Genomic DNA, 55,929 nt, shown 5'->3' with positions numbered 1-55,929 from the left:
GTCGAATTGGGCGCGATTGACCAGCGGCCCGAGGGCAGTGGCCGGATCCTGCGGATTGCCGACGACCATCGCCCCAACCAGGCTTTTGACGCGGTTGATAATGTCCTCGGCGTGCGTGCGTGGCACCAGCAGACGTGTGCCGGCGACACATGCCTGACCGTTGTTCATGAACGCCGCATTCAGAGCCAGGGGAATGGCGATGTCGAGATCGGCGTCATCCAGGATGATAGAGGCCGACTTCCCCGTGAGCGACAGACTCACTCGCTTCATGGTCTCGATTCCGGCGCGTGCAATGAGCTTTCCGGTGGCGGTGGACCCGGTGAATGAAATTTTCGCGATGAGTGGGCTGGCGCTGATTTCGTCACCCACATCACTGCCGCGCCCCAACAGAATATTGAAAACCCCTTTGGGCAACTCTGCGCGATGCAACGCTTGGGCGAGTACGGTGGTCTGCAACGGGCTCAACTCGCTCGGTTTGATGACCGAGGCACAGCCAGCCGCAATGGCCGATGCCAGTTTGCTGCATATCGTCCCGGCGGTGCTGTTCCAGGGGGCAAACAGCGCCGCGACTCCGACCGGCTCCATCACCACGGTAGCGTCACCGACCGAACGACTCAGGTCGAAATGTTTCAACACCTGCGCCGCATTGGTAAATGACTGCGAAGCGTAGCGACTGACCCATTGCGCACGGGCAAACGGCGCACCGTACTCTTGGATGGCGGTATCGCGAATTTCATTCGTGCTCGCCAGCACGGCAGCCTGCAACTGCTCGAGCATGTCGATACGCTCGGCCTTGGAGGTGCGGCCCATCGCGACTTGAGCACGCGAAGCCGCCGCGATAGCGCGCCTGGCATCTTCACGATCAGCCAGGGTGAGCGTACCGATGACCTCCTCGGTAGCTGGATTGATGCATTGCACCGTTTCATTGCCCCGAACGGGAACGAATGCTCCATCAATGTAACTGTGATTAATCTTCCACATCGTGGCGTACCTGATTATGGGCCCCAGTTGACGATCTGTGGCGAGTAGTCAACCGACTTGATAGCGTGCGGATAGGCCCGCTAAGTCACGGCAATTTCCCAAGGCGTTGCATGAGTGCCGTGTCCTGTCGGGAACTGGTCCTTCGCCAGATCATTGATACCCTCAGCGTGTTACTTCGCCGTGGCGGCTTTTTCGATCAGGCGGGCGACCGGTTCCGGGTTCGAAACCATCACGACATGTGAAGCGCCCTTGACCACTTCCACGGCTTTGGCAGCGGCGCGCTTGGCCATGAATGCCATGGCTTGCGGGGGAATGTTCTTGTCCTTGTCGCCGTAGATGTACCAGGACGGAATATGTTTCCAGGCGGGGCTGCCGGACGCTTCGTTGAGCGCCGCTTCCGTTACCGGACGTTGGGTGGCGGCCATCAATGCCGCCTCTTTCGCGGGGACGTCAGCGGCAAACTGGTTGTGAAATTTGTCCTGCTGGATGTACAAATCCTTGCCCCCATCGGCCAGCGGTACAGGCGCAGCCAGCGTTGGGCCCAGCGTGCTGCCCGGGAATTTGCCGGCCAGCCCGGCGACGGTTTCCCCGGCCTCAGGTGCAAACGCACTGACGTAAACCAGGGCTTTGACGTTGACATGATCGTTGGCCGCATCACTGATAACGTTGCCGCCATAGGAATGGCCGACCAACACCACCGGCGAATGAATGCTCGTCAGCAATGCCGAGATTGCCGAACCATCGCTCTTTACACCGCGCAATGGGTTGGCAGCGGCAACCACCGGGTAACCATCCTTCTCGAGAATCTTCACGACGCCATTCCAACTCGACGCATCGGCAAAGGCGCCATGCACGAGCACAATCGTGGGTTTTTCAGTTTGCGACCAGGCGTGTGTCGCCATGCTCAGGCTGACGGCGACGGCTAGTGCGGTTAATACTTTTTTCATTGTTAACTCCAGGTTTGACGGGAATCAGGGAGCGAAGCGAGTGAACACAAAGTCGTGATTACGCACTCGCGCCTGGTGACAGGCGAAGCAGGTTTCGTGTTGGGCTTCATCGGCCGGTTTACCGTTGATAAACCGCCCGAATCCCCAACCACCGGTTGCTGCATATTTTTTCGAGTCCTTGACCATCACCTGCACGGTCGTGGCCGGCCCCGGGATGGACGCCGGCTCGAATTCCGGGGACTGCACATGTTTCCAGGCCAGCTTTACCAGCACCGTGCCATCGGGGAATGGCAGCGTTGAGTCCTGATAAGCCTTGATGGCCAAGTCATTGCCCAGCACGGCTCGCAGTTCATTCAGGGGTGCTGCTTCCTGCGCCGGCGCAATCAGCGGCCATAGGCGGTAGTTTTCAGGCAATTTCACGCCATAGATCGGTGAGGCGTTGCCAGTGCTGGCGTCGCCCGAGGCAACACCGGTAGCGGTCAACGCTGCGATTGCAATGGCAGCCGACATCGCGGCAAGAAATTTCAGCTTCATCATCGCCATCCTCTCATCCGGTTTTCAAAGATGATCGGCGTCGATCACCGCCTGGGCGAAGGCTTTCGGCGCTTCCTGCGGCAAGTTGTGCCCAACACCACCGGTGATCAATCGGTACTCATACTTGCCAGCGAAGCGCTTGGCGTACGCTTCGGCAGGTGGGTGCGGTGCGCCGTTCGCATCACCTTCCAGGGTGATGGTGGGCACGCTGATGGATGGAAATGCCGCGAGTTTCTTCTCCAGCGCGTCGTATCTGGCCTCGCCCTTGACCAGCCCCAGGCGCCAGCGATAGTTGAAAATCGACACGGCCACGTGATCAGGGTTTTGCAAGGACGCCGCGCTGCGCTCATAAGTGGCGTCGTCGAAATTCCACTGTGGCGACGCCAGCTTCCAGATGAGCTTGGCGAAGTCATGGGTGTTTTTCTCGTAGCCCAGGCGCCCGCGCTCGGTCGCGAAGTAGAACTGGTACCACCACTGCAGTTCGGCGGCTGGCGGCAATGGCGCCTTGCCCGCCTCTTGGCTGCCTATCAGGTAACCGCTCACAGCGACCAGGGCTTTGACTCTTTCCGGCCACAGTGCGGCAACGATATCTGCAGTGCGGGCGCCCCAGTCAAACCCACCCAGCACCGCCGTCTTGATCTTCAGCGCGTCCATGAAGTCGATCAGGTCGCTTGCCAGCGCAGCAGGTTGACCATTGCGAACTGTCTTGGCCGAGAGAAAATGCGTATCGCCATAACCACGCGCAGAAGGGATCAACACTCGATATCCCTTGTCCGCCAAAGCAGGAGCGACATCAGCGTATGCGTTGATATCGTAGGGCCAGCCGTGCAACAAAATGACCACAGGGCCATCGGCTGGGCCGAGTTCCGCGTAAGAAACGTCCAGCAGCCCCGCTTTCACATGCTTAAGAGCACCGAGAGAGGTGTGAGCTCCCGGCGTGATCGCCCCAATGGTGGACGCGGGTACATCAGCCGCGCTGGCTTGGGAAAAACCGCCAGCCACCGCTGCGAATTGCAGCACCGCTGCTGCCAACAGCGATGGGGCAAGACCCCGCAGGCGGCTGGATTTATTTTGGTTGTTCAGCAAGGTCATCTCCATGGTGTTTCTCCGTAGCGAGCCGCCGAATAGCGGCCCGGTGTGTTGACTCGATGGCGTGTGAGCTACTGGGCTGTCTTCGTTGCGCTCAGCTTGGCGCGCAGCGGCCGGAAGGCCTCCCGCAACTCTTCGCTGAACAATTGAGGTTGCTCCCAGGAAGCGAAGTGGCCGCCCTTGTTAACCTGGCTGTAGTAGGAAAGTGATGGGTAAGCGCGTTGCGCCCAGCTTTTTGGCGCCTGATAGATCTCGTGCGGGAATACCGTGATCGCCACCGGCACCTTGATGCTTGCGGTGTTCTGCGCGGCAGCGCTGAAATTGTTGTTGTTGTTTTCCCAGTAGAAACGCGATGACGATGCGCCTGCATTCGTCAGCCAGTACAGGCTGATATCGTCCAGCATCTCGTCACGGGTCAATACCCGTTCAGGCTGACCATCGCTGTCCGTCCACGCGGCGATTTTTTCGTACATCCACGCCGCAGTACCGGTAGGCGAATCGGCCAGCAGGTAACCGATAGTCTGCGGGCGCGTAACCATCATCGCGCCGTATGCTGCATTGCGGCCGAAGAAGGTGCTCAAGGAATCAAACGCCTTGCGTTCAGGCTCAGTGAGCCCGACAGGGGCCGGGTCACCACTATTGATCGGCTTGACCAATTCGGGCGGGATGGTGGCCGGCATGTTCAAGTGGATGCCCAACAGACCCGGCGGATTCAGGCGTCCCAATGCATCCGATATCACCGAACCGTGATCTCCGCCCTGGGAAACATAGTGGGTATAACCCAGACGCTTGATGAGCACATCCCAAGCCTTCGCGACTCGATCCGGCCCCCAGCCCAATTCAGTTGGCTTACCGGAAAAACCGTGTCCCGGAATCGATGGAATGATCACGTCGAACGAATCTTCAACCTTACCGCCGTAAGCAACGGGATCCGTCAGCGGGCCGATAGTCTTCAGGAACTCGAACTGTGAGCCAGGCCATCCGTGTGTCAGAAGCAGCGGCATCGCGTTGGGGTTTCGCGAGCGAACATGGATGAATTGAATATCGACACCGTCAATAGTCGTGATGAATTCAGGCAGCGCATTGAGCTTAGCTTCGGCCTTGCGCCAGTCATAGCCGCTGCCCCAATACTTCACCAGCGCCTGGACCTGGGCCAACTGCACGCCTTGGGAAACGTCATTGACGGTCTCTTTGTCCGGCCAGCGGGTCGCCGCAATGCGCTTTTTCAGATCGGTCAATTGAGCTTCATCGACGTGAATTCGATACGGTCGAATCGATTCGGGATTGGTCGAGGCCGAGCTGGCAACTGACGCATCGGCGGCCGGGCCAGCAGCCCAGGCTCCACCGCTGCCGGCTATCAGGGCCAACCCCAAAACGCCCATTCTCACGGAAGAAGCCAGACTATGGCGCCAGGTGAAACCGAACGTAGCTGCAGGCATTTTGAATTTCCTATAAGTCATTGGTCGACAACGTTGCGAAACGCGCAGAGATAGCCGCGAGTTAAATGAGTCATCCATTGGAGAAGGTTTGCGCCTTCTCGATGGGTTCATTTAAAGCCCCGCAGGTATCCCGTATGTGTCATCAACCGACTTAAAAGAATCGCTGTGTATCTATCCAACGCGCAGATACACAACGATACAAACCGACCACTCGCTCATTAGAAAGCCAATGCCCCGACTTGTCGGGGCATTGGCTTTTCGGGGACGTGGAAAATATAAGGCTTTTCAGCCCATCAAGCCCGGCAAAGGGCATCGAGACTGCATCGATTGCCAGGCGGCTTGACTACCCAAGGAACGGGCAGATACCCAGCTCAACTTCATATTTATGCAATTGCACTTATCTGACGCCCCTTACAGTTGAGGCTATTCAAGCGCTGGCTAGAATCAATTATTGTCGATGCCGAGGTTACAACCATGACCCTAGCCCAAATCCTTCTATTTCTTCCCGCAGCAGCAATCGTTGCCGTCTCACCAGGCGCCAACAACCTGCTTGCATTCGCAAACGGCAGCAGCCAGGGCTTGCTGCCTACAGTGGTCGGTCTTTCAGGTCGATGTACGGCCTTTGCACTGATGATCGCAATGGTGATTATCGGTTTGGGCGCATTGCTAGAGGCGTCTGAACTCGCTTTCCAGATTCTTAAATGGGCAGGTGTGCTTTACCTCGCCTATCTCGGCGTGAGAATGCTGATAGGCCATGATTGTCACAAAGATGGGGCTTCTGGCTTATTCCAACCTGTCGATGCCTACTCCTTGGCCCGCAGGGAGTTCATGACAGCCATGACCAACCCCAAAGCAATCTTGCTCTTCACTGCTTTTGTTCCCCAATTCATTGTTTCTGGTGCTGGCGATTCCTTCACTGCCCAGTTCGTCGTTTTGAGTGCAATCTACATTGCCGTCGAGTTTATCGCCGCTATAGGCTGGGCTCTTGCTGGAAGCATCATTCGATCTCTGCACCCTTCGAAACGGAGATTGTCGATCATCAATCGCATAACGGGCGCAATGATGCTCTGCGCAGCCGCCTTACTGGCCACAGCCAGAAAAACTTAAGTGTGTACGTCTGCGAAAGCGAGGGAGCGTCCCTGACGGAACGCCCCTTCCTCTATGATTCAGCGGCGAAAGAGACGATCTAGAACCAGCAGCGCTACTGCACCAATCGCGATTGCAGCAACTGGTTTTTCTTTAACAAACGTAGATACGCCGTCCAGTACGTCGCCGTAGGTCTGGGTCAACTGACCAGCCGCTTGACGACCAGCGCCTTCTGCTTCCAGCTTGGAATCACCAAACAGCTTCCCGACGACGCTCTGTGTCTTTCCAGCAACCTTTTCTGCAACACCTTCGACTTGTTCACTCTTCATAAATCACCAAACCTTTGCTCGTAATTAGTTAGCTCAGGTTCAACCTGAGCCAGGCGCTAGCTGCACAGCGTTAGGGGGATGGGCGTTAGCATAAGTTCAAAGTTGTTGAGGCTCGTGAGGTGGCCGCTGGATTCCTGCTCGAAGTCCTCGCGTCTCGTTTGCACTCCAGCCCCGCCGACCACACCAGCCCGCCCTACAAGATCTTGTAGTCGCTAACCCTCCACAAGTCCTCTATAAAAAACCGCACTTCCCCCTCCCCCAAGGAACACCCTGCCATGCACATGGAAGAGCACACGCTGAGCGCAATGGACGACGAGCTTAAACTCATGCTGGGTCGCTTTCGGCATGAACAATTCGTCGAAAAACTAGGATGGCGATTGCCCATCCCGCCGCACCAGGCCGGTTATGAATGGGATCAATACGACAACGAGCACGCCCGCTACCTCCTGGCGTTCAACGAGCATCGTTCAATCGTCGGCTGCGCCCGGCTGATACCCACTACATTCCCCAACCTGCTGGAGGGTGTGTTCAGCCATGCCTGCGAAGGCACACCACCCAGGCATCCCGCCATTTGGGAAATGACACGCTTCACCACCCGCGAACCGCAACTGGCCATGCCTTTGTTCTGGAAAACCCTCAAGACCGCCAGCCTGGCGGGTGCCGATGCCATCGTCGGAATCGTCAACAGCACGATGGAACGCTATTACAAGATCAACGGGGTCAAGTACGAACGCCTGGGGTCGGTAATCGAGCATCAGGGCGAAAAAATTCTCGCCATCAAACTTTCGGCTCACCGCGAACACCACCGTGGCGCCCGCTTACCTTCAGCCTTCACGTCTGAGGCGTTATTGGAAGAGACTGCTTGATAATAACGGCCGAGTCGTCCTCTTGGGCGACTCGGCGCAGCAGGTGAACCTCAGATATAGCCCAGCGCGACGGCGTAAGACACGGCCTGTACGCGGTTGCTGGCGCCGATTTTGCGTTGGATGTTGCGGTGATGGTAGTTCACGGTGTCGGTGCACACGCCCATGATCACGCCAATTTCCTCCGACGTCTTGCCATCGGCGGTCCAGCGCAACACATCACATTCGCGCTCGCTGAACTCCACATCCGTGTTGAACGCACGTACATCAGTCTCCAGCGCCGAAATCTTCTCCAGGGCCGCCGCCGCAAACGCTTTGGTCACTGGCTTCAATGCTTCGAATTCCTGAAGGCTGATGGCATTGTCCTTGCGTGCCAGGCTTAACACCCCGACCCTGCCCTGGGTGTTGAACGAAGGTTGGGCCAGGCCATGGCATAGACTCGAGTCGTTGGCTTCTGACCACAGGTCCGGGCAGTTTCGGAACAACTCATTGCTCCATAAAATGGGGGCCGACGAGATTTTGCTGTGTTTCACCGTGGGGTCGATCAGCGCATAGTTAGCGGCTTGATAGCGTTGTAGCCAGTGCTCGGGATAGTTGCCGTACATATAGGTCTTGGGCCGCATGAACGGCGTCACGCTGCACATGCCATAGGCGAAAAAATCAAACCGCAGTTCACGCAAGGCTCTCAATGCAACAACGGTGAACTCCTCCATGTTCATGGCTTTTGCAAAGATACTGTAAAAATAAGCATCCCATCCCAACAGCTGTCCTAATTCCATTTTGAACGCCTATAACACTCCAAGGGAGTCGTGAGACTAAACCAACCTGAACGTCTGTCAACTCCCAAAATCAACACTCATAGACTGCTTCGCACTAGCGACATGTTTTTTATGTCTAACCCAACTAACTAGCCATAGGCCACTGTTTCTCAGCCGACGAATGAGCCTGCCCCTTCATAATAATGCAACACTCCATCCGACCGATCGCGCCCGCCCTGAGCCACTACAAGATCTGGTAGTTCCAAGCCCGAGAAACGCAGGTGTATAAACAACACCGCACAAAACGATCAATGCGAAACAGTTCAAAAGCATTCAATTTCGCCGCATGCAATTAACTAATTATTTAATTGATTGTCCGCAATTTCAGTCAACTAAGGAGAACATTGCCCATGCCCGGTTCGCTTTCATCTGGCGGCTTTAATGACCATCTTGAACTTCGCCGAAAAAACCGCGCCACTGTTGATCAGTACATGCGTACCAACGGCGAAGACCGCCTGCGCCGCCATGAGTTGTTCACGCCGGATGGCAGTGGCGGCTCCTGGAACACCGAAACCGGTGAACCCCTTGTCTTTAAGGGCCACGCTAAGCTGGCCGCGCTCGGAGTATGGCTGCAGCAGTGCTTCCCAGACTGGCAATGGCACAACGTCCGAGTGTTTGAAACCGACAACCCCAACCACTTCTGGGTGGAAAGTGACGGCCGCGGCACCACTCGAGTTCCTGGTTATCCGCAAGGTTATTGCGAAAACCACTACATCCACTCCTTCGAGCTGGACAACGGCAAGATCACGCAAAACCGTGAGTTCATGAACCCTTTTGAACAACTTCGCGCCTTGGGCATCCCGGTGCCAAAAATCAAGCGTGAAGGTATCCCCGCCTCATAAGTCCTTTATCCATTGGAGATTGAGCATGCCTGATAGCACAGTGCAACAACCCATCACTGACGATACTGAACTGCGTCGCAAGAACCGCGCTACGGTTGAACAATACATGCGCACCAAAGGCCAGGACCGCCTGCGCCGGCATGAACTGTTTACCGAAGACGGTTCAGGCGGTTTATGGACCACGGATACGGGTGCACCGATTGTAATCAGTGGCAAAGCTAAGTTGGCCGAACATGCTGTTTGGTCACTCAAGTGCTTCCCGGATTGGGAATGGTACAACGTCAAGGTATTTGAAACCGATGACCCCAACCATATCTGGGTCGAGTGTGATGGCCACGGCAAGATTCTCTTTCCTGGTTACCCGGAAGGTTATTACGAGAACCACTTCTTGCACTCCTTCGAGCTGCAAGACGGCAAAGTAAAACGCAATCGCGAATTCATGAATGTCTTTCAACAATTGCGCGCCTTGGGTATTCCAGTGCCGCACATCAAGCGTGAAGGCATTCCTGCCTGATCCTTTTGGGAGAGCGATCGCATCATGGAAGACTTACTGAAACGGGTTCTGAAGTGTGAAGCGTTGCAGCAGCCTCAATGGAGCGAACCCTCACAATTGCATGACGCGCAGGCCTATCTCAGGGACAGCGCGTCACTGATTCGCGTTGAAGATATCCTGGTGTTGCGCGCGACCCTGGCCAGGGTCGCGGCTGGCGAAGCGATGATCATCCAGTGCGGCGACTGCGCCGAGGACATGGATGAAAGCGCTGCCGACCATGTGACCCGCAAAGCCGCGCTGCTGGATATGCTGGCCGGGACGTTCAGGCTGGTCACCCAGCAACCGGTGGTGCGGGTGGGGCGAATTGCTGGGCAGTTTGCCAAGCCTCGCTCCAACCACAGCGAACGCATCGGCGATGTTGAGTTGCCGGTGTACCGCGGCGATATGGTCAACGGTCGTGAGGCGGTCCCCGGCCATCGCCAGCATGATGCGCAACGCTTGGTACGAGGCTATCGCGCCGCTCAGGACATCATGCAACACCTGGGATGGAAGGCACCGTCCGGCCAGGAGCAGCTCACCGGCTCCCCTGCCTGGACCAGTCACGAGATGCTGGTGCTCGACTACGAACTGCCGCAAGTGCGCCAGGACGAACAGGGCCGGACATTCCTTGGCTCTACCCATTGGCCGTGGATTGGCGAGCGTACCCGTCAGTTGACGGGCGCTCACGTAGCGCTGCTCAGCGAAGTGCTCAACCCGGTGGCCTGCAAGGTCGGCCCGGATATCACCCAGGATCAGTTACTGAGCCTGTGCGAGCGCCTGGACCCCAGGCATGAGCCCGGCCGGCTGACCCTGATTGCCCGCATGGGCGCCCACAAGGTCGCCGACCGCCTGCCACCGCTGGTTGAAGCGGTGCGCCGTGCCGGCCACAAGATCATCTGGCTCAGCGACCCGATGCACGGCAATACCATCGTCGCGCCCTGCGGCAATAAGACTCGCATGGTGCAGACCATCACCGACGAAATCACCGCCTTCAAACATGCCGTGATCTCGGCCGGTGGCGTGGCCGGCGGTCTACATCTGGAAACCACTCCCGATGACGTCAGCGAGTGCGCCTCCGATGCCGCCGGCCTGAGCCAGGTTGCCAGCCACTACAAAAGCCTGTGCGACCCGCGCCTGAACCCCTGGCAAGCCATTACTGCGGTGATGGCCTGGAAAGCCTGCCCTCCTCCCTCTTTTGTTTCCCTTTGACTGGAGTTTGTCGCCATGACCGGCATTCCATCGATCGTCCCTTATGTCCTGCCTACCTCCCGCGACCTGCCCGCCAACCTCGCGCAATGGCACATCGACCCCGAACGCGCCGTACTGTTGGTGCATGACATGCAGCGCTACTTCCTGCGGCCCTTGCCGGATGCCTTACGTGACGAAGTGGTGGGCAATGCCGCACGCATTCGCCAGTGGGCTGCCGACAACGGCGTGCCAGTGGCCTACACCGCCCAGCCGGGCAGCATGAACGAGGAACAACGCGGGCTGCTCAAGGACTTCTGGGGCCCGGGCATGAAGGCCAGCCCGACCGACCGTGAGGTCGTCGACGCCCTCACCCCCCAGCCCGGTGACTGGCTGCTGACCAAGTGGCGCTACAGTGCGTTCTTCAACTCCGACTTGTTGCAACGCCTGCACGCCAGCGGGCGCGATCAGCTGATCCTGTGTGGGGTGTATGCCCATGTCGGGGTATTGATTTCCAGCGTGGATGCGTACTCCAACGATATCCAACCCTTTCTCGTTGCCGACGCCATTGCCGACTTCAGCAAGGAGCACCACTGGATGGCCATGGAATACGCCGCCAGCCGTTGCGCCATGGTCATCACCACCGATGAGGTGGTGCTATGAGCCAAGCCGCCGCCCGCCTCATGGAACGCATCCTGCAACCGGTGCCCGAACCCTTTGCCCTCTTGTATCGCCCGGAATCCAGCGGCCCCGGGCTGCTGAATGTGCTGATTGGCGAGATGTCGCAGCCGCAGGTCCTGGCCGATATCGACTTGCCCGCCCCCTCGATCGGCGCCCCTCGCCTGGATGTACTGACGCTGATTCCCTACTGCCAAATTGCCGAACGGGGCTTTGCGGCGGTGGACGATCAGTCGCCGCTGCTGGCGATGAACATTACCGAGCAGCAAACCATCAGCATCGAGCAGATGCTGGCGTTACTGCCCAACGTGCCGATCCAGTTGAATAACGAACGCTTCGACCTCAGCGACGCCAGCTATGCCGAGATCGTCAGCCAGGTGATCGCCAACGAAATCGGCTCCGGGGAAGGTGCCAACTTCGTGATCAAGCGCACTTTCCTGGCGGAGATCAGCGAGTACCAGCCGGCCAGTGCGCTGTCGTTCTTTCGTCATCTGCTGGAACGGGAGAAAGGCGTCTATTGGACATTCATCATTCACACCGGCAACCGCACCTTCGTCGGTGCGTCCCCCGAGCGCCACATCAGCGTCAAGGACGGGCTCGCGGTGATGAACCCCATCAGCGGCACTTACCGCTACCCTCCCGCCGGCCCCAGCCTGACGGAGGTCATGGACTTCCTGGCCGACCGCAAGGAGGCCGATGAGCTGTATATGGTGGTCGATGAAGAACTGAAAATGATGGCGCGTATTTGTGAAGACGGCGGACACGTCCTCGGCCCCTACCTCAAGGAAATGACCCATCTGGCGCACACCGAGTACTTCATCGAAGGCAAGACCCGCCGCGATGTGCGCGAAATCCTCCACGAAACCCTGTTCGCCCCGACGGTCACCGGCAGCCCGCTGGAAAGCGCCTGCCGGGTGATCCAGCGCTATGAGCCGCAAGGCAGGGCGTACTACAGCGGCATGGCCGCGCTGATTGGCAGCGATGGCAAGGGCGGACGTTCCCTGGACTCGGCGATCCTGATTCGCACCGCCGACATCGATAACTGCGGGCAGGTTCGGATCAGCGTGGGTTCGACCATCGTGCGGCACTCCGAACCGATGACCGAAGCCGCCGAAAGCCGGGCCAAGGCTGCGGGCCTGATCGCCGCGCTGAAAAACCAGGCGACCTCGCGCTTCGGCGACCACCTGCAGGTGCGCGCGGCATTGGCCAGCCGCAATGCCTACGTCTCGGATTTCTGGCTGATGAACAGCCAGCAACGGCAACAGACCCAGGCCGACTTCAGTGGCCGCCAGGTGCTGATCGTCGACGCCGAAGACACGTTCACCTCGATGATCGCCAAACAGCTGCGGGCTCTCGGGCTGGTGGTGACGGTGCGCAGTTTCAGTGACGAGTACAGTTTCGACGGTTACGACCTGGTGATCATGGGCCCTGGCCCTGGCAACCCGAGCGATGTGCAACTGCCGAAAATCGACCATCTGCACCTGGCCATCCGTTCCCTGCTTAGCCAGCAGCGGCCATTCCTCGCGGTGTGCCTGAGTCACCAGGTGTTGAGCCTGTGCCTGGGCCTGGAGTTGCAACGCAAGGCCATTCCCAACCAGGGCGTGCAAAAACAGATCGACCTGTTCGGCAACGCCGAACGAGTGGGTTTCTACAACACGTTCGCGGCGCGCAGCTCCAGTGACCGCCTGGACATCGACGGCATCGGCACCGTTGAAATCAGTCGCGACAGCGAGACCGGCGAGGTACATGCCCTGCGTGGGCCGGCGTTTGCCTCCATGCAGTTTCATGCCGAGTCGCTTTTGACCCAGGAAGGCCCGCGCATCATCGCCGACCTGCTGCGACACGCCCTCATCCACACACCTGTCGACAGCAGCGTTTCGGCCGCCGGGAGATAAGCATGCACAACTACGTCATTATCGACGCCTTTGCCAGCGTCCCGCTGGAAGGCAATCCGGTCGCGGTGTTCTTTGACGCCGATGATTTACCGCCCGCGCAAATGCAACGCATCGCCCGAGAAATGAACCTCTCGGAGACCACCTTTGTGCTCAAGCCGCGCAACGGTGGAGATGCGCTGATCCGGATTTTCACACCGGTCAACGAACTCCCTTTTGCCGGGCACCCGTTGCTGGGTACGGCGATTGCCCTGGGAGCACATACCGACAACCACCGGCTGTATCTGGAAACCCAGATGGGCACCATCGCCTTTGAACTGGAGCGCCAGAACGGCAGCGTCATCGCCGCCAGCATGGACCAGCCGATCCCGACCTGGACGGCCCTGGGCCGCGACGCCGAACTGCTCAAGGCCTTGGGCATCAGTAACTCGACCTTTCCCATCGAGATCTATCACAACGGCCCGCGCCATGTGTTTGTCGGCCTGCCGAGCATTGAAGCATTATCGGCCCTGCATCCCGACCACCGTGCACTGTCCAACTTCCATGACATGGCGATCAACTGTTTTGCCGGCGCAGGACGGCGTTGGCGCAGCCGCATGTTCTCACCGGCCTACGGCGTTGTGGAGGATGCGGCCACAGGCTCCGCCGCCGGGCCATTGGCGATTCATCTGGCGCGCCATGGCCAGATTGAGTTTGGCCAGCCAGTGGAGATTTTACAGGGTGTGGAAATCGGCCGCCCCTCACTGATGTTCGCCAAAGCTGAGGGCTGCGCCGAGCAACTGACGCGAGTCGAGGTATCAGGTAATGGCGTCACATTTGGACGGGGGACCATTGTGCTATGAACGGCTCAATACAAGGCAAGCCGCTGTTGGGTAAAGGCATGTCGGAATCCCTCACCGGCACATTGGATGCGCCCTTCCCCGAATATCAGACACTGCCCGCCGATCCCATGAGCGTGCTGCACAATTGGCTGGAGCGTGCGCGCCGCGTGGGCATCCGCGAGCCCAGGGCGCTGGCGCTGGCCACCGCCGACAGCCAGGGCCGGCCCTCTACGCGGATCGTGGTGATCAGCGAGATCAGTGACGCCGGCGTGGTGTTCAGCACCCATGCCGGCAGCCAGAAAGGCCGTGAACTGAGCCACAACCCATGGGCTTCGGGTGTGCTGTATTGGCGCGAAACCAGTCAGCAAATCATCCTCAATGGCCAGGCCGTACGCTTGCCAGACGCCAAGGCTGATGATGCGTGGCTCAAGCGCCCTTATGCCACGCACCCGATGTCATCGGTGTCTCGCCAGAGTGAAGAACTGGAGGACGTGCAGGCCATGCGCAACGCCGCCAGGCAACTGGCGGACCTGCAGGGTCCCCTGCCGCGTCCCGAGGGATATTGCGTGTTCGAGTTGCGACTTGAATCGCTGGAGTTCTGGGGAAATGGGCAGGAGCGCCTGCATGAGCGGTTGCGTTATGACCGCAGCGATGCAGGCTGGAGGGTGCGGCGTTTGCAGCCCTGAGTAGCATCGGAAATAGCCGGCCTTTCACAAAACCTTCTCCGTGACACATCTCGGTCAAAGGTGGGAGGGGCCTGCACCCGATGAGCATAGGTATCTACACAACTTTGCAGTCGCCAACAGTAACTACGATGCGAAGCGAGCCGCTCTTGATCTTGCTCTTGATCTGCTGTTGATCTCAGGCGCCCCGTTAAACCACGCTGGCCGGAATTCGACAGGGATTTGGGGGGTAAACCGGCAGGGATGCCGGTTTAGCCGCCCCGCGCCATGGAGGGCGCGTGGCGGCGGCCTCCCAAATCCATGGCGGATTACGGGCACACCGAGCCTGAGCGAGGTGCCGAGTGGTGTGGCAAGAGCGTTTGGTTACTTTGCGCTTTTCAAAGTGACCCGCTGTAAAAGCGGAACCAATAGTGGCCGTTGCCCAAATAACGGATATGTACTCGGTCTGATCCAACATTCTGGTCGGCTGTCAGGCCGCCATCGGGGGCAAGCCCCCTCCCACAGTGTCCGACGGCGTACCAGAGGTTGTGTAGATACCCATGCCCCGATGAGGGCGTGCCAGTGAATGCATCAATAACTGAGCCACCGCCATCGGGGGCAAGCCCCCTCCCACAGTGTCCGCGCCGTACCCAAAGGTTGTATAGATACCTGTGCCCGCTACCTGCGTCCTAACGTCGCAGCAGCCAGCTCTTGGAAAATCCCACACAAGCCTTAGAATCGCGCGCTCGCTTGCAGTCGTCGGGACTTGATGACTGCAGGCTTCAGCAACGCGTACCTGAATGGCTGGCCACACATTCGTCGATGTGTGTCCGACTCAACCACCCTCATTTGCACAACACACTTCGGTTTGGCAATCGCATGCACGCCTGTGCCTGTTTCGCTGTTCGATTCTAGAGGTCTTTATGTCTCCGCGTTTGCTGGCCATGGCGCTGGCGCCCCTGCTCGGGCTGTTCATTGTTGCTCTGGGCAACGGCTTTCTTTCATCCCTGACCACCCTTCGGCTGGACGCAGCCGGTGCCTCGGCCACCATGATCGGTATCGTTTCATCGGCGTACTTCATTGGCCTGACGCTGGGCGCCGTCTTTAATGATCGATTGATTCTGCGCATCGGTCATATCCGCGCCTACGGCAGCTTTGCCTCGTTGATCGCGGTGACCATCCTGCTGCAAGGATTGTTCTACGACACGTGGGGCTGGTTCGCGCTGCGTCTGATCAACGGCTGGGCCACGGTCGGGGTGTTCCTGGTGATCGAGAGCTGGCTGTTGCTGGCCGGCGACGCGAAGATCCGTGGGCGCTTGCTCGCGCTGTATATGATCGTGCTGTATGGCGCGGGCGTGCTGGGCCAGGCAGCACTGGGCAAGATCACCGGCCTGAGCGAAAGCGCGCCGTTCATGGTGGCCGGCATGCTCGCTTCGTTGTCGGTGCTGCCTATTGTGATCCTGCCACGGGTGTCGCCGCTGCTGGATCAGGTTGAACCCCTCAAGCCACGGCAACTGCTGGGCGTGACGCCGACCGGGCTGATCGGGTGTTTTGGCTCGGGGGTCACCATTGCGGCGATTTACACCTTGCTGCCGCTGTACCTGCAACGCGCCGGCCTGGACGTCGGCGAAGTTGGCAGCATGATGGCCTGGACAATCCTCGGCGCCATGCTCCTGCAATATCCAGTCGGGCGCTGGTCCGACCACAGGGATCGTTTGCAGGTGCTGACAATTCTGGCGATGGCCTGCACGGTCTTGTCGCTGGTGATTGTATTGCTGCCGTTGTCGTCGCTGATGCTGGCCGTGCTGCTGTTCCTGCTCGGCGGCGCGGTGTTTGCGCTTTACCCGGTTGCCGTCAGCCATGCCGCCGACCGCGCCCCTGCCGAAGCGCTGGTACCGATGATCCAGGGCTTGCTGCTGATCAACTCGTTGGGCTCGGCAATCAGTCCGATGATGATCTCACCGCTGATGAATTCGTTCGGCGCAAATGGGCTGTTCTGGGTATTCGCACTGGTCAACCTGTGCATGGTCACCTTTTTCTTATGGCGCCGTAACAAACGCGCCGCTCCGGCCAATCCCGCACCTTTTGCCGCTGCGGCAACGTTCTCGCCGACCGGTGCTGAATTGCGCGTGACCGAAGATCTGCGCCAGGCGGCGCAGGATCATCCGCCCATGGTCGATGCGCTGAGTGGCGAGCCCACCCACTCCCAGTCCTGAACCACGCCCAATCGCCCTGGCCCGTGCGGCTGGGGTGATTCGCGCTTATGCGCTTTCCTGCTTCTCTTGTACTGTCGGCTGTGGGCTCAACGCCCACGGCGCCATCAACCGCTGCGGGCTCTGGCAAGTTTTACGCTTAAGCACGAAGTCCTGGCACTTTTGCGCAAACTGTTGACGGTCATGCACCATATCCATCTGCATTTGTGCCAGCTCATGTTCGCGACAGCGCTTAACCTGCTGAATATCCATCGCGGCTTTACGGGCACGTGCTTGAAGGCATTTCTCATCGGTCAACGCACTGCTGGCCTGCTGCATGAGCCACAGGCCGAATGCGTCTGGGCAACGCGGTCCGATGCCTTGGATCATTCCGTAGTGCTGGGCTTGGAGGGCACTGATGGGCAGGCATTCTTCGGTGAGTTTATGCGCGATTTCACTGCCGACGGCCCGTGGCAGGCTGTAGGTCCAGTATTCGGAGCCATAAAGACCCATGGTTTTGTAATGCGGGTTGAGCACGACACCCTCACGGGCCAATACAACATCAGCGGCCAGCGCCAGCATCACGCCGCCTGCGCCAGCGCTGCCGGTCAGGCCACTGATTACCAGTTGCCTGGCTGTTAGAAGCTCCAGGCACACATCGTCGATGGCCTGGATGTTGGCCCAAGCTTCCAGCCCCGGCACTTTGTCGGCCTGGATGACGTTGAGATGAACGCCATTGGAAAAACTGCCGCGCCCGCCCTTGATCAGCAACACCTGGGTATCTCGCGCCTTGGCCCAGCGCAATGCAGCCACCAGGCGTTGGCATTGTTCGGTGCTCATGGCGCCGTTATAGAACTCGAACGTCAGTTCGCCGACGTGTCCGACTTCGCGGTAGCGAATCGGTTGATAGACCAGCGCATTAAACGCCTGGTGGGCGATGGAGCTATCGAGCACCGGCACGCCGGCCAACTGCTCAGCCAGGACGTGCCGTGCCGGCAGCTTGAAGGTCTCCTCCCCTGGCTGGGCTTTGCGTTTGAGCGAACCGATCCACAGGCTGCGGTCGCCGGCCGCCACCAGCACGGCGTCGTCCTGTACCGCGAGGATTGCTCCCGGCGTACCCTGGCGTGAATCCAGGTGTGCGTCGTACAGGTAATACTGCCCGCCCTCAAGGCTTGCCAGCACGCCGGGCTGGCCATCGGCGGCGTCGATGCTGCGTTTGATGAAGCTTGCGCAATCGAACCAACTGAAGGTGCGGTCGGCCTGGGTCATGTTCGGTTGCAAACGCCCGATGACGTTGGGTTGTGTGTAGTCGAGCGGCACCGGGACGAAACCGTTGGCAAACTTTTGCACCACATCGCGGATGCAAACCATCGCGGCGTCACTCACCGGGCCGTTGTACAGCTCGGATTTGCGCACATCAGTGGGCATGTCGAATTCGCAGGTGGACCAGATCGGCCCGGCATCCATCTCCTCCACCGCTTGCAGGGCTGTGACACCCCAGCGGCTGAGCTGCCCGGTGATGGCCCAATCCAGTGCACTGGCGCCACGGTCGCCGACAATGCCCGGATGGATGATCACTACCGGGCGCTGCGCATGGCTCCACAGCTGCTGTGGCACACGGTCCTTGAGAAAGGGGCAGATCACCAGGTCGGCGCCTGAAGCCTCGATCTGCCGGCACACCGAGGCTTCATCGGTGAACACCACCACGCTGGGGTCGTGACCCGCCTGGCGCAGGTCCAGCCAGGCGCGCTGGGTCAAACCGTTGAACGCCGATGATAACAAGAGGATCTTCAATGACCGCATGGCTGACTCTTCCTTGAGAATGCGCGGCCAGAGACACTCCTTGAGCCGTCCCTGGCCTTTGATGGAATCACAAGATTATAGCGCTCGCCGGTACGGTCACCTGATCAGGATCAATCTTGCGTGCCCAGCCCGGCGATCAACGCATCGAGCACCACGCGAACCTTGGGCTGCGCCTGGCGGCTCTTGACCCAGGCCAGGCTGATCTCAAACCCTGCTGTCGCCAATTGCGGCAAGACCTGGACCAATGTTCCGTCGTGCAACTGTTGCTTGGCCAGCCACGTCGGCAACTGGACGATACCGCAGCCAGCCAACGCGGCCATCAGCAACCCTTCACCGTTACCCACCACCCACTGCGGCGCAGCATGCTTGTGCAGCGTCATGCCCTGTTCGCCGGTGTAGCGCCACGGGCTGATACGCCCATCCGCCCAGCCATAGGCGATGCACTGATGGTGGGCGAGGTCGTGCTCCGACACCGGTGTGCCATGCCGGGCCAGGTACGCCGGGGCGGCACACAAGACATGCCATTCATGGGCGAGCACCTTGTGCCCTAGCGTCTGCGGCCACTCATCCGCATTGCCGATGTGCACGACGATGTCGGCGCCTTCCCGGAACGGGTCGACCAGGCCATCACAGAAGGTCAGGTGCGGCACCAGCAGCGGATGTGCCTGCATCCATGGAACAAGGAATGGCAGCACCTGGGTGCGACCGAATGTGCCTGGCAGGTCAATGCGCACTCGTCCACGCGGCTCGGTATTTTCCGCTTGCAAGGACAGCTCGGCTTCTTCCAGGTCAGCCAGCACCCCGGTGCAGGTACGCAGGAACGCGATGCCCGCATCGGTCAATGCCAATACACGCGTCGTACGCTGGAACAGTCGGGCGCCCAGGCGTTTTTCCAGCCTGGCAATGGATTTACTCACGGCAGACGCGGTCAGGGCCATGTTTTCGGCGGCCGCGGTGAAGCTGCCGTATTGCGCAACGCAGACAAACACGTCAATGCCCTTCAAACGTTCGGAGGCAAACATAGATGGTCCTTATTCATGAATTCATTTCCTGAGTCGTTGGAAAAAGCATCCTAAATCAGAATTCACAGCATCAGTAAGCTATGTCTACCCATACAAGCGGCTCATGGCGCTTGCACTTGGTCAATGGACGATGAGGCTCGAATGCTCGCCACGCTTAAAACCTACCCCGCTACCCTCAACCTGCTGCTGTGCGCTTCATTGGTATTGACCCTCGCCCGGGCAGTCACCCTGCCCTATCTGGTGATCTACTTGTCGAGCAACTTTGACCTGGGCATTGCCGACATCGGCCTGGTCATCGGCAGTACGCTGATCATCGGCTCTTTATTGAGCCTGTACGGCGGGTTCCTGGTGGACCGCATGCACAGTTACCCGCTGATCCTCACCTGCTGCGCAGTATTCACCCTGGCTTTTCTTGGCGCGTACGGCGCGTCCCAGCTGTGGCTGTTCTACCTGTGCCTGGTACTGGTCAACCTGGCGTATGCGGTGATTGATATCGCGGTCAAGTCCGGATTCGGCAGCCTGCTCCCCGTCGATCAGCGCAGCGAAGCGTTTTCGATCAAGTACACCCTGACCAATATCGGCTATGCCATCGGGCCATTTCTCGGCGCTGGGGTGGCCAGCCTGGACATCAGCCTGCCGTTCCTGCTGTCGGCGGGGCTTGGGGCCGGCTACTTCCTGATCTACTGCGTATGGGGCGACAAAAACCTGGCGACTGTGGAAACGGGCCAACCACCCACGCCGTTCCTGGCGGTCGGCAAGGTATTGCTGCGTGATTACCGCCTGGTGTGCTTTACGCTCGGTGGTTTATTGAGTGCGGTAGTGTTCGGCCAGTTCACCGCTTACCTCTCGCAGTACCTGGTGGTGACCACCACGCCTGGAACTACCTACCGGATCATCAGCACCGTGGTGGCAACCAACGCCCTGATGGTGATCAGCCTGCAATACAGCCTCGGCAAGCGTATTTCCCGTCGGCATCTGAACGCCTGGCTGGCGGCAGGGCTGAGCCTGTTTATCGTTGGGCTGAGCGGCTTTGCCCTCTCGACCACACTGGTGGTGTGGGTGATTGCCATGGCAATCTTCACCCTCGGTGAAATCATCGTCTTCCCAGCCGAATACATGTTCATCGACAGCATTGCGCCGAACCACCTGCGGGGCATGTACTACGCGGCGCAGAACCTGGGCAACATCGGCGCCGCGCTCGGGCCGGTGCTATGCGGCCTCGTGCTGGCGACGCAACCGGCGCAGTATATTTTCTACATGCTGATGCTGTTCATCGTCGCCGGTGGGTTGTTCTACTGGCTGGGCGGTCGCATTGCCAGTGATAGGAACCTTGAACCGCTCAAATGAGGCGCTCAACCTGCCCCGCTCGCCGAACCTGAGCGCGATCCGCGCCAGGCGACGGGTGCAACGGCCAGGAACTGCCTCAGCTCCATCAGTAACATCGCGCTCGAGTACCGCGTAGCGCCTGGGTTGGCGCATTTCAACGCCGGCATGATGTTTTCCACGCCGCCGTAGTGCCAGGTACAGCCTTCGCGTTCATCCTGTTGAAGGGCCCGGGTAAAGATCGCCAGGTCCCGACGTGGCCGAGGAATTCCTGAAATACGCTCCACCCAGCTCTCGTAACGCTGCCTGACTTCCAGTGCCGCACCGTGGACAATCGCCACGACACCGCAGCGTGTCCGGTTGTGAAAGGCGATGTTCGACAAGCCGAAATAAGGCTGCAGATGGTTCAAATGATCCGAAACGAGCGCAGCCGGCAGATGGAACACCGCCAGATCGACATCCTTGTATTCCACCAGCCGCGTATCGGGATGGTTCAACAGGCGTTCACTGCGCGCCAGGTGGTGCATCCCCTCAAGATAGCAATGGGCGTACTGCCCGGGATGCTCCAACACGTGGCCCACCTTCGGCAACACCGCTCGGTAGGTCTGCAGCAAGGCCGTATCGGCATCGAGTACGCCCGGTCGTTTTACTTGGGCCGCCAATGAATTGAGGGTAAAGGCCACTCTCAACGCTTGGGGCGACGTTCCCCTGGAGAAGTCGCCAAGCCTGGCCACATCAATCAACAAGTCCTGGTGCCGCAGCGCGCTGGCAGGCGACAGAAACGCATAAATCGAAGCCAGCCCATCCAAGTCGAAATGATCGCTGGTGACAATCCTTGCCTCACCAACGGGATTGCCTTCGCGCAGATAACGGAATGCGCTTTGCGTCGACAGGTTGGCTTTATAACGCTGCGGTGTGTGGTTCGATGGCCAATGTGAAAGGGTCAGTAAGGTGGCGGCGTTATCAATGGAGTCCAGCGAGATGTTGGGCACCTGTGCGGTATGCCCCAGCGGTAGATACCGGAACGGACTGTCCGGGTCGATACCACCGATGGCGTGTTCGATGCCCGCTACCGGATCAGCCTGCGTACGAGCGGGTATGGCCAAGCGACAGAAACCTGCCTTGATCGGTCCACGCACCAGCTCCCCACTGGTGCCGAGGGCATAGCGCAAGCGAGAGAGGTTTTCTCGACGGATATCGCTCGGGTCGTCATTGTTCAAGACCGTCCCACTGCCCCCGATGGCGCTGGGCAAATCAATGAAGTGGTTGTTGACGATGCCGATGGCCCGCCTACCCAGTACTCGGGTTTCAAGGCTGGACAGCTGTGCGGCGATATCCGGATCGGCCACTAACTCAGATGAACACAAGCGCTTCATGCTCGAACTCCCTTCGAAGAAATAATCAGGCCGCATCCAGCGCTGCGCGCTCGGCTTTGCTTCGTATAACCGGCCGGACGCTGACGAATATGAGCAGCGACAGTGCGGCGTACACCCCAAAGAGCCAGGCTGCGGCACTCGATGCACCCGCCACGCCCCCGGGTGAAGAGAAGCCGCCAAGGTTGACGATCATGCCGGCCAATGCGGCCCCGATCGCCGTAGCGATCAGTTGAACCGTGGTGATCGAAGCGCCAGCCAACTCCTTTTCATCCTCGGCCACGCTTTCCAGCACGCGTGTGAGCAGATGCGGCCACGCCAGGCCGATCCCGGCACCGACCGCGAGCATTCCCGCACACACGCCTGCCACATTGAGCAGTGATGGATCGAACCGTGGTACGAATACAAACGCCAGTACCAAGCCGGCAACAATGAAGAACGGCGCGATGCCAATGGCACGCAGCGCTGTAGTGGATTTCAGCCCGGAACTGTAAAGCGCCCCCAAGGTCCAGCCCGCCGCCATCAACGCACTGATATAGCCCGCCAGCAACGGTGTCTGCAGGTGCAAGACTTGCAGGAAATACGGCACAAAGACTTCGCTGGTCATGCCGATCACCATCAGGCTCATGGACACGTAAAGCGGCAGTAACGCACCGCGGGCAGCCAGGCCGCCCTTGGGCATCAAGCGCCAAGTCGAGCGGACCTCTACGCGATAAACCAAATAGAGCAGCAAGAAACCCACGGCCAGGCCGAGCACGCTGTAGATCGCCTCAGGCTTGATACTGCCGACCGAAATGGCCAACACCACGGCGCTCAGAAGCACCAGTTGCGCCCACGGCACCCCTACAGGCCGGGAGGTATCCGCGCTTTTCTTCGGTAGCAGTGCCCAGGCCAGTACCATGAACAACGCGGTGACCGGAATCAGGGCCCAGAATGCGGCGCGCCAGGCATCGTACTCGGCGAATACCCCGCCCACCGCAGGCCCGATCAGCGTTGCAGCACCCCACATGCCTGAGATCAGCGCCATCGCCCGTGGCCACAAGGGCTCGGCGAACACCAGACGAATCATCGCGTAAGGCAGCGCGAACAGCAGCCCCCCGCCCAGGCCTTGAATAGTGCGGCCAAGAATCATGACCGCCATATCCGGCGCCAGGCTGCACACCCCGCTGCCAATGGCAAAGATCACCCCGGCCCAGACATACGCGGCCCTGGCGCCCAGGGCCGTGAGGCACTTGGTGGACAGCACCGAGCCAATGATCGAGGCGACCACAAACAAGGTCGTGTTCCAGGCGTAGTAGTCCAGCCCACCGATATCGGCTACCACTGACGGCAGTATGGTTGTCACCAGATAGACGTTGATGGCGTGAAGTGCGACGCCTCCCGCCAACGCCGCAGAGCGTAATCCGTTCTTCCCAAGGAGTAGCGCTGACCAACCTGTAGTAGATGTCATCCTGATATCCAAGTCTGATTAACCTGGGATCACTGTATTACAAAAGATAAACCTTGTGTAATTGGTCTTCCTTTTTTAAGTGATTTTCCTGACCGTCAAAACTGACTATGCTGGCAGGCCCTCGCCCTTATGCAATGGGGTACTCCACAGTCGACGGACGCCAGTGATGCCTTCATTTCCCATGGTTACGCGCAACCTATGACCACCAGAGCTAACGACGACACCCAGGCCTCCACAGCCGATCGCATCCTGTTCATGCTCAAGACCCGTGGCCCCTTGAAGACCACTGAACTGGCGACCCTGCTTGAAGTGACCTTCGAAGCCACCCGGCAGCACATTCAGAAATTGCAGGCGTCAGGGTTGATCACCGGCATTTGCGCACCGACCAGCGGCGCCGGCCGGCCGTCCCTGCGATGGGCGCTGACCGATACCGGCCACGGCAAGTTTCCGGACGCCCACAGCGTGTTGACCCTGCACCTGATCGAATCCATCGAAGGGGTTTTCGGCACCGAGGGGGTCGAGAAAATAATCGCCAGCATGGAAACCACCAATCGCCGCGAATACCTCCAAGCCTGCGAGAAAGCCTCATCCCTGGAAGAAAAGGTACGCATCCTGGTGGGCATCCGTGAACGTGCCGGCTACATGGCGCAAATGGAGGCGGCGGGCGACGGCTGGCTGCTGATCGAAAACCACTGCCCGATCTGCGCGGCGGCCCGCAAATGCCAGGGCTTCTGCCGGTCGGAACTGCAGATATTCCGCGCAGCCCTGGGCGACGGCGTCGTGGTCGAGCGTTGTGAATACCTGATTTCCGGGGATCGGCGTTGCGTCTACAGCATCCAGCCGCGCATGTGAGCCGCCCTTCCCCTGTCGCCCTTTAATTGCGCCATGCTCGACAACGAGGCTGCCCTTGGACTATTTCGCCGCCCTCACCGCCTTCGTCGAAGCTGCCGAAGGCAATAATTTCTCCCGCGCTGCCGAGCGCCTGGGCATCAAGGCGTCCACGGTGTCGCGCTACGTGAAGGATCTTGAGCAAGACCTGGGCATCGCGTTGTTCAACCGCTCCACTCGCACGCTGCACCTGACGGAAGGTGGCCAGACCTTCCTGATGCACGCTCGCAGGGTGCTGGATGAGCTGGAACACGCCAAGGCCGCCACCTCGGCGTTGAACCAGCAGCCCCGAGGCTTGTTGAAACTCAACCTGCCGCCGGCATTTGCCCGGCATCACATCCTCCCGGCCTTGAACGATTTTCGCGTGCGCTACCCGCAAATCAGCGTGGAGCTGGTGCTGGATAACGCCCAGGTCAACCTGATCCATGCCGGCGTCGACCTCGCCATTCGCATTGGCGCGCTGGCCGATTCCACGCTCAAGGCCCGCAAACTCAGTGACGGCCGGTACTATGTGGTGGCCAGTCCGGCGTTCGCGATGCAGTACCCGCCCCCGTCAACGCCCACCGACCTGGCCGGCTTGCCTGCCGTAGTGGGTACGACTTCCAGCGCTATCACCTTTGTGAACGGCGACCTGGCGTTACCGCTGATGCATGCCGCCTGTATTCGCATCAACGACCTCGACGCGCAGTTGATCGCTGCGCGCCAAGGCCTGGGCTTTGCGTTGCTGCCGGATTGGCTGGTGGCCCGCAGCATCGACGCCGGCGAGCTTGTGGTGTGGTTGCCGCAGTGGCGCGTTCGCGATGTCGGGCGGGCCTTTGCCGTGTGGTTTGTCTACCCGCCCAAGCGCATCGTGTCGTCCAAGGTCAGGTGTTTTATCGACTTCATCGTTGAGCGACTGGGCCAGGCACCGAACTGGAAATGATTCAGCTGAAACGGATATCCAGGGCGCGCAGATAGGTTTGCAGCCCGGCATCCTGGATCGGGATCAAGAACGCCTCGGTGTCTGATTCATTGAAGTGCGCGTGCCAGTACCCAGGCGGTGTGACAAACGCCAGGCCCGGCGACCAATCCACCCGCTGCGGGTTGCGGATCTGCCCATCCGCATCCAGCTCGGTGCCTACCAGGGAGTAGCACCCCACCGGGCAATCAATGATGAAGTCCAGCGCAATCGACTGATGCCGATGGGGTTTCTGCACCGAGCCCGCCGGCAGGATCCCGTACATTGCCCACAGCACATGGGTCACCGTGCGGGTCTGCGGGAAGTTGCGATTGCCCAGCAGAATGCTGATGCGGCTGCGGTCCTGCGCACGGGGATCATCCGCAGCTTCACGCAGTTTTGCGTTGGCCAGTGCCGCGGGGTACAGCGTCGGCGTAAAACGATCTGCGCTGCGTGTCACCCCCAGATACCGCAATAATGGTTCATCGTGCACATAGTAAAGACGCGCATCCTGGCTTGCGCGAAAGTGCGCCGCCTGCAAGCCGGGCAAGGCGATAAAGCAGCCTTTGGACCATTGAATCTCATATGCCCCCTGGACCACGCTGCCCTCCCCGGCAATCACGTAGAACACCTGGGAGGTCGCATTCGGTTGCAGGCTGAGGGTGTCGCCCCGATTAAGACGCATGAAGTTCGCGCACAGCCCGGGCCCGGTCGCCGGCCCTTCACAGCCCAGGGCGTCGCTGAGGTCCAGCGGTATCACCCGCGAGGGGCCGCTGGCATACAACGAGGCAGGAAAGCTGTGGTAGGGAATCCGCGGGATGAGATTGGCGCTGATGGGGTTGGCCGCCTTGCTGTATTCGAAGTACTCGGCGTCCACTTGGTTCATGTCGCTTGGTGCGGGTTGCGATTCACGGTTCATCAGGCTCACCTCGGTCTGCGCTAGTGAGGGAACTATAGGCATGGCGGCTCAGCGGATTAACCCCTGGAGCTGCACAGCAGTTGTGCAAGATGGGAACGCTGGCAAGCGTTGTGGTGCCTTTCGGTCATTTGGATTGAACGATCATTTACCCAACCTCCTCTATCGCAGGACATGTAAATGGAGGAAGTCAGCATGATCGACTCAGCAACCGGAATGAGACCCGGCCAGCGCTACACCGTGCAAAACCTGGAGCGCACGAAGAATTTCGGTGGATTCTTCCTGGATGGAAAGTACTACCTCGGTCCCGAGCTGATGACTGCGGTGGGATGGCTGGAAGGCCAGAAGTTCCTGTATGACGAATTGGATGCCAACGGCGAGCCGGTGTTTCCCGATCGGGTCGCCGGCACTATCGAAGACCTGACCCTGGTGTTGAACGATGGCGCACGCCTGAAACTGCAGGAAATGCAGGTCGATGCCCCCACGCAGGCGCCTGAATCCGCACCGGCCAGTCAACGCCGGGAAGGGGCCGGCAGGAGAAAAACCAGTCAGCCACCCTACTTACTGATTGCAACAGGCGCCGCCTTGCTGGTAGCCGGCATTGCGATTGCGCGTGCCTGTCGAATGAGCACTCAACGCCGCAGATAACTGCCTGCGCCCCCGCACTCTTAATACGAAAGGTACGCAAGTATGTCTTACGACTATGAAGGTTCTGCAAGTGTCATCACCGCATCACGCCATCTAGGCACCGGCTCCGATGAATGCCTGAATGACTCGGTAGACATCCACATGAGCAGCAGCGGTAAACCCACCGTGGTGCGCCTGGCATTCGATACCACGCTTGAGTGGCCAGGCCACCCGAACTTCGTGACGGTCAATTTGCCCGACGGCACCTCTGTAAGCGGGGTGATTGTTGAGATTCAAAGACCCACCGATGGGCCGGGCTGGGTCACGTTCACTGTGGACGATTAAAATCGCTGCTGGCGGCCCTGCCCGTACAGGGCCGTCGGTCATGCGCCTGATTCAGGGTCCTTGGACGGCCCGCCAGGGGCTACGCCGCCCTGGTCCACATCCGCTTCCCAAGGGCGCTCGACATTCGGGTCCTCGGACTTATCGTTTCGTTTTGCCGTATCAGGGCGTACTTTTTGCCCGGCATGGGTGCCTGGCCCTGGCGATGACGGCTTGTTCATACCTCCCTCCTCGAGCGCGCAGATGCGCCCGTCGATTGCGTTTTCGGGCATACAAGCCTGTGGAGGACAATCGATGTCCCGGGGTTCACTTGCGATAGCCCCCCACAGACAAACGGCAGTCTCCGTCCGGCAATCGGCTCGAACCTTTGCGGTATTCATCCCGTCCCAAGGTTATCCAGCCGAGTACGGGAGCGCCTGATGCTTATTTATCCCAAGAGCCATTACCAGCCCTACACCCATGCCAGCGGAGGGTGGGGCTCGGCCAAGTCGGTGATGAACATTCTCTGGCGCGAACAGGTAGTGGCCAAGGCGCCTGGCGCGTTGTTCAAACAGAACAAACCTGACGGTTTTGCCTGCGTGAGCTGCGCCTGGGCCAAGCCCGGGCGCCCTCACCTGCTCGAATTCTGCGAGAACGGTGCCAAGGCCACGGCCTGGGAACTGACGTCGCGCAAGACCGACCCAGGTTTTTTCTCCGCGCACACCTTGAGTGAGTTGCGCCAATGGTCGGATTACGCGCTTGAACAGCATGGCCGCCTTACCCATCCGCTGCGCTATGACCCGCAAAGTGACCGTTACCAGCCAACGTCCTGGGAAGAAGCCTACCGGGATATCGGCGCGCAACTCAAGGCGATGGACCCTGCCAGCGTGGTGTTCTACGCCTCCGGGCGGGCTTCTTTGGAAACCTCGTTCATGTACCAGTTGTTCGCCCGTGCCTACGGCAGCAACAACCTGCCCGACAGCTCGAACATGTGCCACGAGAGCACGTCCGTGGGGTTGCAGGAAAGCATCGGCGTGCCAGTCGGCACCGTGACCCTGGCCGACTTCGAGCATACCGACGGCGTGTTTTTCTTCGGCCAGAACGTGGGCAGCAACAGCCCGCGCATGCTGCATCAATTGCAGGACGTGCGCCGGCGCGACGTGCCGATCATCACCTTCAACCCCTTGCGCGAGCGCGGCCTGGAGCGCTTCGTCAATCCACAGTCGCCGAGCGAAATGCTCACGCCCGACTCGACCTTGATCAGTACCCAGTATCACCAAGTCGCCATTGGCGGGGATACGGCGGCCATCACCGGCATCGCCAAAGCCCTGCTGGAAATGGATGAGCGGGCAACCGAGCAAGGCACGCCCGCCGTGCTCGATTACGACTTCATTGCCAGCCACACCGAAGGTTTCGAAGGCTTCACCACTTTCGTGCGGCGTTGTTCCTGGGCGCAGTTGGAACATAAAAGTGGCCTCACCCGTGGCGCACTGGAGGCGGCTGCGACCGTCTATGCCAGGTGCCAGCGCGTGATGTTTGTCTATGGCATGGGGCTCACCCAGCATCGGCATGGGGTGACCAATGTGCAGATGCTGGTCAACCTGCTGCTGTTGCGCGGCAATATCGGCAAACCAGGCGCGGGTATCTGCCCGGTGCGGGGGCATTCCAATGTGCAGGGCCAACGCACGGTCGGCATCACCGAAGACCCGAAAAAAGTCCCCGTGGAGCTGATCGAGCAGCACTTCGGTTTCAAGGTGCCGCAACAAATGGGCCTGTGTACGGTGGATGCCTGCGAAGGCATTCTCGAGGGGCGCGTGCGCGGCTTTATCGGCCTGGGTGGCAATTTCCTGCGGGCGATTCCGGACACCTCGCGCATGGAGCCGGCCTGGCAGCAACTGCACCTGAATGTACAGGTGGCGACCAAGCTAAACCGCACCCACCTGCTGCCGGCCGCTAACATGTGGCTGCTACCGTGCCTGGGCCGTATCGAAATCGACCGCCAGAATGGCGTTGCACAAACCTACACCACCGAAGACAGCACCGGCTGCATTCATGGCTGGCGCGGCAGCGCCGAGCCGGTGGGCCCGCACGTACGCGCAGAGGCGAGCATTGTGGCTGGCCTGGCCATGGCTACCCTGCCCCCTGGCAACACCATCGACTGGCAAGCCTGGAGCACCGATTATGCCAAGGTCAGGGCGGCCATTGGCCGCGTCTACCCGCAGATCTTCCATGACATGGAAACCCGCATGGCCGAGCCCGGCGGCTTCCATCGGCCGATTGCTGCTGCCGAGCGCCAGTGGCTGACCCCGACCGGCAAGGCGCAGTTCATTACCCCTGTCACCCTGGCCGAAGACGATGACGCGAACCTTGCGCAACCTGCACGTGACGTACTGCAACTGATGACGCTGCGCAGCAATGATCAGTTCAATACCACTATTTATGGTTATGAGGACCGTTTTCGCGGGGTCAGCGGAACCCGCGAAGTCATCTTCATGCACTGCAACGACATCGTGCGCCTGGGCTTCGCGGTCGGCCAGCGGGTCATGCTGACCACCGCCATCGAGCCTGAGGTCAAGCGCCAGGTCGGGCCGTTCGAGATCATTGCCTATGACATTCCCGAAGGTTGCGCTGCGGCCTACTATCCGGAATGCAACCCGTTGGTGCCGCTCTGGCACCATGCCGAACGCAGCAAGGTGCCGGCGGCCAAATCGGTGCCGGTCAGGCTCAGCGCGTCGCCACTTCCCCGAGGATAAATACCACCATCACCAGCAGCCACAACAGGTAGACCCAACCAAACAGCCGCGCCCAGCCGCGATGACGGTAAAGGCCCAGGTAAAACCACAACAGCAACAGGCACTGCGCGGCGGCGGCAAGCATGATCACCGCCCCCAGCCGCGGCCAGTACAGCGCGCAAGCCAGCTGCAACGCCAGCAACAGCAGCAACCCGGCATACACCTTGACCGCGCCCGCCCTGCTCATCTCAGCGCCCGACCAAATACAGCGTGGGGAACAGCACAATCCAGATGGCATCCACCAGGTGCCAATACAGCGCGGTCATCTCCAGGCGCGTCGAGGCTTGCCGAGGCGCCAGCGCGCAGCGCCCCAGGGCGCGGTAAAGCCAGAGCGCCAGGCCGACGGCCACCAGCACATGCACGCCGTGCAGTGCCGTGGCGAGCAGGTACAGGTTCATGAACAGTTGCGCCGAGGGCAGTTGCCACGGTGCGCCCTGGCTAAAGCCGGGCAGCACGCCTTCCTGCCATTCCAGGCCATATTCAACCCCCTTGAGCCCGAGGAACAGCAAGCCAAGCAGCGCCGCGCCGAGCAGGTGTCGACGTATCCGATGCGGGCGTTTGGCAGCCATCGCCAGCGTCATCAGCAGGCTGCTGGTCAGCAACAGCACGGTGTTGGCCGACGCAAGCAGGTAATGCAGCTTCGCCACTGCCTGGGCTACGCCATCGGGATGCTGCAAGCGCAAGAACCACGCCACCAGGATCAGGCTGCCGAACATCATCGCTTCGCTGGCCAGGAACAGCCACATGCCCAGGCGTGCGGCATCGCGTTGCTGGGCAAAGGCTGCAAAAGGCGCGGCGGGCCGCTCATCAAAGCGGATCACGGCGGGCCTCGGGGGAATAGTCGTAGGCTTCGAAATCCACGCTCACCGGGCCGGCGAAATTGTGCGTTGGCGGCGGTGAGGCCACGCGCCACTCAAGCCCGGCGGCCTCCCAAGGGTTGATTGGGGCCCGCTCGCCCCAGCGCAGCGAGCCCAGCAAATAGAAGAACGGCAGCACATAGGCCAACGCCAGGATCGACGCACCGGCCGATGACAGCACATTGAGGAACTGAAAATCCGCATCGTAACTGTGGTAGCGCCGGGGCATGCCCAGATAGCCGAGCAGGAACTGCGGGAAGAACGTCAGGTTGAACCCGCAGAAAATCAGGATCGCTGTGATCTTGCCCCACAGCTGCGAGTAGAGCCTGCCGGTGATTTTCGGCCACCAGAAATGCAGCGCACCGAAGTAGCCTGCCACTGCCGCACCGACCATGATGTAGTGGAAGTGCGCGACCACAAAATAGGTATCGTGGGCATGCAGGTCCGCCGCCAGCAGCGCCAGGAATAGCCCGGTTACCCCGCCGATGATGAACAGGCCGATAAAGGTCAGGGCGAACAGGAAAGGGGCATGCAGGGTCAGGTCGCTCTTGTACAGCGTGGCGCTCCAGTTGTATGCCTTGATCGCCGATGGAATGGCCACCAGGAAGCTCAACAGCGAGAACACCAGGCTGGCATACATCGACTGCCCGGCCACGAACATATGGTGGCCCCATACCAGAAAGCCGATCACTGCGATGGCCACGCTGGACCAGGCGACAAAGCGGTAGCCGAAGATGCGTTTGTGCGCAGCCGCCGTGATCAGCTCACTGACCACCCCCATGGCCGGCAGGATCATGATGTACACCGCCGGATGGCTGTAGAACCAGAACAGGTGCTGGAACAGCAGCGGATCGCCGCCCAGGTTCGGGTCGAACACACCGATATTGAACAGGTGCTCGGCGGCCACCAGCAACAGGGTGATCGCCAGCACCGGCGTGGCCAGCACCAGGATGATCGAGGTGGCATACATCGACCAGATAAACAGTGGCAGGCGCATCCAGGTCATGCCCGGCGCACGCAAGGTATGGACGGTCACGATGATATTGATACCGGTGAAGATCGACGAAAACCCGGCGATGAATACGCCGCAGATCACCGCCACCACGTGGCCGTTGCTGAACATGGTCGACAGCGGTGTGTAAAAGGTCCAACCGGTGTCGACCCCGCCCAGCAGCAGCGCAAGCAGGGTGAACAGGCCACCGCCGAGCAGCAGGTACCAGCTGAACAGGTTCAGGCGCGGGAATGCCATGTCCTTGGCGCCGATCATGATGGGCACAAGGAAGTTGCCGAACACACTGGGGATCGAAGGAATCAGAAAGAACCAGACCATGATCACCCCGTGCAGGGTGAACGCCCGGTTGTAGCCGTCGGCGGTCAGCAGGTCGCCTTCGGCGGTGACCAGCTCAATACGGATCAGGCTGGCCGCCAGCCCGCCGGCAAAGAAAAAGAAGGTCACGGTGAGCATGTACAACACCGCGATACGCTTGTGGTCGCCGGTCAACAACCAGGCGCGCAGCCCCTGGGCATGCAGATAGCTGGGTGGGCTCATCGAGTTTCTCCGGGCAGTGCGCGCAGATAGGCCACCAGGCGCTGCACGGCTTCTTCGTCCAACAGGTTGCTGTAGGTCGGCATGATCGGCAGATAACCCGCCACTTGCTGTTTTTGCGGCAGCAGGATGCTGTCGCGCAGATACGCTTCATCGGCCTTGACCTGGCTGCCGTCGGCCAGTTGTACCGTGCGGTTGAATACACCTGCCAGGGGCGGCGCGTTGCCCGAATCATGGCAGCTGCCGCAGCCGTATTGGCGATACAGCGTCTCGCCCTGGCTGACGAGGTCGGCAGCACTGCCGTTGTCGCTCAGCCAGCGTTCGTAGTCGGCCGGGTCCAGCACCACCAGGCGCGCAAGCATGGCGGCATGGTCGGTGCCACAGTATTCGGCGCAGTACACCTCATAGGTGCCGCTGTGTTCGGCCTGGAACCACAACATGCTGTAGCGCCCCGGCAGCACATCCTGCTTGATGCGCAGGCTGGGGAAAAACAGGCTGTGGATCACGTCCTCGGAAATCATCGTCAACTTTATAGGGCGCCTGGCGGGCACATGCAGCGTGTTGATTTCGCGTTGCCCGCCCAGGTGCTGGAATTTCCACATCCATTGCCGGGCGGTGACCTGCACTTGCAGGGCGTTGTCCGGCGGCGTGCGGGCAATGAAGAACAACCGTGCGGAAAACAGAAACACCACCAACGAGCCAATGAACGGCAGGATAATCCACGCCAGTTCGATGGGCAGGTTGCTTTGCGGACGGTGGTCGCGATCCGCCGGACGACCGCGCCGATAGCGCCAGATAAACACCCACAACGCGACGAACACCGGCAGCACAAACAAAGCCATCATCGCGGTGAAGCCAATCACCAGCCAATCTACCGAGACCGCGTAGTCCGAGGCTTGCGCCGGCCAAAGGCGCAGGAACTGTTCGTTCATCCCATCCCCCGCCGTTCACGCCGCACGGTCACCGCAATAAACAGGCCGAGCAGCAGCACCGTCGCCGTTCCCGCCACCTGCAACAGCAGGATGATCCGGCTGCTATAGGTGCCACTCTGTGGGTCGTAGTGGTAGCACAGCAGCAACAGTTGCTCCTTGATCGCGCCAAGCTTGCCCTGCCCCGCCTCAGTCAGCGCCAGGCGCAAATCGCTGGCTTGATAGCCCAGGCCATAGAGCCAGCGCGACAGCCGTCCATCCGCGGTCACCACGGCCACCGCTGAACTGTGGGCGTACTGCTGTTGCCCCGGGTCGAAGCGATAGCCGAAGCCGATGGAGTCGGCCAAGGCGTGGCTCGCGGCGGCATCACCGGTGAGCAGGTGCAAGCCGGCGGCGTTGGCCAGCGTGGGCCAGTGCTGGCTGAGCTTGGCCAGTTCTTCCCGGGCAGCGCTGGGGTCTTCGCGGGGGTCGAAGCTGAAGGCGATCACCTGGAAGTCACGCCCCAGTCGATAGGGTTGGTTGGCCAGTTGACTGAACAAGGTCGTGAGAGCCGCCCCGCAGACATTCGGACAACGGAAATACAACGGTACCAACAGCGTCGGTTGGCCCTTGAGTAAATCCCCAAGGCGCACGGAGCGCCCCTGTTGATCGGTGAAACGGCTGTCCAGTGCCAGTGGGCTACCCACTCGGCTGCTGTCGATACCCGCGGCGGCAAAGGGATCGAAACCTTGGGCCAGGCCCTGTTGCGACAACAGCGTACACAGCAGCAACAGCGTCAGAAGTGCGCGTTCAATGCCCATGGACGACCTCCTCGGGCGTGGGCCAGCCGCGCTCGAGCAGCAACTGCCGGGCCTGCTCCAGGGGCAGGTGGACAATGCCCTGCGTGCGGTCGACCCAGCCGTAACTGTCGAGTTGCAGCCGTTGGCGCACGATTTGCTGTTCGCCGGCGAGCCGCGGGTTGGCTTGCAAACGCGGCTCGGGTGGCAGCACGCGTTGGCTTTCCAGGCTGCTCATGGGGGGCTGGCGCACGTGCTGGCGATAGCTGCCTAACAACCAGGCGACGCCGCCCAGCACCAACGCGATTGCCATGCACAACAACAGGATCACGCGCCCGGCTTTTTTGCCGTCAAAGCGGTTGGGTTGGTAATCAGCAGTCATGGCGCCCCCTTTGCCATTGCCGATGCCACCAGGCGCCCAGGCCAATGGCGTAGACACCCTGGCAAAGCACGGCGGTCAGCACTGTGCCGCCGGCTGCCTCGGGGAAGATCGACGGCAAGGTGATCCAGATCGACTCGACTGCGCCCAGCAGCAGGATCGCCGCACAGCCCCACTGCAACGCCCACATCCGCGTGCCCCAGGGTGAGGCGAGCAGCGCCAGGCAAGCCAGTTGCCCAACCATCAGCAACGCGCTCAGCACGCCCCACAACCCGGGTTGGCGCAGGCGATACCAGTGGGTTTCATGGGCCAGGTCGACCGACCAGATAATCAGATACTGGATAAAGTGCACATACACCCAGAACGCCAGCGCCCCGACCAGCAGGCCGCGCAATATCACGCATTGCCGCGCCGGCAACAGCACCACGTTCCAGCACAACACGCACAAACCGGCGAACGCCAGGCCGTCGATCATCTGCCGGGCAATCAACAACAGCCCGAACAGGCTGGAGACAAACCCCGGCAGCAGGGACATCACCCAATCCACCGCTGCCAGGCTGGCCACCAGCGCATAGATAATCAGCCCCATCGCGCTGCGCCGGCCTGCCCAACCGCGTATCCACCAGGCCAGACCGCCATACACCAGCGTGCGTAGCACGGAAGACCCAGGTGATAACCACAGGCCGCGAAAACCCTCAAGGTCCTGGCCGACCCAGGGATACACCCAGGCCATCGCCAGCATGACCGGCAGCATCATCGGCACGATCAACACCACCGCGCCCGAACCCAGGCGGCTGCCGGGGGCCAGAAGCGCTTGCCAGCGGCCACTGATCAAGGGCGTCAACAATGTGAGCAGCAGGCACCCCAGCACAATACTGCTGGCATTCACCGCCGCCGCCAGCGCGCCAGCCCCCACCCACGCCGGTTGCCACAGCCCGAGCAGCGCGAGCCCCAAGGCAGCGACAACGCCAAGCCGCAGCAGCCCTTTCATTGGGCTTGGTCCTCGAACGCCTGGCGCAGTGGCGGCGGCAAGCTGTCGAGTGCGGCACGCTGGCTCAATTGCAGCAGCCGCAGGTGAGCAACAATGGCCCATCGCTCATCGGGCTGGATGCGCGATTCATAGCCCTGCATCAAGCCGTGGCCCTGGGCGATGACCTGCATCAGCCGAGCGTCGCTGGCGTGCAACAACCGCGGCTCGGTAAAGGCCGGCGGCGCGGGAAAACCACGCCCGACCACTAGACCGTCGCCGTGGCCGCCGAGGCCATGGCAGGGAGTACAAAACACCCGGTAGCCCTCCTCACCCCGGGCAAGCAACGCCGCACTCATCAGCGGGCGCTGCTGCACGGTCGCCTCCCGCTGCAATTGCCCGCGCGCCACGCTGCCGGCAGGCGGTTGGCGGGTGCTCAGGCCATCGGCGTATAAGGCGCCGGGCCGTTGCTCCAGCATTTTGGCCTGGCGTGACATGTCATCGCAGCCACTGCACAGCAGCGCCAGGCCCAGCCCCCATAGCCAGGGTTTCATGGCTGCACCTCGTGCACGCTGAGGGCCTGCTCGGCCAACAAGGCGCGGGTCCGTTGAAGATCGAACAACGGGTCGCAGGCATCGATAAACAAGAAGAAGCCGTCGTCACAGGCGTGCTCGAAGCCCTGGCTTGCAAACAACGGGTGATGCAGACGTGGCAGGCCCATGCCTATCAAGGCCGTGAGCACCGCTGCGACTGCGGCGAATACCACGGCAAACAAGAAGGTCACGACTGGCAGCAACGGCAGCGCCACCAAGGGCCTCCCGCCGACATTCAACGGGTAAACCCACACAGCGCCAATCTGCATCAGCAGCGCCACTACCACGCCTACCACTGCGCCCACACAAGCCATGGGTGGCACACGGCTGGCCCTGGCGGCGAGTACCGGCTCCAGGGCCTCCAACCCAAAGGGCGCGAACCCATCCAGGCGTCGATAACCCAGCTCCCAGGCGCGCAGGCCGGTATCCACCAAGGGCCGTGGCGCAGGGTATCGGGCAAGCAACCCCAGGCACTCAGTCATCGCCGCGCTCCTGATGCAGCGCCTGCTTGACCTCAAACGCAGAAACCATGGGCAGATAGCGCAAAAACAAGCTATAGGGCACCAGGAACATACCGAAGCTGCCCACGAACAGCGCCCAGTCCCAGCGTGTCGGTGAATAATCGCCCCAGCTGGACACCAACAGGTCCCGGGTTTGGGTCGGCACCAGCAACATGAAGCGCTCGGCCCACATGCCCAGCAACACAGCGACGGCCACCAGGGCCAAGCGTGACGGGTGCCGCCGTACCTGACGCCACCACAGCGCTTGAAGCACCCCGACATTGCACAGGATGGCCAACCAGAAACTCCAGGCGTGCGGGCCGCCGAGACGGGTGAGCAATACGTCGATTTCATGGGGGTCGCCGCTGTAGAACGGCATGAACAGGTCGGCCAGATAGCCGTAGGCCGTCAGCCAGCCGGTGGCCAGCAACAGGCGGCCAAGCATGTCCAGGTGGCGGACGGTGATCAGGCTTTCAATACACAGCATCCAGCGCACCACAATCGCCAGCAATGCCACCATGGCGAATCCGGAAAACACCGCGCCGGCGACGAAATACGCGGGGAACAAGGTCGAGTGCCAGCCGCTCTGGGTGCCCATGGTCAGCAGAAACGAGTAGCCGCTCGACACCGCGAACACCAGCGGTATCGCCAATAGCGCCAAGACCCGCGTGGCCTGTCGCCACAACGCCCAGTGGCGCTGCGAGCCACGCCAGCCCAATGCGAGCAAGCCGTAAAAGACTTGTCGCATCCGTGTGCTGGCGCGGTCACGGGCAGTGGCGAAGTCCGGAATGGCACCGACCCACAGGAACAGCAGCGATACCGTCAGGTAAGACAGGATGGCAAACATGTCCCAGGCGGTCGGGCTCTTGAACTGCGGCCACAGGCCCATTTCGTTCGGATAAGGCATGGTCCAGTAGAACAGCCACGGGCGGCCCAGGTGCAGGATCGGGTACAGCGCGGCGCAGATCACTGCCATCAACGTCATCAGCTCCGCCAAGCGATTGAGAGTATGTCGCCAAGGTCGCTCGATCAGCAGCAGCAACGCCGAGATAAAGGTGCCCGCGTGGCCGATGCCCAGCCACCAGATGTAATTGAGAATGCCGAACCCCCAATGCACCGGCTGATCATTACCCCACAGGCCAATGCCACCGGCCAACAACACGGCGGCGCAACCCAGGTACATCAGCAACAGCGCGACGCCCAGACCAAATAACCAGCGCCAGGCCACTGGCCGGGGGAACTGCTGCAACGGCCCGAACACCTGCCGCGACACCTGCGCATCACTCAGATCCTTGGGCAGAAAATGCGCGGTGTCGTGCAGCAGCGGCTCAGCTTGCATCGCCAGTGCCCTCCTCTTCGATACGCGCCAGGTAGCTGGTGCGTGGCCGGGTGCCGAGGGCGTCGAGCAAGCGGTAATGGCGTGGGTCCCGGCGCGCCTGGCTGACATCACTGGCGGGGTCGGCAATGTCCCCAAACCTGATCGCCTGGCTGGGGCATGTCTGCTGGCAGGCGGTGACCACGCCGGACGGATCAAAGGCTGCGGCCTGTTGTTTATCTTCGATTCGTGCGGCGCTGATGCGTTGGATGCAGTAAGTGCACTTCTCCATGACTCCCCGGGAGCGCACCGTGACCTCAGGGTTACGCTGGGCCTGGATCGACGGTGCGGCGTTGGCGCTCCAGTCCAGCCAATTGAAGCGACGAACCTTGTACGGACAATAAGCGGCGCAGGTGCGGGTGCCGATGCAGCGGTTGTAGACCATCTGGTTGAGGCCATCGCGGCTGTGCACGGTGGCGTTGACCGGGCAGCCGGTTTCGCAGGGCGCCTGTTCGCAATGCATGCAGGGCAAAGGTTGGAAGCGCGAGCGCGGTGCATCCAGGGAGCCCTGGTAGTAATGGTCGATCCGCAGCCAGTGCATGTTGCGGCCCCGGGCGACCTGTTCGGCGCCTACCACGGCGATATTGTTCTCGGCCTGGCAGGCGACGACGCAGGCATTGCAGCCGGTACACAGGTCCAGGTCGATGACCATGCCCCACTGCGGGCCACTGTCGGCAGCCGGGCTGTAGAGCGACACGGGGATGGTTTGGCCTGGCAGGTGCGGCGCATCGCGCGCGACTACGCGGATGGGCGGCTCGTCTTCATCGGGGAGCTGGTGATGGGCCTGGGTCGTGGCCAACCGATAGTGCTCCCCCGTGACCCGCAGCTTGGCGTCGGCCGCAAGTGCCTGAATCGGCCTGACGGCGTACCCCAGGTCATTGCCGACCCGCCCGGCGCGGGTTCGACCGTAGCCGGCATACAAGGCGATTACCTCATCGGCCTGGCCTGGTTCAACCCAAGCCGGGCCACGCAGGGTCTGGCCGGTCAGGCTCACCTCGACCCCGTCGCCATTGCCCACGCCCAATCGCTCGGCCAGGCGCGGGGAAAGCCCGACCACATTGCTCCAGGTAAGAGTGCTGATGGGCTTGGGCAATTCCTGCAACCATGCGCAATTGGCAAACCGCCCATCCCAGATAGTCGGGTCGGGACGCACCAGCGCTTGCAGGCCGTCCCTGTCACTCAGGGCCAGCGACGCAGCCGCTGTGCCCGGGTTGCGCACCGCCACCGACGGCGCGGCAGTTTCGATCCAACCCTGCGCCAGGGCCTGGCGCCATTGCGCCTCGGGAATGTGCGCCCAGGTGGCCCGTACAAGCGCCAAGCCATCGGCCTCGGCGGCGCTCATCAGCAACTCGAGCACCTGGTGCAGCGTGCGTGTCGCATACAGCGGCTCGATCAATGGCTGGACGATACAGGCGCTGCCATCCGCTGCGCGGGCATCGCTCCAGCCGTCCAACCCATGGTTGAGCGGCAAGTGCCAATGGCACTGCGCGGCGCTTTCGTCGTAGTAAAGCCCTGCGTGCAGGCGCATGGGAACTTGCTGCAATTGGGCCGGCAACGCTGACAGCTGTACCGGGTTGCAGTCGAGCATGACCAGATGGCTCACGCGTTCCTCCTGCAGCGCTTGGGCCAGCTGTTGCAGCGACGCCCATTGGCGTTGAGGCTCGTAGCCCAGCAGGCTTGGGGCTTGCAAGTCCAGGGTTCGCCCCAGGTGGCCAAGGCGCTGGTTCAGGCGCAAGACCTGCGCTTGCAAGGCTTCGGGTGCCTGGGAGCTGATGCCGATCAGCCCACGCCCCGGATGCGCCTTGAGCGCCGCCACGGCCAGGTCCAGCCACTGGCGCTGCGCCGCCGTCAGGCGCGGCGTGCCCGGCAGGGTTTCGCCCAGGGCCTGGCTCAAGGCCAGTAGCATGTCCGGCAGGCGTGACGGTGGCATCGGCAAGCGTGCCGTGGCGGCGGCTCCAGTGAGAGTCGGAACGCTTTCAGCCACGAACGACAAGGCCGCACCCTCGCCTTTAGCGGCCCGGCGCCGGCGCTCGGCCCAGCCGCTCTGCCGCACAGTCTGGTAGGGGCCGCAGCCCAAGGGGTCATAGTCCAGGCATACCAGCACTTGGGCATGCTCCAAGTGCACGCGCGCCGTCAGCGGCTGACCAAACAGCTGTTCGCTGGCGACCATGGCGGTGGTCTCGGCAAAGGCTTCGCCGTGATACAGCCGCGCCTCGGGCCAACGTTTTTGCAGTTGCTCGAACTGGCGCTGGAGGGTCGGCGAACTGCTGGCGCCGCAGACGATATGCAAGCCTTTGCCGTGAAGGCGATCCAACGCCTGCCGCTCCTGGGACAGCGCTGCGCGCACCTGCGCCCAACTGGTTTCGCGGCCCTGCCAGCGGGGTGCCTGGGAGCGATCAGGATCGTAGAGCTGCAGGATCGCCGCCTGGGTGAAGGCATCACAGGCACCGCCAGACATTGGATGTGCTGGGTTGCCCTCCAGCTTGATCGGGCGCCCGGCCTGGGTCTTGGCCAATACCGGTTGTGCCACGCCAGCCAATGACACGGCGGTGGCATACCAGGCCGCCACGCCGGGGGTCAGGGTGGCCGGCTGGTGAACGGCGGTAATGGCTTGTTCCGGGGCTTTGCCGCACGCCGCCAGCCCCGCCATTGCCAGGGAGGCGGCCATCAGTTGCAGGAAACCGCGGCGGTCCAGCAACGGCGCTACCCCGGGAAACTCGGCCTCCATCAGCGCCTGCACCTCGGGGGACGCAGACAGTGCCTCAAGCCCGCGCCAATAGGCCCGGCCCTTGAGTCCGGCGAGCTGCCCACGCAAAGCGACAAAGTCCAGTGGCGCGCTCATCGATGACAGACCCCGCAATCGGTAAGGCCCTTCACCTCGATACCGCGTGCACGCATCAGTCGCTCACCCAACTGGCGTCGATCCTCATCGGTGTGCCATTGCAGGTTGGTCACTTGCTCTGGAGGGCGCAAGTGCGGTGCCGGGTCACGGTGACAGGCCAGGCATTCGCCCATGTTCAACGGCTGCGCCTTGAACAGCAGTTGCATACGGTCCACCCGGCCATGGCATTCATTGCAGCCCACCCCGGCATTTACATGCACGCCGTGATGGAAGTACACGTAGTCCGGCAATTCAACGACGCGCTGCCAGTGCAAGGGTTTATGTTCACGCAGGCTCTTGCGCAACGGTTCGAGCACGTCGGCGTTTTTCCATACCTGGGAATGGCAGCTCATGCAGGTTTCGGTGGCTGGCAGGCTGGCCATGGCCGAGGTCTGCACCGCGCTGTGGCAGTAGCGGCAATCAATCTTCAGTTCGCCGGCATGGTGGGCATGACTGAAGGGCAAGGGCTGTTCAACCACCCAGTTGCGTCCAGTGCGGTAATCGGTGCTCTCCAGGGTCAATGCCACAAGCAAGCCTCCCGAGAGGCCGACGATGAGTAACAGCAGTCCCACGCGCAACCAGGTGTCGGCCGAGCGACTGAAAATCTGCGTCATCGCCGGATTCTCATATCCATGTCCTTACAGCGACGGCTGCGCCAGCGCGCAGCCGTTGATTATTGGCATAGCCCGCCTATTTCTTCGCACCACCCGGCAATACGCTGGCCAGCACCTGCTTGGCGGTTTGCACGATTACCCCGGCCTCCTGCGGATCCCCCTGAAGCAATGTGGAGGCAAACTTCTTCGCCTGCTCCAGCTTGATATGCGGCGGCAGTGGCGGCACGTTGGGGTCGGTCTTGAATTCGATCAGCACCGGGATGTCCGATGCCAGCGCCTGTTCCCACGCCGCGGCGACGTCGTCTTCATGCTCGACGAAGATGCCTTTGAGCCCCAGGGAAATGGCGAACAGGTGGTACGGCACATCGGGAATATTCTGCGAGGCTTCGAACTTCGGATCGCCTTCCATGACCCGCTGCTCCCAGGTGACCTGGTTGAGGTCTTCGTTATTGAACACGGCGCAGATCCACTTCGGGCTTTGCCACTTTCGCCAATACTTGGCCACAGTGATCAATTCGGCCAGGTTGTTCATCTGCATCGCGCCATCCCCCACCAGGGCCACGACGGTGCGTTGTGGATGGGCAAATTTGGCCGCGATGGCGTAGGGCACGGCGGCGCCCATGGACGCCAGGCCGCCGGACAGCGAGCATTGCATGCCGCGGCGGATCTTCAGGTCGCGGGCGTACCAGTTGGCGCAGGAGCCGGAGTCACAGGTGATGATCGCGTGGTCCGGCAGGCGTGGCGACAGTTCATGCACGACGCGCTGCGGGTTGATCGGCTTGGCCTTGGCCAAGGCGCGTTTTTCCAGGGTCTTTTCCCAACTGTCACGCCAGCCTTCGACCTGCTTGCGCCACTTGCGCTGGCTCTTGTGTTCCAGCAAAGGCAGCAGCGCCGCCAAGGTTTCCTTGGCGTCACCTACCAAGTTGACTTCCATGGGGTAGCGCAGGCTCAGCATGTCCGGTTGCAGGTCGATCTGCACACCACGGGCTTGGCCTTCCTTGGGCAGGAATTCGGAATAGGGAAACCCCGAACCGATCATCAACAGGGTGTCGCACTCGGTCATCAGCTTATAGCTGGGCTCGGTGCCGAGCAGGCCAATGCTACCGGTGACCCAAGGCAAGTCGTCAGGCAGCACGGCCTTGCCGAGCAGGGCTTTGGCGGCTCCGGCGCCCAGCGCCTCGGCAATGGCGATGACTTCATCGGTGGCTCCCAAGGCACCGGCGCCAACTAGGATGGCGACCTTTTCGCCGCCGTTCAGCACCTCGGCGGCGCGCTCCAGGTCATTGGCATAGGGCAGTACCCTGGGCTTGGTGTAGCCGACGCCGGAATGCGCAGTGCCATGGGCTCGGGCTGGCGCTTCGTAAGGCTGCTCCTGCAGATCGTTGGGCAGGATGATCGCGGTGACCCTGCGCTCGCCCACAGCGGTGCGCACCGCGCGGTCCACTAGATGGCGCACCTGCGCCGGGACCGAGGCCTGTTGCACAAAAGCCCCGGCGACATCCTTGAACATCGAGAGCAGGTCCAGTTCCTGCTGGTAATGACTGCCCAGTGCGGCCCTGGACTGCTGCCCAACAATAGCCAGCACCGGCATGTGGTCCATACGCGCGTCATACAGGCCGGTGAGTAAATGCGCAGCGCCCGGGCCGGAGGTGGCGATGCATACCCCCAGTTCGCCGGTGAACTTGGCATGGGCCGAGGCCATGAAAGCGGCCATTTCCTCATGGCGCGCCTGGACGAATTCGATTTTGCCCTTGGCCCGATTCAAGGCGCCGAACACCCCGTTGATACCGTCGCCGGGGTAACCGAAAATACGCGTTACGCCCCACTCGCTGAGCCGTTCAACCAGAAAGTCGCCTACTGTCATTGTCATCGGATTGTTTTCTCCTTTATTTCAGAGAATAGAAGTCCCTGCCGTCGTGCATAGTCTTGCGAGGGCACGCTGCCAGGGTTAGTTCAGCTTCATTTGCGCATATTCGGATCAGCGCGCCGTTACCGCTTTCACCCCTTGCTGTGTTCCGGCGACGACGGGCCTTTGGTTACGCCACGGGGCCCGGCCACGCTCCATATCACCGCGCCGACAAATGGCAACACCACCACCAGGGCAGTCCATCCGGCCTTGGTGCCCGAGGTTTTGTCGCTGCGCCATACGCTGTTGATGATCCACAGGTCGAGTAATACGAGGATGACTGCCAGGCCTATCCAGAAATACGTGGTTTGCATGCTGCACCTCCAGGTCAGTGATGCAAGTTAGGTCAAGGGCGAGTGCGAGAGGTTCAATATAAAGGCAACTAAGCGAAGCGGCCGTTTACCCTATGGGCTCAGTTTCGGCGCGCTTGAATGGATCGCAAAAGTTATACGAAGCGGCACGAATTAGCGCTGACTTGTACAAGTTTTTTGCACTGCACTACCATTCATCGCCGCGCCGAAAAATTTTCAAAACGTTTTCGCGGTCGCTCTTCTCGAAGTAAATGCCCGCTGCATCAATGGGCAACTAGCGAAACGACACTTACTTTTGGAGAACGATCATGACCACAAGTAATAAAAACCCTGGAAACTTCGCCAACGATCAACAAAAAGCTTCCGAGGCGGGTAGGAAAGGTGGCCAGGCATCTGGCGGCAACTTTGCCAACGACCGTGAAAAGGCGTCGGAAGCCGGCCGTAAAGGTGGGCAACAAAGCCATGGCGGCGGCCGCAAGTCGTAATTGACGCGACGGTGGGGGCGGCAGTGCCGCCCCTTCTTTTCGACAGTAAGGAGTTGAACATGCAAGCGCCAGTTGATGTGCAGCCTGACGACTTATCTCGTGAGGCTATTATGGAAGGACGAACCGAACCGAAAACGGCAGTGCGTTCGAACCCGCACTCATGTTATGAACACTTGCAGGTTGCCAAACAGGCTGAAATCACCGTTGGTACTGAGCGCGCGCTACCTTTATGCGAAAAGCGCTTATAACCACCGCTCATAAAGGCGGCACATTGTAATTAGTCTGAGCAAGACTGCAAAACAACCTTTAACTTGATAGTTAATGCGGTTAATGCAGGTTTCATTTGCGAGGGACGACATGCCTCTACACGCTATCAACTTCACCGGCCCGATCAATGCATCGACCTGTAGCCAACTCATCGAAAAGGCCACGGTTGCCGTACAGCAGGGTGCCAGCTGCCTGGTGCTGAATATTGCGACCATGGGCGGTGAGTGCAGCTACGGTTTTACGATGTACAACTTTCTGCTGGCCCTGCCGATTCCCGTGCATACCCACAATCTGGGCACGGTGGAGTCGATGGGCAACATTATTTTCCTGGCCGGTGAGCGCAGGACTGCCTGCGCCCATAGCAAATTCCTGTTTCATCCGTTTCATTGGCACCTGCAAGGCGCCGTAGACCATTCGCGCATGTCGGAGTACACCATGAGTCTGGACTACGACCTGCATCTGTACGCACGCATCGTGGCCGAACGTACCCACGATGCCATCGAACAACTGGAAACCGAAAAGTACCTGATCGCTGCGCCGCGCATCTTCGATCCGCACCAGGCCATGGCCTGCGGTTTGATCCATGGCATTGAGCCGACGCTCATCAAGGCAGAATTGGTCACCAGCTTCATTCACTCCTAGCGCGCCTGGACCCGGCCCGGCGTACAGGTTGGAATCGACAACCCCAGGCTCTCACGCAACGTCGAGCCTTCATACGCCGTGCGGTAGACACCGCGCTCCTGCAGCAACGGAATGACTTCCCGGGTGAATCGATCAAACTGCCCAGGGTGCCCGATATAGATATTGAACCCATCCACGGCCCGCGCTTGCAGCCAGCCAGCCATTTTCTCTGCGACCGTGACGGCGCTGCCAACGAAGGCGCCGGGGCGCAGTTGCCGGCCAAACTCGACGGCTTGGCGCAGGGTAAAGCCGTTTTCCCCGGCGTGATCAGCGATGCGCTTGGCCGCAGTGAAAAAGCTGCTGCGTGCCGCCTCCAGGCTCTCTTGGGGGAATGGCGCATCCAGGTCGTACTGGCTGAAATCATGCCAGCCGAAGTTACGTCCGAATTCCTTGAGTGCCAGTTCAAAACTATGGTCGAGCTGATGGTAGTGCTGCTCGATTTCCCTGGCGTGCGCATCGGTATCGCCCACGTAGATTTCTGCCCCGGGCATGATCAATATCTGCTCCGGATCGCGCCCCCGTTGCAGCGCCCTGCCCTTGATATCCCGGTAAAACGCCTGGCCCTGCTCGATGCTGGCCGCATGGGTGAAAATGACATCCGCCGTGGCGGCGCCCAGGTCACGGCCAGGCTCTGAGTCGCCGGCCTGGAAGATCACCGGCTGGCCCTGGGGTGAGCGCTGGATATTCAGCGGCCCGACCACGGAGAAATGTTCGCCCTGATGATTCAGGCTGTGCAGCTTGCTCGGATCAAGAAACTGGCCGGTAGCCCGGTTGCGCACAAAGGCATCCTCCTCATAGGAGCTCCACAAGCCCTGCACCACTTGTACATGTTCAGCGGCGCGGCCATAGCGCGTGGCATAGTCATAATGTTCGTCGCGGCTGTAATTGCCCGCAGTGCCGGCATCGCCGCTGGTCACCACGTTCCAGCCGGCGCGGCCTTTGCTGATCAGGTCCAGGGATGCCAGGCGCCGGGCGACGTTATAGGGCGAGTTGTAGGAGGTGGTCAGCGTACCGACCAGGCCGATATGCCGGGTGCTCACCGCCAATGCCGATAATAGCGTCAGCGGTTCCAGGCGATTGAGGTAATGGGACGGCGAACCTTCGGTGATGAACTGGCTGTCGACGATAAACATCAGGTCGAACAGCGCCGCCTCGGCCTGGCGCGCAATGTCGATGTACCAGTCGACGTTGACGCTGGCATCGGCCGGCAATTGCGGGTCAAGCCACAGGTTATGCCGGCCCGGCCCGCCGCAACCCATGGTCAGGGCGCCGAGTTTGAGCTGTCTTTGAGTCATTGTGCAGGGGTTCCTTGAAGAGTCCCGGGCTGGGCTTCGGCCACGGCAGGCTGCAAGGACGCCGTGAATGAAGGGTCGAACAGGGTGGCGGCCGGGTAGGACTTGACCAGGCCCTGGCTGGCAAAAAACTCCACGGTCTTTTGCGCTTCCACAGGCGTCTGGGCCGTCAATGGCTCGACGGTGGTGCGCGCACGGGCAAACCAGGCGCGGGCGATGTCAGCGTCGGCGCGGGTGCGCTTGGCCCAGGCGTCGGCATACGCATTGGCGTTGGCCGGGTTCTGCCGGGCCCAGTCACGGGCTTTTTTCAGGCGCTGGAGAAAATCGCTGATGGGCCCACGCTTGGCCTCGACGGCACCGGCATTGGCGGCAATGAAGCTCTGGGCGGGAATCAACCCCTCGGCGGTCGCCAGTACCCGCGCACCCTGGCGCTCCTGTTGCGTGACGTAGGGTTCCCAGGTGGCGATGACGTCAACCGAACCGCCTTCCAGCGCATGGGACGCATCCAGTGCACTGAGGTAGCGCCATTGCAGGGTGTCTGGTGCCACCCCCGCGTTGTCCAGCGCGGTCAGCAGCAATTGCTGGCTCCAGGAGCCTTTCCAGATCGCCGCGCGTTTACCGGCAAGATCGGCCAGGCTGTGGATCGACGATTCTTTTTTCACCAGGATCGCCACGCCCTCGAGGTTCTGTCGGCTGACCGCGATCACCTTGATCGGCGCGCCCAATGCGCCCAGGAACAATACCGGCGCATCCCCCAGCAGGCCTATATCCAGGCTGCCGACGTTGAGCGCCTCGGCCACCGGGGAGCCGGCGGTGAATTGCTTCCAATCCAGTGTGTAGGGCAGATCATCCAGCACCCCCGCCGCTTCCATCACGGCCTGAGCGTTGTAACTCTGGTCGCCGACGACCAGGGTGTGTGCCTGTGCCGTCAGGCACAGTAAGGCGGCGGTGAACCCCGCCGCCAGTGTTGTCAGGTAACGCACGTTCGTCTCCAGATGCCCGGTCAGGGCATTTCAAGTCGATCCGCGCGCGCGGTCTCGGCAATGGTTGTCAGGGTCGATACGATGAGGTTGCAGTGATCAGGTGTAAAATACCCATAATGCATAACGTAATTCTTTAATAATGCAGCTATTGCATCTAATTGATCTTCTGGCCGGCTTCTCCATCCTCAACCCTTTAACCGACCCGTCATGGGCTCGCTACGCGGGCCATGCTCAAACGTCATAATCCTGCGGGCGTCTGCGTGGTAATCTCACGCCACCACGAATAGACATTGATCGTCACTTGACGATGACCAAAGCCAGGAAAGAACATGCCCAAGATTTCTCACTCAGCGCTACGCCGCAACTTCCGTGACCTGCTTGCAACGCCCATCTGCGTTGAAACCGCTTCCGTATTCGACCCCATGTCTGCTCGCATCGCGGCCGACCTGGGTTTTGAAGTCGGGATCCTGGGCGGCTCAGTCGCTTCCCTGCAGGTACTGGCGGCCCCCGATTTTGCGTTGATTACCCTGAGTGAGTTCGTTGAGCAGGCCACCCGCATTGGCCGTGTTGCCCAGTTGCCGTTCATTGCCGACGCCGACCACGGCTATGGCAACGCCCTGAATGTGATGCGCACCGTCGAAGAGCTGGAGCGTGCCGGCGTCGCGGCGCTGACCATTGAAGACACCCTGCTGCCTGCACAATTCGGGCGTAAATCCACGGATCTGATTTCGGTCGAGGAAGGCATCGGCAAGGTCAAGGCCGCCCTTGAAGCGCGGGTCGACCCTGAGCTGTCGATTATTGCCCGCACCAACGCGGGTGTGCTGCCCACCCCAGACGTGATTGCACGCACCAAGGCCTATGAAAAGGCCGGTGCCGATGGCATTTGCATGGTCGGGGTCAAAGACTTCGAGCACCTGGAGCAGATCGCAGAAAACCTCACCGTGCCGCTGATGCTGGTGACCTATGGCAACCCACAACTGCACGACAGCGAGCGCCTGGCCAGCCTGGGCGTACGTATCGTGGTGGCCGGGCATGGCGCCTACTTCGCCGCTATCAAGGCCACCTACGACAGCCTGCGTGCGCAGCGCCAGCTGACCCACAGCACTTCGAACCTCAGTGCAACGGAACTGACCCACACCTACACCTTGCCCGAAAGCTATGTGGCGTGGGCCGAAGAGTTCATGGACGTTAAAGAGTAATTACTGTCGCGGTACTGCCTGAATCACTCAGGGGCCAGCCGCTTGCGCATGCCTGCGCTGGCGGCCGGACCGGCCTGTACAAGGCACTGGTCCAGTGGCACTACCGCACCTTCAGCCGTTGCCATCATCGGCTGCACCGGACGGCCCGTATCGCGTTCCACCACCTCCACACTGGCGCCCTCTTCGGCGTAATGCCGGTTGCCCCACGCCACCAATGACATCAGCACCATACGGAAGTCCTCACCCTTGGCCGTCGGCACATATTCGTAGCGTGGCGGCCGCTCGTTGTAGGCGCGGCGCTCCAGCATCCCCGCCTCGACCAAGCCATGCAGGCGCCGGGTCAGCATGTTGGGCGCGATACCCAGGCTGCGCGAGAACTCATCGAAACGCCGCAAACCGTGCAACGCGTCACGCATGATCAAGATGCTCCACCACTCCCCTACCCGCTCAAGGCTGCGGGCGATTGGGCATTCGTCACTGATGAGGGATTTGCGCTGCATAAGAAGTCCTGGGTGCGAGTTCATACTTGTGTGGCGCAATGTTACTTTCATGATGATAGTGACGTCCATACGCTAGGTATCCCTCAAGCAACAGGAGTCGATTGATCATGAGTAAACGTATCGTCGTGACGGGCATGGGCGCGCTGACGCCACTGGGGTCGAGCGTGGAATCCACTTGGCAACGCTTGCTGGACGGACAGTCGGGTATCCGTCGTTTGCCGCAAGCATTGATCGGTGATTTGGCGATCAGTATCGGCGGCCAGGTGCAAAACATGGAGCAAGACCCCGAAGCCGGATTTGACCCAGATCGACTGTTGGCCGCCAAGGAACAGCGCAAGATGGATCGTTTTATCCTGTTCGCCCTGGCGGCGGCGGATGAAGCCTTGATGCAAGCCGATTGGGCACCGAAAACGCCCGAGGAGCAGGAGCGCACCGCAACCATCATCGCTTCCGGTGTCGGTGGTTTCCCGGCGATAGCCGACGCGGTGCGCACCACCGATAGCAAAGGCCCGCGTCGTTTGTCGCCATTCACCATCCCGTCGTTTTTGAGCAACATGGCCGCCGGGCACGTGTCGATCAACTACGGCCTGAAAGGTCCCCTGGGCGCGCCGGTGACCGCGTGTGCGGCCGGCGTCCAGGCCATCGGTGACGCAGCGCGCATGATCCGCGCCGGGGAAATCGATGTCGCAGTCTGCGGCGGTGCCGAAGCGGCAATTCATCGGGTCAGCCTTGCCGGCTTTGCCGCGGCACGAGCGTTGTCCAGCGCGTTCAATGACGCGCCGGAGCGTGCTTCACGGCCGTTCGACCAGGCACGCGATGGTTTCGTGATGGGCGAAGGCGCAGGCATTCTGGTCATCGAGGAACTGGAACATGCCCTGGCCCGCGGTGCGCAGCCGATTGCCGAGCTGGTGGGGTATGGCACCAGTGCAGACGCCTACCACATGACGGCCGGGCCGGAGGATGGAGATGGCGCGCGTCGGGCGATGACCCAGGCGCTGCGCCAGGCAGGCATCGACGCGTCGCAGGTGCAGTACTTGAACGCCCACGCGACCTCCACGCCGGTAGGTGACAAAGGCGAACTGGCAGCGATCAAGACAGTCTTCGGTACCGGCAGCGGGCCGGCCATCAGCTCGACCAAATCCGCCACCGGCCACTTGCTCGGCGCGGCTGGAGGTATCGAAGCCGTGTTCACCGTGCTGGCCCTGCGTGACCAGATCGCGCCAATGACGCTCAACCTGGACAACCCGGACGCTCTCGCCGACGGCCTGGACATGGTGCGCGTTGCGGCGCGGCCCATGCCGATTGAATATGCGCTGTCCAATGGCTTCGGCTTTGGCGGCGTAAACGCCAGCGTGCTGTTCAGGCGTTGGACGTGACCTGGGGTTTGCCCTTGAGGTGAATTTCGCGGACCATGGCGCGTTTCTGTCCCTGCCAACAAGAGGTGCCCATGGCCAACCACGACCTGTCCTACACCCCCGACCCGGATGCCGATTCCATTTCTTCCGATGTTATCGGCTTCAACGGCATCCTGGTTTCCACCCAAGTGCCAACCCGCGCCGACGGCAGCCTGGAACTGGGCGATATCACCCTGCAAAGCGAATGCACCCTGCAAGCCTTGAAAGTCGCGCTGGAAAAAGCCGGCAGCTCCATGGACCGGGTCATGCACCTGACCATCTACCTCACCGACATGGCCGACCGTGCGGCGTTCAACGAAGTCTACAAGCGCTTTTTCGCCAAACCATGGCCGGTACGCGCTGCGGTGGGCGTTGCTGCGCTGGCTGTGGAAGGCATGCGTGTCGAAGTGACGGCGATGGCGGCCAAGGCCTGACGGCCACCGAGTATTCGCATGGTGCGCCGCGAACCAAATATGGGAGGGGCATGGGTATCTACACAAATCTGACGTAGCGACCGTCAGTAACCACGATGCGCAGCGAGCCGCTCTTGATCTTGATCTGCTTTTGATCTTAGGCGCCCCGTTAAACCACGCTGGCCGGAATTCGACAGGGATTTGGGGGGTAAACCGGCAGGGATGCCGGTTTAGCCGCCCCGCGCCATGGATGGCGCGTGGCGGCGGCCCCCCAAATCCATGTCGGATTACGGGTACACCGAGCCTGGGCGAGGTGCCGAGTGGTGGGGCAAGAGCCTTTTGGTTACTTTTGGGCTCTTTTCAAAAGTGACCCGCCGTCAGGGCGGAACCAATAGCCGCCGTTACCGCAGGAATGGATATGTACTCGGTCTGATCCAACATCCTGGTCGGCCCTGAGGCCGCCATCGGGAGCAAGCCCCCTCCCACAGGTACAGCGCCATACCAGAAATTGTGTAGATACCTATAGCCATTGGGGCAAGCCCCCTCCCACATTTTTACCGAGTGCAGTCAATCAGACCGCCACGAAATCAAGTTCCCTCGTCGCAAATTCAGGGGCACGCCACGCCTGCCCTCCCCCTGATCGATACCAATGATCAGGCGGTCGACCCAAGTGATTGGACGCTCTGCCTGCCAGCTTCTAACCTGACGGCCTGCACCACCACAGAAGCCTGCCATGATCGTTCGTCCAAAGCCCAACCTCCTGGGTATCCTGTTTTCTCTCAAGGGCTCGATTGCCAAGCGCATTGCCTGGCGCAGCCTGATGGTCACGCTGCTCGCCTCAGTGATCGTGCTGGTGGAAACCCTGCACCCGGCGTACTTTTCCAAGGTCAACGCCACGCCGTTCACCTTGCTGGGTTTGTCGTTGTCGATCTTCATGAGTTTTCGCAACAATGCCTGCTACGACCGCTGGTGGGAGGGCCGCAAACAGCTTGGGCAAATGATCATTGAGGTGCGTTCGCTGATCCGCGAAACCCAGGTGCTGGGCGACACCGTCGAGCGTAACGGCTTGTTGCGCGGCCTGTGCGGTTTTGCCCACGGCTTGATCGCTCATCTGCGCCGTGAAGATGAAACCCGCGCGATAACACCCTGGATAGCGGTGCAAGCAAGCCACCCCAACCTGCCTGACAGCGTGCTGCAAACACTCGGTGCGCGGTTTTCCGCACTGGCCTGCCAGGGTGTGATCAGTGAGTGGCGCTACACCCAACTGGAGGCCCGGCTGGTCAGCCTGAGCCAGGTGCAGGCGTCGTGCGAGCGCGTCAAGACCACACCGCTGCCCTTCCCCTACACCCTGCTGCTGCACCGTACCATCTACCTGTTCTGCATCCTGCTGCCATTCGCCATGGCCGAGCCGCTGGGATGGTTGACGCCGGTGTTCACCGCTATCGTCAGCTACACCTTCTTTGGCCTGGATGCGATCGGCGACGAATTGGAGGACCCGTTCGGCTTCGACGAAAACGACCTGCCGTGCGATGCCATCCTGCGTACCCTGGAGCGCGAGATCCTCGCGGCCCTTGGCGTAGACGAACTACCTCCTGCCCTTGAGCCGCTGGATTACGTGCTGACCTGACGCCGGTTTGACACCTGCCTTGCACTGACCGAAGCTTGGGGCTTTGCTGCTCGAGCTTTCGGACACCCGCATGTCAAAGTCACGCCGTTATTCCATCATCGGCCTGTGTGCCCTGTTGCTGATCGTACTGGTCAGCTGGTTTTTTTCCCGCACCGCACCTGTCGCCGTGACACCCGCCATTGCCCATGGTTACTCCAAGGCATTGAAGCAGGCACACAACGGTGAGCCGGGCGCGGCGCGGGTGCTGTATCAACAGCTGGGGCGCCCGGACCTGTCGCCTGAACGCCGCGCCGCCTTGCATGCCGAGTTGCCCAATTACCCCAGCCCTCAAGCACTTAAGCTGGCGGATAAAGACTTGGCCAATGAATCGCCAGTGGTGCGCGAAGCCGCGATTCACAGCATCGTCGGCCTGGTACCCAGCGGCCAGCGCACCTTGCTGCTCGGCCCGGTCCTGGATGATCCCGAACAGCCAGTGCGCTTTGCCGCCGCCAATGCCTTGCTCGGCCTGTCGCCGGATACCCTGGGCTTGTATTTCGGCCCCCTGCAGCAGGTGCTCGACGAGTTCGTGAAAACCCTCAAGGCCCAGCCCGAGACCGCCGAAGGCTGGATTCAACTGGCACGCCTGTACATCCACAGCGCCCTGTTGCCGCAGGCACAAAACGCCCTGGAGCAGGCGATGCGTTTGCAGCCGGATAACTTGCAGGCGGTCGTGTCGCAGATCGAACTGCTGGACAAGCAAGGCAAGAGCGACGAGTCGCGCCAGCTGTTGGCGCGGCAATTGGCGGCGCACCCGGAGTCGGCCTACCTGCAGCATGCCCTGGGCATGTGGCTGCTGCACCATGGCGAGCGCCCGTATGCGCTGCTCGGCCTGTCCAAGGCGGTGGAGCTTGAGCCGGACAACCAGGATTACCGCTACGACCTGGCCACCACCCTGCATGCCCAAGACGAAGTCGAGGCAGCCCAGCGTCAACTGGAAGAAATCGTCCAGCGTCATCCGGCCAACCGCAAGGCCCGCGTGCTGCTGGTCAACTACTGGAAAGAAACCGGGCAACTGCAGAACGTCCAGGTACTGCTCGCGCAACTGGAGCAGCAGAACCCGGACGACCCGGCGCTGCAACAAGGTCTGTAGGCGCCAGCTTGCTCGTGCCGTACCGGGGCCTTCTGCATTTTTTACGAAACGTTGAACCGCCACTGGCCACTACGGTCAAGTAAATATGGCGCGTCCCTCTCGGCGCGCCCCTCTACTTGTACGTGACCCGAGGGCACTTCTTGTCTACATCCAAAGAGCTGTTCAGTGAAAAGGCGGCCACCGGCATCGAAGGTCTTGATGACATTCTTGCCGGGGGGCTATCGCGCAGCCATCTGTTCCTCCTGGAAGGCGAACCCGGCACCGGTAAAACCACCGTGGCGTTGCACTTCCTGCAGGCCGGCGCGCAAAACGGTGAACGCTGCTTGTATATCACCCTGTCGGAGACTGAGCGCGAATTGCGCCAGGGTGCCAAGTCCCATGGCTGGGACCTGGATGACAATATCTTTATTTTCGAATTGACCCCACCGGAGAGCCTGCTCAACGCCGAGCACCAGCAAAGTCTGCTGTATTCCTCCGACCTTGAACTGGGTGAGGCCACCCGCCAGATTTTTGAAGTGGTAGAACGGGTCAAGCCGACCCGCGTGGTGGTCGACAGTCTCTCGGAAATCCGCCTGCTGGCGCAAAGCTCCCTGCGCTACCGCCGGCAGATCCTGGCCATCAAGCATTACTTCGTGCGCTATGACGCGACTGTATTACTGTTGGATGACCTGACCACCGAATCCCTGGATAAAACCGTGCACAGCGTTGCCCACGGGGTGATCCGACTTGAGGAACTGACCCCCAACTACGGTGCCGAGCGCCGCCGTGTGAGGGTGGTGAAATACCGCGGCCAGAAATACCGTGGCGGTTTTCACGATTTCACCATCATGGGCGACGGCATCCACGTGTTCCCGCGCCTGGTGGCAGCTGAGCATCGTGGCGGCTACAACCGCCAGACATTGACCTGTGGCATCCCGGAACTGGATTCGCTGCTCGGCGGCGGTATCGAGACTGGCTCCAGCAGCCTGATCCTTGGCCCGGCCGGCACCGGCAAGTCGCTGATCTCGATGATCTTCGCCGCCGCCGCGGTGGCTCGTGGCGAGAAAGCCGCATTGTTTATCTTCGATGAAGAACTGGGCCTGCTGTTCGAGCGCATGAAAAACATGGGCATCGACCTCGCTGCGTTGCAAGGCACCGGCAACCTGCTGATCGAACAGGTCGACGCCGCTGAGTTGTCCCCCGGCGAATTCTCGCACCGCGTACGTCGCTGCGTGGATGAAGGCGGCATCAAGACCGTGGTCATCGACAGTATCAACGGCTACCAGGCTGCCATGCCGGAAGAGAACGCGCTGATCCTGCACATGCACGAGCTGCTGCTGTACCTCAATCGCCGCGGTGCCGCGACCTTCATGACCGTGGCCCAACATGGATTGGTTGGCGATATGCAAACCCCCGTCGACATTACCTACCTGGCCGATACCGTGATTCTGCTGCGCTATTTTGAAGCCCTGGGCAAAGTCCGCCGGGCCATTTCAATCATCAAGAAAAGGACCGGCTCACACGAGTCGACCATTCGCGAATACCGTATCGGCAGCCGCGGCATGACGGTTGGCGAACCGCTGGATAATTTCCAGGGTGTACTGCGCGGCATTCCGATTTATATGGGCGCCGGTTCCCCACTGCTGAAGGATGAGGGCTAGTGCCGGCTCTTTCTCCGGTCTCAGAACGTGCCATCGTCCTGGCACCCATGGGCCGCGACGGTTCGCTGGCGCTGATGATGCTCAATGAGGCAGGCTACAGCGGCATGGTGGTCAGCAACCTAAGCGCGCTGTGCGAAGCCATGGAGCAAGGCGCCGGCATGCTGATCATTGCGGCCGAGGCGTTGCGCGGCGTGGATCTTGAGCCGCTGCTCAATCATTTGCACCAGCAGCCGGCGTGGTCCGACCTGCCTATCGTGCTGATGACCCATCACGGCGGCAAGGAGCAGAACGGCACATCGCACTTGAGTGGCTTGCTGGGTAACGTAACGTTCCTGGAGCGCCC

56 protein-coding genes and 1 pseudogene (2 of these 57 running past the window's edge) are annotated in these 55,929 nt (G+C 60.8%); 26 read left to right on the top strand and 31 right to left on the bottom strand.

The genetic code is table 11. The features are described from left to right. The 6 genes and pseudogenes from NMB39_RS14940 to NMB39_RS14915 form a co-directional block, all read right to left on the bottom strand. On the bottom strand, positions 1-981 hold the 5' portion of the coding sequence (locus NMB39_RS14940; protein WP_198721120.1) for an aldehyde dehydrogenase family protein. Its footprint begins 438 nt before the window's first position; the window shows 981 of its 1,419 coding nt (coding positions 1-981); it begins with the start codon at positions 979-981; its stop codon lies off the left edge, out of view. Positions 982-998: 17 nt separating this feature from the next. Continuing rightward, positions 999-1,145 (bottom strand): annotated as a pseudogene (locus tag NMB39_RS14935) (creatininase family protein); the annotation flags it as partial. A gap of 6 nt (positions 1,146-1,151) precedes the next feature. Then, positions 1,152-1,928 (bottom strand): alpha/beta fold hydrolase, encoded by a 777-nt coding sequence (locus NMB39_RS14930; RefSeq protein ID WP_024075434.1) that lies wholly within the window; start codon positions 1,926-1,928, stop codon positions 1,152-1,154. Between the two features lie 24 nt (positions 1,929-1,952). Beyond that, entirely contained in the window at positions 1,953-2,462 is a 510-nt protein-coding gene (locus tag NMB39_RS14925) for a cytochrome P460 family protein (protein ID WP_198721118.1), read from the bottom strand. A gap of 24 nt (positions 2,463-2,486) precedes the next feature. Then, positions 2,487-3,560: an alpha/beta fold hydrolase gene (locus tag NMB39_RS14920; protein WP_494340543.1), complete on the bottom strand. Its 1,074-nt coding sequence runs from the start codon at positions 3,558-3,560 to the stop codon at positions 2,487-2,489. Between the two features lie 62 nt (positions 3,561-3,622). Then, entirely contained in the window at positions 3,623-4,990 is a 1,368-nt protein-coding gene (locus NMB39_RS14915; protein ID WP_057022311.1) for an epoxide hydrolase family protein, read from the bottom strand. A 474-nt stretch (positions 4,991-5,464) separates the two neighbouring features. Here NMB39_RS14915 and NMB39_RS14910 point away from each other — a divergent pair, with 474 nt between their 5' ends. Continuing rightward, complete coding sequence (locus tag NMB39_RS14910) at positions 5,465-6,097, top strand: LysE family translocator (RefSeq protein ID WP_057022310.1); 633 nt, start codon at positions 5,465-5,467, stop codon at positions 6,095-6,097. 59 nt (positions 6,098-6,156) lie between these two features. On the opposite strand, the gene NMB39_RS14905 is transcribed toward NMB39_RS14910, so the two are convergent. Next, complete coding sequence (locus tag NMB39_RS14905) at positions 6,157-6,405, bottom strand: CsbD family protein (RefSeq protein ID WP_046068153.1); 249 nt, start codon at positions 6,403-6,405, stop codon at positions 6,157-6,159. A gap of 275 nt (positions 6,406-6,680) precedes the next feature. On the opposite strand from NMB39_RS14905, the gene NMB39_RS14900 reads away from it, so the two are divergent. After that, positions 6,681-7,271 (top strand): acyl-homoserine-lactone synthase, encoded by a 591-nt coding sequence (locus NMB39_RS14900; protein ID WP_057022309.1) that lies wholly within the window; start codon positions 6,681-6,683, stop codon positions 7,269-7,271. Between the two features lie 50 nt (positions 7,272-7,321). On the opposite strand, the gene NMB39_RS14895 is transcribed toward NMB39_RS14900, so the two are convergent. After that, positions 7,322-7,981: an autoinducer binding domain-containing protein gene (locus tag NMB39_RS14895; protein WP_494343359.1), complete on the bottom strand. Its 660-nt coding sequence runs from the start codon at positions 7,979-7,981 to the stop codon at positions 7,322-7,324. Positions 7,982-8,436: 455 nt separating this feature from the next. Between NMB39_RS14895 and NMB39_RS14890 the strand changes: the two genes are divergently transcribed. The 8 genes from NMB39_RS14890 to NMB39_RS14855 all read left to right on the top strand — a co-directional run bounded on the left by NMB39_RS14890 (position 8,437) and on the right by NMB39_RS14855 (position 16,914). Continuing rightward, positions 8,437-8,928, top strand: coding sequence for a PhzA/PhzB family protein (locus tag NMB39_RS14890; RefSeq protein ID WP_057022307.1), 492 nt, complete (start codon positions 8,437-8,439; stop codon positions 8,926-8,928). A 25-nt stretch (positions 8,929-8,953) separates the two neighbouring features. Further along, complete coding sequence (locus NMB39_RS14885) at positions 8,954-9,442, top strand: PhzA/PhzB family protein (protein ID WP_043050171.1); 489 nt, start codon at positions 8,954-8,956, stop codon at positions 9,440-9,442. A 24-nt stretch (positions 9,443-9,466) separates the two neighbouring features. Next, a complete protein-coding gene (locus NMB39_RS14880) occupies positions 9,467-10,669 on the top strand; it encodes a 3-deoxy-7-phosphoheptulonate synthase (RefSeq protein WP_124356125.1) in 1,203 nt (400 codons plus the stop codon). Positions 10,670-10,684: 15 nt separating this feature from the next. Next, positions 10,685-11,308: an isochorismatase family protein gene (locus NMB39_RS14875; protein WP_057022305.1), complete on the top strand. Its 624-nt coding sequence runs from the start codon at positions 10,685-10,687 to the stop codon at positions 11,306-11,308. 20 nt (positions 11,309-11,328) lie between these two features. Further along, entirely contained in the window at positions 11,329-13,218 is a 1,890-nt protein-coding gene (locus NMB39_RS14870) for an anthranilate synthase family protein (protein WP_494340589.1), read from the top strand. A 2-nt stretch (positions 13,219-13,220) separates the two neighbouring features. Further along, on the top strand, positions 13,221-14,057 hold the full coding sequence (locus tag NMB39_RS14865) for a PhzF family phenazine biosynthesis protein (protein WP_464005592.1): 837 nt from the start codon (positions 13,221-13,223) through the stop codon (positions 14,055-14,057). Then, positions 14,054-14,722, top strand: coding sequence for a phenazine biosynthesis FMN-dependent oxidase PhzG (gene phzG / locus NMB39_RS14860; protein WP_198718978.1), 669 nt, complete (start codon positions 14,054-14,056; stop codon positions 14,720-14,722). The genes NMB39_RS14865 and phzG overlap by 4 nt, the downstream gene beginning before the upstream one ends. A gap of 899 nt (positions 14,723-15,621) precedes the next feature. Then, positions 15,622-16,914 (top strand): MFS transporter, encoded by a 1,293-nt coding sequence (locus NMB39_RS14855; RefSeq protein ID WP_198718979.1) that lies wholly within the window; start codon positions 15,622-15,624, stop codon positions 16,912-16,914. A gap of 45 nt (positions 16,915-16,959) precedes the next feature. On the opposite strand, the gene NMB39_RS14850 is transcribed toward NMB39_RS14855, so the two are convergent. Together NMB39_RS14850 and NMB39_RS14845 are read right to left on the bottom strand one after the other, a co-directional pair. Continuing rightward, positions 16,960-18,693 (bottom strand): hydrogenase maturation protein, encoded by a 1,734-nt coding sequence (locus NMB39_RS14850; protein ID WP_494340544.1) that lies wholly within the window; start codon positions 18,691-18,693, stop codon positions 16,960-16,962. 110 nt (positions 18,694-18,803) lie between these two features. Continuing rightward, positions 18,804-19,715 (bottom strand): LysR family transcriptional regulator, encoded by a 912-nt coding sequence (locus NMB39_RS14845; protein WP_494340545.1) that lies wholly within the window; start codon positions 19,713-19,715, stop codon positions 18,804-18,806. Between the two features lie 141 nt (positions 19,716-19,856). Here NMB39_RS14845 and NMB39_RS14840 point away from each other — a divergent pair, with 141 nt between their 5' ends. Further along, the gene (locus tag NMB39_RS14840; protein WP_198718982.1) at positions 19,857-21,062 is read left to right on the top strand and encodes an MFS transporter; all 1,206 of its coding nucleotides are present in this window, start codon (positions 19,857-19,859) and stop codon (positions 21,060-21,062) included. A gap of 5 nt (positions 21,063-21,067) precedes the next feature. Here NMB39_RS14840 and NMB39_RS14835 read toward each other — a convergent pair whose 3' ends face one another. Next, positions 21,068-22,414: a DUF6687 family protein gene (locus NMB39_RS14835; protein ID WP_494340546.1), complete on the bottom strand. Its 1,347-nt coding sequence runs from the start codon at positions 22,412-22,414 to the stop codon at positions 21,068-21,070. 25 nt (positions 22,415-22,439) lie between these two features. Then, positions 22,440-23,861, bottom strand: a complete 1,422-nt coding sequence (locus tag NMB39_RS14830) for an MFS transporter (protein ID WP_198718984.1) — start codon at positions 23,859-23,861, stop codon at positions 22,440-22,442. Between the two features lie 198 nt (positions 23,862-24,059). Between NMB39_RS14830 and NMB39_RS14825 the strand changes: the two genes are divergently transcribed. Beyond that, positions 24,060-24,713, top strand: coding sequence for a helix-turn-helix transcriptional regulator (locus NMB39_RS14825; RefSeq protein WP_494340547.1), 654 nt, complete (start codon positions 24,060-24,062; stop codon positions 24,711-24,713). A gap of 55 nt (positions 24,714-24,768) precedes the next feature. Next, complete coding sequence (locus NMB39_RS14820; protein ID WP_494340548.1) at positions 24,769-25,671, top strand: LysR family transcriptional regulator; 903 nt, start codon at positions 24,769-24,771, stop codon at positions 25,669-25,671. Between the two features lies 1 nt (position 25,672). Here NMB39_RS14820 and NMB39_RS14815 read toward each other — a convergent pair whose 3' ends face one another. Next, the gene (locus NMB39_RS14815; RefSeq protein WP_494340549.1) at positions 25,673-26,605 is read right to left on the bottom strand and encodes a cupin; all 933 of its coding nucleotides are present in this window, start codon (positions 26,603-26,605) and stop codon (positions 25,673-25,675) included. A 192-nt stretch (positions 26,606-26,797) separates the two neighbouring features. On the opposite strand from NMB39_RS14815, the gene NMB39_RS14810 reads away from it, so the two are divergent. Both NMB39_RS14810 and NMB39_RS14805 read left to right on the top strand, forming a co-directional pair. After that, the gene (locus tag NMB39_RS14810; protein ID WP_057022678.1) at positions 26,798-27,250 is read left to right on the top strand and encodes a hypothetical protein; all 453 of its coding nucleotides are present in this window, start codon (positions 26,798-26,800) and stop codon (positions 27,248-27,250) included. A 42-nt stretch (positions 27,251-27,292) separates the two neighbouring features. Next, on the top strand, positions 27,293-27,574 hold the full coding sequence (locus NMB39_RS14805; protein WP_057022294.1) for a hypothetical protein: 282 nt from the start codon (positions 27,293-27,295) through the stop codon (positions 27,572-27,574). Between the two features lie 38 nt (positions 27,575-27,612). Here the strand turns inward: NMB39_RS14805 and NMB39_RS14800 are convergent, their stop codons facing one another. Then, the gene (locus tag NMB39_RS14800) at positions 27,613-27,792 is read right to left on the bottom strand and encodes a hypothetical protein (RefSeq protein WP_124356126.1); all 180 of its coding nucleotides are present in this window, start codon (positions 27,790-27,792) and stop codon (positions 27,613-27,615) included. A 198-nt stretch (positions 27,793-27,990) separates the two neighbouring features. On the opposite strand from NMB39_RS14800, the gene NMB39_RS14795 reads away from it, so the two are divergent. After that, positions 27,991-30,303, top strand: a complete 2,313-nt coding sequence (locus tag NMB39_RS14795) for an FdhF/YdeP family oxidoreductase (protein ID WP_494340550.1) — start codon at positions 27,991-27,993, stop codon at positions 30,301-30,303. Here NMB39_RS14795 and NMB39_RS14790 read toward each other — a convergent pair. The 14 genes from NMB39_RS14790 to NMB39_RS14725 all read right to left on the bottom strand — a co-directional run bounded on the left by NMB39_RS14790 (position 30,275) and on the right by NMB39_RS14725 (position 43,979). Beyond that, a complete protein-coding gene (locus tag NMB39_RS14790) occupies positions 30,275-30,529 on the bottom strand; it encodes a hypothetical protein (protein ID WP_057022292.1) in 255 nt (84 codons plus the stop codon). The two genes, NMB39_RS14795 and NMB39_RS14790, sit on opposite strands and share 29 nt — an antisense overlap. A 1-nt stretch (position 30,530) precedes the next feature. Further along, positions 30,531-31,163: a cytochrome c oxidase subunit 3 gene (locus NMB39_RS14785; RefSeq protein ID WP_306957948.1), complete on the bottom strand. Its 633-nt coding sequence runs from the start codon at positions 31,161-31,163 to the stop codon at positions 30,531-30,533. Continuing rightward, positions 31,150-32,748 carry a cytochrome c oxidase subunit I gene (locus tag NMB39_RS14780; protein ID WP_057022290.1) on the bottom strand — a complete coding sequence of 533 codons (1,599 nt, stop codon included), beginning with the start codon at positions 32,746-32,748 and terminating at the stop codon, positions 31,150-31,152. Before NMB39_RS14780 ends, NMB39_RS14785 begins: the two co-directional genes overlap by 14 nt. Beyond that, on the bottom strand, positions 32,745-33,677 hold the full coding sequence (gene coxB, locus NMB39_RS14775; RefSeq protein WP_057022289.1) for a cytochrome c oxidase subunit II: 933 nt from the start codon (positions 33,675-33,677) through the stop codon (positions 32,745-32,747). The genes NMB39_RS14780 and coxB overlap by 4 nt, the downstream gene beginning before the upstream one ends. Next, positions 33,674-34,474, bottom strand: coding sequence for an SCO family protein (locus tag NMB39_RS14770; RefSeq protein WP_057022288.1), 801 nt, complete (start codon positions 34,472-34,474; stop codon positions 33,674-33,676). The genes coxB and NMB39_RS14770 overlap by 4 nt, the downstream gene beginning before the upstream one ends. Further along, positions 34,464-34,832 carry a hypothetical protein gene (locus NMB39_RS14765; protein WP_494340551.1) on the bottom strand — a complete coding sequence of 123 codons (369 nt, stop codon included), beginning with the start codon at positions 34,830-34,832 and terminating at the stop codon, positions 34,464-34,466. The genes NMB39_RS14770 and NMB39_RS14765 overlap by 11 nt, the downstream gene beginning before the upstream one ends. Beyond that, on the bottom strand, positions 34,822-35,820 hold the full coding sequence (locus tag NMB39_RS14760) for a hypothetical protein (protein ID WP_494340552.1): 999 nt from the start codon (positions 35,818-35,820) through the stop codon (positions 34,822-34,824). The genes NMB39_RS14765 and NMB39_RS14760 overlap by 11 nt, the downstream gene beginning before the upstream one ends. Beyond that, positions 35,817-36,350 (bottom strand): c-type cytochrome, encoded by a 534-nt coding sequence (locus NMB39_RS14755; protein ID WP_494340553.1) that lies wholly within the window; start codon positions 36,348-36,350, stop codon positions 35,817-35,819. Before NMB39_RS14755 ends, NMB39_RS14760 begins: the two co-directional genes overlap by 4 nt. Next, positions 36,347-36,871 carry a quinol:electron acceptor oxidoreductase subunit ActD gene (locus NMB39_RS14750; protein ID WP_367235734.1) on the bottom strand — a complete coding sequence of 175 codons (525 nt, stop codon included), beginning with the start codon at positions 36,869-36,871 and terminating at the stop codon, positions 36,347-36,349. Before NMB39_RS14750 ends, NMB39_RS14755 begins: the two co-directional genes overlap by 4 nt. Continuing rightward, on the bottom strand, positions 36,864-38,228 hold the full coding sequence (gene nrfD / locus NMB39_RS14745) for an NrfD/PsrC family molybdoenzyme membrane anchor subunit (protein WP_494340554.1): 1,365 nt from the start codon (positions 38,226-38,228) through the stop codon (positions 36,864-36,866). Before nrfD ends, NMB39_RS14750 begins: the two co-directional genes overlap by 8 nt. Further along, positions 38,218-41,106, bottom strand: a complete 2,889-nt coding sequence (locus tag NMB39_RS14740) for a TAT-variant-translocated molybdopterin oxidoreductase (RefSeq protein ID WP_494340555.1) — start codon at positions 41,104-41,106, stop codon at positions 38,218-38,220. The genes nrfD and NMB39_RS14740 overlap by 11 nt, the downstream gene beginning before the upstream one ends. Then, positions 41,103-41,759, bottom strand: a complete 657-nt coding sequence (locus tag NMB39_RS14735) for a cytochrome c3 family protein (protein ID WP_057022281.1) — start codon at positions 41,757-41,759, stop codon at positions 41,103-41,105. The genes NMB39_RS14740 and NMB39_RS14735 overlap by 4 nt, the downstream gene beginning before the upstream one ends. A gap of 76 nt (positions 41,760-41,835) precedes the next feature. Beyond that, positions 41,836-43,629: a thiamine pyrophosphate-requiring protein gene (locus NMB39_RS14730; protein ID WP_494340556.1), complete on the bottom strand. Its 1,794-nt coding sequence runs from the start codon at positions 43,627-43,629 to the stop codon at positions 41,836-41,838. Positions 43,630-43,757: 128 nt separating this feature from the next. Further along, entirely contained in the window at positions 43,758-43,979 is a 222-nt protein-coding gene (locus NMB39_RS14725) for a PLDc N-terminal domain-containing protein (RefSeq protein WP_043050188.1), read from the bottom strand. Between the two features lie 305 nt (positions 43,980-44,284). On the opposite strand from NMB39_RS14725, the gene NMB39_RS14720 reads away from it, so the two are divergent. From NMB39_RS14720 to NMB39_RS14710, 3 genes are all read left to right on the top strand, one after another. Next, positions 44,285-44,461, top strand: coding sequence for a con-10 family general stress protein (locus NMB39_RS14720; RefSeq protein WP_043050189.1), 177 nt, complete (start codon positions 44,285-44,287; stop codon positions 44,459-44,461). A gap of 59 nt (positions 44,462-44,520) precedes the next feature. After that, on the top strand, positions 44,521-44,709 hold the full coding sequence (locus NMB39_RS14715; protein WP_124356127.1) for a hypothetical protein: 189 nt from the start codon (positions 44,521-44,523) through the stop codon (positions 44,707-44,709). A gap of 109 nt (positions 44,710-44,818) precedes the next feature. Then, the gene (locus NMB39_RS14710) at positions 44,819-45,370 is read left to right on the top strand and encodes an ATP-dependent Clp protease proteolytic subunit (RefSeq protein WP_494340557.1); all 552 of its coding nucleotides are present in this window, start codon (positions 44,819-44,821) and stop codon (positions 45,368-45,370) included. Here the strand turns inward: NMB39_RS14710 and NMB39_RS14705 are convergent. Both NMB39_RS14705 and NMB39_RS14700 read right to left on the bottom strand, forming a co-directional pair. Further along, positions 45,367-46,704: an LLM class flavin-dependent oxidoreductase gene (locus tag NMB39_RS14705; RefSeq protein ID WP_494340558.1), complete on the bottom strand. Its 1,338-nt coding sequence runs from the start codon at positions 46,702-46,704 to the stop codon at positions 45,367-45,369. The two genes, NMB39_RS14710 and NMB39_RS14705, sit on opposite strands and share 4 nt — an antisense overlap. After that, positions 46,701-47,684 (bottom strand): ABC transporter substrate-binding protein, encoded by a 984-nt coding sequence (locus NMB39_RS14700; RefSeq protein ID WP_198718995.1) that lies wholly within the window; start codon positions 47,682-47,684, stop codon positions 46,701-46,703. The genes NMB39_RS14705 and NMB39_RS14700 overlap by 4 nt, the downstream gene beginning before the upstream one ends. A 329-nt stretch (positions 47,685-48,013) precedes the next feature. Here NMB39_RS14700 and NMB39_RS14695 point away from each other — a divergent pair, with 329 nt between their 5' ends. Then, positions 48,014-48,883, top strand: a complete 870-nt coding sequence (locus NMB39_RS14695) for an isocitrate lyase/PEP mutase family protein (RefSeq protein WP_057022278.1) — start codon at positions 48,014-48,016, stop codon at positions 48,881-48,883. A 23-nt stretch (positions 48,884-48,906) separates the two neighbouring features. Here the strand turns inward: NMB39_RS14695 and NMB39_RS14690 are convergent, their stop codons facing one another. Continuing rightward, positions 48,907-49,383: a winged helix-turn-helix transcriptional regulator gene (locus NMB39_RS14690; RefSeq protein ID WP_494340559.1), complete on the bottom strand. Its 477-nt coding sequence runs from the start codon at positions 49,381-49,383 to the stop codon at positions 48,907-48,909. A 107-nt stretch (positions 49,384-49,490) separates the two neighbouring features. On the opposite strand from NMB39_RS14690, the gene fabF reads away from it, so the two are divergent. The 6 genes from fabF to NMB39_RS14660 form a co-directional block, all read left to right on the top strand. Further along, positions 49,491-50,759 carry a beta-ketoacyl-ACP synthase II gene (fabF, locus tag NMB39_RS14685; protein ID WP_057022276.1) on the top strand — a complete coding sequence of 423 codons (1,269 nt, stop codon included), beginning with the start codon at positions 49,491-49,493 and terminating at the stop codon, positions 50,757-50,759. Between the two features lie 71 nt (positions 50,760-50,830). Then, positions 50,831-51,211, top strand: coding sequence for a RidA family protein (locus NMB39_RS14680; protein WP_043050195.1), 381 nt, complete (start codon positions 50,831-50,833; stop codon positions 51,209-51,211). 712 nt (positions 51,212-51,923) lie between these two features. Continuing rightward, entirely contained in the window at positions 51,924-52,817 is an 894-nt protein-coding gene (locus NMB39_RS14675) for a bestrophin family protein (RefSeq protein WP_057022274.1), read from the top strand. Positions 52,818-52,887: 70 nt separating this feature from the next. Next, positions 52,888-53,946, top strand: a complete 1,059-nt coding sequence (locus NMB39_RS14670; RefSeq protein ID WP_057022273.1) for a tetratricopeptide repeat protein — start codon at positions 52,888-52,890, stop codon at positions 53,944-53,946. 140 nt (positions 53,947-54,086) lie between these two features. After that, positions 54,087-55,586, top strand: coding sequence for an ATPase domain-containing protein (locus tag NMB39_RS14665; protein WP_043049926.1), 1,500 nt, complete (start codon positions 54,087-54,089; stop codon positions 55,584-55,586). Then, a protein-coding gene (locus NMB39_RS14660) for an ATP-binding protein (protein ID WP_494340560.1) crosses the window boundary here: on the top strand, positions 55,586-55,929 show its start. 1,327 nt of this gene lie beyond the right edge of the window; only the first 344 of its 1,671 coding nucleotides appear in the window; it begins with the start codon at positions 55,586-55,588; the stop codon falls past the right edge of the window. The genes NMB39_RS14665 and NMB39_RS14660 overlap by 1 nt, the downstream gene beginning before the upstream one ends.

The organism is Pseudomonas sp. FBCC-B545 (assembly GCF_059134095.1).
The sequence above is the reverse complement of the archived record's forward strand: the minus strand, read 5'-3'. Positions and strand labels throughout refer to the sequence as shown.

What these genes read in the sequence shown, in the direction of transcription:
- NMB39_RS14930 (WP_024075434.1), bottom strand. Translation starts at nt 1,928, where the DNA reads ATGAAAAAAGTATTAACCGCACTAGCCGTCGCCGTCAGCCTGAGCATG.
- NMB39_RS14925 (WP_198721118.1), bottom strand. Translation starts at nt 2,462, where the DNA reads ATGAAGCTGAAATTTCTTGCCGCGATGTCGGCTGCCATTGCAATCGCA.
- NMB39_RS14920 (WP_494340543.1), bottom strand. Translation starts at nt 3,560, where the DNA reads ATGGAGATGACCTTGCTGAACAACCAAAATAAATCCAGCCGCCTGCGG.
- NMB39_RS14915 (WP_057022311.1), bottom strand. Translation starts at nt 4,990, where the DNA reads ATGCCTGCAGCTACGTTCGGTTTCACCTGGCGCCATAGTCTGGCTTCT.
- NMB39_RS14910 (WP_057022310.1), top strand. Translation starts at nt 5,465, where the DNA reads ATGACCCTAGCCCAAATCCTTCTATTTCTTCCCGCAGCAGCAATCGTT.
- NMB39_RS14905 (WP_046068153.1), bottom strand. Translation starts at nt 6,405, where the DNA reads ATGAAGAGTGAACAAGTCGAAGGTGTTGCAGAAAAGGTTGCTGGAAAG.
- NMB39_RS14900 (WP_057022309.1), top strand. Translation starts at nt 6,681, where the DNA reads ATGCACATGGAAGAGCACACGCTGAGCGCAATGGACGACGAGCTTAAA.
- NMB39_RS14895 (WP_494343359.1), bottom strand. Translation starts at nt 7,981, where the DNA reads ATGGAGGAGTTCACCGTTGTTGCATTGAGAGCCTTGCGTGAACTGCGG.
- NMB39_RS14890 (WP_057022307.1), top strand. Translation starts at nt 8,437, where the DNA reads ATGCCCGGTTCGCTTTCATCTGGCGGCTTTAATGACCATCTTGAACTT.
- NMB39_RS14885 (WP_043050171.1), top strand. Translation starts at nt 8,954, where the DNA reads ATGCCTGATAGCACAGTGCAACAACCCATCACTGACGATACTGAACTG.
- NMB39_RS14880 (WP_124356125.1), top strand. Translation starts at nt 9,467, where the DNA reads ATGGAAGACTTACTGAAACGGGTTCTGAAGTGTGAAGCGTTGCAGCAG.
- NMB39_RS14875 (WP_057022305.1), top strand. Translation starts at nt 10,685, where the DNA reads ATGACCGGCATTCCATCGATCGTCCCTTATGTCCTGCCTACCTCCCGC.
- NMB39_RS14870 (WP_494340589.1), top strand. Translation starts at nt 11,329, where the DNA reads ATGGAACGCATCCTGCAACCGGTGCCCGAACCCTTTGCCCTCTTGTAT.
- NMB39_RS14865 (WP_464005592.1), top strand. Translation starts at nt 13,221, where the DNA reads ATGCACAACTACGTCATTATCGACGCCTTTGCCAGCGTCCCGCTGGAA.
- phzG (WP_198718978.1), top strand. Translation starts at nt 14,054, where the DNA reads ATGAACGGCTCAATACAAGGCAAGCCGCTGTTGGGTAAAGGCATGTCG.
- NMB39_RS14855 (WP_198718979.1), top strand. Translation starts at nt 15,622, where the DNA reads ATGTCTCCGCGTTTGCTGGCCATGGCGCTGGCGCCCCTGCTCGGGCTG.
- NMB39_RS14850 (WP_494340544.1), bottom strand. Translation starts at nt 18,693, where the DNA reads ATGCGGTCATTGAAGATCCTCTTGTTATCATCGGCGTTCAACGGTTTG.
- NMB39_RS14845 (WP_494340545.1), bottom strand. Translation starts at nt 19,715, where the DNA reads ATGTTTGCCTCCGAACGTTTGAAGGGCATTGACGTGTTTGTCTGCGTT.
- NMB39_RS14840 (WP_198718982.1), top strand. Translation starts at nt 19,857, where the DNA reads ATGCTCGCCACGCTTAAAACCTACCCCGCTACCCTCAACCTGCTGCTG.
- NMB39_RS14835 (WP_494340546.1), bottom strand. Translation starts at nt 22,414, where the DNA reads ATGAAGCGCTTGTGTTCATCTGAGTTAGTGGCCGATCCGGATATCGCC.
- NMB39_RS14830 (WP_198718984.1), bottom strand. Translation starts at nt 23,861, where the DNA reads ATGACATCTACTACAGGTTGGTCAGCGCTACTCCTTGGGAAGAACGGA.
- NMB39_RS14825 (WP_494340547.1), top strand. Translation starts at nt 24,060, where the DNA reads ATGACCACCAGAGCTAACGACGACACCCAGGCCTCCACAGCCGATCGC.
- NMB39_RS14815 (WP_494340549.1), bottom strand. Translation starts at nt 26,605, where the DNA reads ATGAACCGTGAATCGCAACCCGCACCAAGCGACATGAACCAAGTGGAC.
- NMB39_RS14810 (WP_057022678.1), top strand. Translation starts at nt 26,798, where the DNA reads ATGATCGACTCAGCAACCGGAATGAGACCCGGCCAGCGCTACACCGTG.
- NMB39_RS14805 (WP_057022294.1), top strand. Translation starts at nt 27,293, where the DNA reads ATGTCTTACGACTATGAAGGTTCTGCAAGTGTCATCACCGCATCACGC.
- NMB39_RS14800 (WP_124356126.1), bottom strand. Translation starts at nt 27,792, where the DNA reads ATGAACAAGCCGTCATCGCCAGGGCCAGGCACCCATGCCGGGCAAAAA.
- NMB39_RS14795 (WP_494340550.1), top strand. Translation starts at nt 27,991, where the DNA reads ATGCTTATTTATCCCAAGAGCCATTACCAGCCCTACACCCATGCCAGC.
- NMB39_RS14790 (WP_057022292.1), bottom strand. Translation starts at nt 30,529, where the DNA reads ATGAGCAGGGCGGGCGCGGTCAAGGTGTATGCCGGGTTGCTGCTGTTG.
- NMB39_RS14780 (WP_057022290.1), bottom strand. Translation starts at nt 32,748, where the DNA reads ATGAGCCCACCCAGCTATCTGCATGCCCAGGGGCTGCGCGCCTGGTTG.
- coxB (WP_057022289.1), bottom strand. Translation starts at nt 33,677, where the DNA reads ATGAACGAACAGTTCCTGCGCCTTTGGCCGGCGCAAGCCTCGGACTAC.
- NMB39_RS14770 (WP_057022288.1), bottom strand. Translation starts at nt 34,474, where the DNA reads ATGGGCATTGAACGCGCACTTCTGACGCTGTTGCTGCTGTGTACGCTG.
- NMB39_RS14765 (WP_494340551.1), bottom strand. Translation starts at nt 34,832, where the DNA reads ATGACTGCTGATTACCAACCCAACCGCTTTGACGGCAAAAAAGCCGGG.
- NMB39_RS14760 (WP_494340552.1), bottom strand. Translation starts at nt 35,820, where the DNA reads ATGAAAGGGCTGCTGCGGCTTGGCGTTGTCGCTGCCTTGGGGCTCGCG.
- NMB39_RS14755 (WP_494340553.1), bottom strand. Translation starts at nt 36,350, where the DNA reads ATGAAACCCTGGCTATGGGGGCTGGGCCTGGCGCTGCTGTGCAGTGGC.
- NMB39_RS14750 (WP_367235734.1), bottom strand. Translation starts at nt 36,871, where the DNA reads ATGACTGAGTGCCTGGGGTTGCTTGCCCGATACCCTGCGCCACGGCCC.
- nrfD (WP_494340554.1), bottom strand. Translation starts at nt 38,228, where the DNA reads ATGCAAGCTGAGCCGCTGCTGCACGACACCGCGCATTTTCTGCCCAAG.
- NMB39_RS14740 (WP_494340555.1), bottom strand. Translation starts at nt 41,106, where the DNA reads ATGAGCGCGCCACTGGACTTTGTCGCTTTGCGTGGGCAGCTCGCCGGA.
- NMB39_RS14735 (WP_057022281.1), bottom strand. Translation starts at nt 41,759, where the DNA reads ATGACGCAGATTTTCAGTCGCTCGGCCGACACCTGGTTGCGCGTGGGA.
- NMB39_RS14730 (WP_494340556.1), bottom strand. Translation starts at nt 43,629, where the DNA reads ATGACAATGACAGTAGGCGACTTTCTGGTTGAACGGCTCAGCGAGTGG.
- NMB39_RS14725 (WP_043050188.1), bottom strand. Translation starts at nt 43,979, where the DNA reads ATGCAAACCACGTATTTCTGGATAGGCCTGGCAGTCATCCTCGTATTA.
- NMB39_RS14720 (WP_043050189.1), top strand. Translation starts at nt 44,285, where the DNA reads ATGACCACAAGTAATAAAAACCCTGGAAACTTCGCCAACGATCAACAA.
- NMB39_RS14715 (WP_124356127.1), top strand. Translation starts at nt 44,521, where the DNA reads ATGCAAGCGCCAGTTGATGTGCAGCCTGACGACTTATCTCGTGAGGCT.
- NMB39_RS14710 (WP_494340557.1), top strand. Translation starts at nt 44,819, where the DNA reads ATGCCTCTACACGCTATCAACTTCACCGGCCCGATCAATGCATCGACC.
- NMB39_RS14705 (WP_494340558.1), bottom strand. Translation starts at nt 46,704, where the DNA reads ATGACTCAAAGACAGCTCAAACTCGGCGCCCTGACCATGGGTTGCGGC.
- NMB39_RS14695 (WP_057022278.1), top strand. Translation starts at nt 48,014, where the DNA reads ATGCCCAAGATTTCTCACTCAGCGCTACGCCGCAACTTCCGTGACCTG.
- NMB39_RS14690 (WP_494340559.1), bottom strand. Translation starts at nt 49,383, where the DNA reads ATGCAGCGCAAATCCCTCATCAGTGACGAATGCCCAATCGCCCGCAGC.
- fabF (WP_057022276.1), top strand. Translation starts at nt 49,491, where the DNA reads ATGAGTAAACGTATCGTCGTGACGGGCATGGGCGCGCTGACGCCACTG.
- NMB39_RS14680 (WP_043050195.1), top strand. Translation starts at nt 50,831, where the DNA reads ATGGCCAACCACGACCTGTCCTACACCCCCGACCCGGATGCCGATTCC.
- NMB39_RS14675 (WP_057022274.1), top strand. Translation starts at nt 51,924, where the DNA reads ATGATCGTTCGTCCAAAGCCCAACCTCCTGGGTATCCTGTTTTCTCTC.
- NMB39_RS14670 (WP_057022273.1), top strand. Translation starts at nt 52,888, where the DNA reads ATGTCAAAGTCACGCCGTTATTCCATCATCGGCCTGTGTGCCCTGTTG.